General features: G+C 74.0%; 46 protein-coding genes, 2 tRNA genes and 5 pseudogenes (2 of these 53 running past the window's edge). 36 read left to right on the top strand and 17 right to left on the bottom strand.

What is annotated here, in order from left to right:
• From OG403_RS19395 to OG403_RS19415, 4 genes and pseudogenes are all read left to right on the top strand, one after another.
• Positions 1-312, top strand: partial view of an MBL fold metallo-hydrolase gene (locus OG403_RS19395; RefSeq protein ID WP_329566101.1) — the end only. Its footprint begins 660 nt before the window's first position; 312 of the gene's 972 nt are visible here — the last part of the coding sequence; the start codon falls outside the window, past its left edge; it ends in the stop codon at positions 310-312.
• Between the two features lie 116 nt (positions 313-428).
• Positions 429-1386: pseudogene (locus OG403_RS36725) on the top strand (DUF6457 domain-containing protein); the annotation flags it as partial.
• Between the two features lie 140 nt (positions 1387-1526).
• Positions 1527-2825 carry a molybdopterin molybdotransferase MoeA gene (locus OG403_RS19410; RefSeq protein ID WP_329566103.1) on the top strand — a complete coding sequence of 433 codons (1299 nt, stop codon included), beginning with the start codon at positions 1527-1529 and terminating at the stop codon, positions 2823-2825.
• Positions 2822-3847 carry a potassium channel family protein gene (locus OG403_RS19415; protein WP_329566104.1) on the top strand — a complete coding sequence of 342 codons (1026 nt, stop codon included), beginning with the start codon at positions 2822-2824 and terminating at the stop codon, positions 3845-3847. Before OG403_RS19410 ends, OG403_RS19415 begins: the two co-directional genes overlap by 4 nt.
• Positions 3848-3930: 83 nt before the next feature.
• Here OG403_RS19415 and OG403_RS19420 read toward each other — a convergent pair whose 3' ends face one another.
• Positions 3931-4551 carry a cyclodeaminase/cyclohydrolase family protein gene (locus tag OG403_RS19420; protein ID WP_329566106.1) on the bottom strand — a complete coding sequence of 207 codons (621 nt, stop codon included), beginning with the start codon at positions 4549-4551 and terminating at the stop codon, positions 3931-3933.
• A gap of 620 nt (positions 4552-5171) precedes the next feature.
• Here OG403_RS19420 and OG403_RS19425 point away from each other — a divergent pair.
• Positions 5172-6149: an NAD(P)H-quinone oxidoreductase gene (locus tag OG403_RS19425; RefSeq protein ID WP_329572375.1), complete on the top strand. Its 978-nt coding sequence runs from the start codon at positions 5172-5174 to the stop codon at positions 6147-6149.
• Positions 6150-6308: 159 nt separating this feature from the next.
• On the top strand, positions 6309-8171 hold the full coding sequence (locus OG403_RS19430; RefSeq protein WP_329566108.1) for an acyl-CoA dehydrogenase family protein: 1863 nt from the start codon (positions 6309-6311) through the stop codon (positions 8169-8171).
• A 97-nt stretch (positions 8172-8268) separates the two neighbouring features.
• On the opposite strand, the gene OG403_RS19435 is transcribed toward OG403_RS19430, so the two are convergent.
• Positions 8269-9279 carry an alpha/beta hydrolase gene (locus tag OG403_RS19435; protein WP_329566110.1) on the bottom strand — a complete coding sequence of 337 codons (1011 nt, stop codon included), beginning with the start codon at positions 9277-9279 and terminating at the stop codon, positions 8269-8271.
• Between the two features lie 197 nt (positions 9280-9476).
• Here OG403_RS19435 and OG403_RS19440 point away from each other — a divergent pair, with 197 nt between their 5' ends.
• From OG403_RS19440 to OG403_RS19485, 10 genes are all read left to right on the top strand, one after another.
• Positions 9477-10556, top strand: a complete 1080-nt coding sequence (locus OG403_RS19440; protein WP_329566112.1) for a helix-turn-helix domain-containing protein — start codon at positions 9477-9479, stop codon at positions 10554-10556.
• Positions 10557-10666: 110 nt separating this feature from the next.
• On the top strand, positions 10667-11023 hold the full coding sequence (locus OG403_RS19445; protein WP_329566114.1) for a YidH family protein: 357 nt from the start codon (positions 10667-10669) through the stop codon (positions 11021-11023).
• Complete coding sequence (locus OG403_RS19450) at positions 11020-11424, top strand: DUF202 domain-containing protein (protein ID WP_329566115.1); 405 nt, start codon at positions 11020-11022, stop codon at positions 11422-11424. The genes OG403_RS19445 and OG403_RS19450 overlap by 4 nt, the downstream gene beginning before the upstream one ends.
• A gap of 82 nt (positions 11425-11506) precedes the next feature.
• The gene (locus OG403_RS19455) at positions 11507-12727 is read left to right on the top strand and encodes a GNAT family N-acetyltransferase (RefSeq protein ID WP_329566117.1); all 1221 of its coding nucleotides are present in this window, start codon (positions 11507-11509) and stop codon (positions 12725-12727) included.
• Positions 12728-12858: 131 nt separating this feature from the next.
• Positions 12859-13515, top strand: coding sequence for a flavin reductase family protein (locus OG403_RS19460; protein WP_329566119.1), 657 nt, complete (start codon positions 12859-12861; stop codon positions 13513-13515).
• 170 nt (positions 13516-13685) lie between these two features.
• Positions 13686-15011, top strand: a complete 1326-nt coding sequence (locus tag OG403_RS19465) for a cryptochrome/photolyase family protein (RefSeq protein WP_329566121.1) — start codon at positions 13686-13688, stop codon at positions 15009-15011.
• 170 nt (positions 15012-15181) lie between these two features.
• Positions 15182-16267: a hypothetical protein gene (locus OG403_RS19470; protein ID WP_329566124.1), complete on the top strand. Its 1086-nt coding sequence runs from the start codon at positions 15182-15184 to the stop codon at positions 16265-16267.
• 57 nt (positions 16268-16324) lie between these two features.
• A complete protein-coding gene (locus OG403_RS19475) occupies positions 16325-16960 on the top strand; it encodes a bacterial proteasome activator family protein (RefSeq protein ID WP_442910939.1) in 636 nt (211 codons plus the stop codon).
• 126 nt (positions 16961-17086) lie between these two features.
• Positions 17087-18562 (top strand): protein kinase domain-containing protein, encoded by a 1476-nt coding sequence (locus OG403_RS19480; RefSeq protein WP_329566126.1) that lies wholly within the window; start codon positions 17087-17089, stop codon positions 18560-18562.
• Between the two features lie 124 nt (positions 18563-18686).
• Positions 18687-20525 (top strand): protein kinase domain-containing protein, encoded by a 1839-nt coding sequence (locus tag OG403_RS19485; protein ID WP_329566127.1) that lies wholly within the window; start codon positions 18687-18689, stop codon positions 20523-20525.
• Positions 20526-20532: 7 nt separating this feature from the next.
• On the opposite strand, the gene OG403_RS19490 is transcribed toward OG403_RS19485, so the two are convergent.
• Positions 20533-21651: a phosphotransferase gene (locus OG403_RS19490; RefSeq protein ID WP_329566129.1), complete on the bottom strand. Its 1119-nt coding sequence runs from the start codon at positions 21649-21651 to the stop codon at positions 20533-20535.
• 109 nt (positions 21652-21760) lie between these two features.
• Positions 21761-22420: a response regulator transcription factor gene (locus OG403_RS19495; RefSeq protein ID WP_329566130.1), complete on the bottom strand. Its 660-nt coding sequence runs from the start codon at positions 22418-22420 to the stop codon at positions 21761-21763.
• A 360-nt stretch (positions 22421-22780) separates the two neighbouring features.
• On the opposite strand from OG403_RS19495, the gene pdhA reads away from it, so the two are divergent.
• From pdhA to OG403_RS19525, 6 genes are all read left to right on the top strand, one after another.
• Positions 22781-23926 carry a pyruvate dehydrogenase (acetyl-transferring) E1 component subunit alpha gene (pdhA, locus tag OG403_RS19500; protein WP_442910940.1) on the top strand — a complete coding sequence of 382 codons (1146 nt, stop codon included), beginning with the start codon at positions 22781-22783 and terminating at the stop codon, positions 23924-23926.
• Between the two features lie 6 nt (positions 23927-23932).
• The gene (locus tag OG403_RS19505; RefSeq protein ID WP_329566133.1) at positions 23933-24904 is read left to right on the top strand and encodes an alpha-ketoacid dehydrogenase subunit beta; all 972 of its coding nucleotides are present in this window, start codon (positions 23933-23935) and stop codon (positions 24902-24904) included.
• A gap of 13 nt (positions 24905-24917) precedes the next feature.
• Complete coding sequence (locus OG403_RS19510; protein WP_329566135.1) at positions 24918-26315, top strand: dihydrolipoamide acetyltransferase family protein; 1398 nt, start codon at positions 24918-24920, stop codon at positions 26313-26315.
• 131 nt (positions 26316-26446) lie between these two features.
• Complete coding sequence (locus OG403_RS19515; protein WP_329566137.1) at positions 26447-27679, top strand: benzoate/H(+) symporter BenE family transporter; 1233 nt, start codon at positions 26447-26449, stop codon at positions 27677-27679.
• Positions 27680-27814: 135 nt separating this feature from the next.
• Positions 27815-29059: a M64 family metallopeptidase gene (locus OG403_RS19520; RefSeq protein ID WP_329566139.1), complete on the top strand. Its 1245-nt coding sequence runs from the start codon at positions 27815-27817 to the stop codon at positions 29057-29059.
• Between the two features lie 109 nt (positions 29060-29168).
• Positions 29169-30575 (top strand): MFS transporter, encoded by a 1407-nt coding sequence (locus OG403_RS19525; protein ID WP_442910941.1) that lies wholly within the window; start codon positions 29169-29171, stop codon positions 30573-30575.
• 40 nt (positions 30576-30615) lie between these two features.
• Here the strand turns inward: OG403_RS19525 and OG403_RS19530 are convergent, their stop codons facing one another.
• On the bottom strand, positions 30616-31452 hold the full coding sequence (locus OG403_RS19530; RefSeq protein WP_329566143.1) for a maleylpyruvate isomerase family mycothiol-dependent enzyme: 837 nt from the start codon (positions 31450-31452) through the stop codon (positions 30616-30618).
• Between the two features lie 120 nt (positions 31453-31572).
• Between OG403_RS19530 and OG403_RS19535 the strand changes: the two genes are divergently transcribed.
• From OG403_RS19535 to OG403_RS36730, 4 genes and pseudogenes are all read left to right on the top strand, one after another.
• The gene (locus OG403_RS19535; RefSeq protein ID WP_329566145.1) at positions 31573-32370 is read left to right on the top strand and encodes a carbon-nitrogen family hydrolase; all 798 of its coding nucleotides are present in this window, start codon (positions 31573-31575) and stop codon (positions 32368-32370) included.
• Positions 32371-32557: 187 nt separating this feature from the next.
• Positions 32558-33346 carry a GntR family transcriptional regulator gene (locus tag OG403_RS19540; protein WP_329566147.1) on the top strand — a complete coding sequence of 263 codons (789 nt, stop codon included), beginning with the start codon at positions 32558-32560 and terminating at the stop codon, positions 33344-33346.
• A 97-nt stretch (positions 33347-33443) separates the two neighbouring features.
• Positions 33444-34091, top strand: coding sequence for a hypothetical protein (locus tag OG403_RS19545; protein ID WP_329566149.1), 648 nt, complete (start codon positions 33444-33446; stop codon positions 34089-34091).
• Between the two features lie 92 nt (positions 34092-34183).
• A pseudogene (locus OG403_RS36730) lies at positions 34184-34279 on the top strand (AAC(3) family aminoglycoside 3-N-acetyltransferase); the annotation flags it as partial.
• A 45-nt stretch (positions 34280-34324) separates the two neighbouring features.
• Here OG403_RS36730 and OG403_RS19550 read toward each other — a convergent pair.
• A pseudogene (locus OG403_RS19550) lies at positions 34325-34945 on the bottom strand (SLATT domain-containing protein); the annotation flags it as partial.
• Between the two features lie 431 nt (positions 34946-35376).
• Here OG403_RS19550 and purD point away from each other — a divergent pair.
• The 4 genes from purD to OG403_RS19570 all read left to right on the top strand — a co-directional run bounded on the left by purD (position 35377) and on the right by OG403_RS19570 (position 41372).
• Entirely contained in the window at positions 35377-36633 is a 1257-nt protein-coding gene (purD, locus tag OG403_RS19555) for a phosphoribosylamine--glycine ligase (protein ID WP_329566151.1), read from the top strand.
• Positions 36634-37117: 484 nt separating this feature from the next.
• Positions 37118-38677 (top strand): hypothetical protein, encoded by a 1560-nt coding sequence (locus tag OG403_RS19560; RefSeq protein WP_329566153.1) that lies wholly within the window; start codon positions 37118-37120, stop codon positions 38675-38677.
• A 112-nt stretch (positions 38678-38789) separates the two neighbouring features.
• Positions 38790-40394 carry a N,N-dimethylformamidase beta subunit family domain-containing protein gene (locus OG403_RS19565; RefSeq protein ID WP_442910942.1) on the top strand — a complete coding sequence of 535 codons (1605 nt, stop codon included), beginning with the start codon at positions 38790-38792 and terminating at the stop codon, positions 40392-40394.
• A gap of 78 nt (positions 40395-40472) precedes the next feature.
• Positions 40473-41372, top strand: coding sequence for a phosphoribosylaminoimidazolesuccinocarboxamide synthase (locus OG403_RS19570; protein ID WP_329566157.1), 900 nt, complete (start codon positions 40473-40475; stop codon positions 41370-41372).
• 187 nt (positions 41373-41559) lie between these two features.
• On the opposite strand, the gene OG403_RS19575 is transcribed toward OG403_RS19570, so the two are convergent.
• The 3 genes from OG403_RS19575 to OG403_RS19585 all read right to left on the bottom strand — a co-directional run bounded on the left by OG403_RS19575 (position 41560) and on the right by OG403_RS19585 (position 42212).
• Positions 41560-41635, bottom strand: a tRNA-Gly gene (locus tag OG403_RS19575).
• 48 nt (positions 41636-41683) lie between these two features.
• Positions 41684-41756 (bottom strand) — tRNA-Gly (locus tag OG403_RS19580).
• Positions 41757-41894: 138 nt separating this feature from the next.
• Complete coding sequence (locus tag OG403_RS19585) at positions 41895-42212, bottom strand: histone-like nucleoid-structuring protein Lsr2 (RefSeq protein ID WP_184936468.1); 318 nt, start codon at positions 42210-42212, stop codon at positions 41895-41897.
• 476 nt (positions 42213-42688) lie between these two features.
• Between OG403_RS19585 and purS the strand changes: the two genes are divergently transcribed.
• From purS to OG403_RS19605, 4 genes are all read left to right on the top strand, one after another.
• Positions 42689-42940, top strand: a complete 252-nt coding sequence (gene purS / locus OG403_RS19590) for a phosphoribosylformylglycinamidine synthase subunit PurS (protein ID WP_329566161.1) — start codon at positions 42689-42691, stop codon at positions 42938-42940.
• Complete coding sequence (gene purQ, locus OG403_RS19595) at positions 42937-43617, top strand: phosphoribosylformylglycinamidine synthase subunit PurQ (RefSeq protein WP_329566162.1); 681 nt, start codon at positions 42937-42939, stop codon at positions 43615-43617. The genes purS and purQ overlap by 4 nt, the downstream gene beginning before the upstream one ends.
• A 1-nt stretch (position 43618) precedes the next feature.
• Entirely contained in the window at positions 43619-45874 is a 2256-nt protein-coding gene (gene purL, locus OG403_RS19600; RefSeq protein WP_329566164.1) for a phosphoribosylformylglycinamidine synthase subunit PurL, read from the top strand.
• An 84-nt stretch (positions 45875-45958) separates the two neighbouring features.
• Positions 45959-46798, top strand: coding sequence for a sterol carrier family protein (locus OG403_RS19605; RefSeq protein ID WP_329566165.1), 840 nt, complete (start codon positions 45959-45961; stop codon positions 46796-46798).
• A gap of 74 nt (positions 46799-46872) precedes the next feature.
• On the opposite strand, the gene OG403_RS19610 is transcribed toward OG403_RS19605, so the two are convergent.
• The 3 genes from OG403_RS19610 to fbaA all read right to left on the bottom strand — a co-directional run bounded on the left by OG403_RS19610 (position 46873) and on the right by fbaA (position 50984).
• A complete protein-coding gene (locus tag OG403_RS19610) occupies positions 46873-47292 on the bottom strand; it encodes a DUF3151 domain-containing protein (protein ID WP_329566167.1) in 420 nt (139 codons plus the stop codon).
• A gap of 94 nt (positions 47293-47386) precedes the next feature.
• Positions 47387-49744 (bottom strand): ArnT family glycosyltransferase, encoded by a 2358-nt coding sequence (locus OG403_RS19615; protein ID WP_329566169.1) that lies wholly within the window; start codon positions 49742-49744, stop codon positions 47387-47389.
• 217 nt (positions 49745-49961) lie between these two features.
• On the bottom strand, positions 49962-50984 hold the full coding sequence (gene fbaA, locus OG403_RS19620; RefSeq protein ID WP_329566171.1) for a class II fructose-bisphosphate aldolase: 1023 nt from the start codon (positions 50982-50984) through the stop codon (positions 49962-49964).
• 337 nt (positions 50985-51321) lie between these two features.
• Between fbaA and OG403_RS19625 the strand changes: the two genes are divergently transcribed.
• A complete protein-coding gene (locus tag OG403_RS19625; RefSeq protein WP_329566173.1) occupies positions 51322-52053 on the top strand; it encodes a DedA family protein in 732 nt (243 codons plus the stop codon).
• 100 nt (positions 52054-52153) lie between these two features.
• Here the strand turns inward: OG403_RS19625 and pyrE are convergent, their stop codons facing one another.
• The 5 genes and pseudogenes from pyrE to OG403_RS36740 all read right to left on the bottom strand — a co-directional run.
• Complete coding sequence (gene pyrE, locus OG403_RS19630) at positions 52154-52705, bottom strand: orotate phosphoribosyltransferase (protein ID WP_329566175.1); 552 nt, start codon at positions 52703-52705, stop codon at positions 52154-52156.
• A 26-nt stretch (positions 52706-52731) separates the two neighbouring features.
• Complete coding sequence (locus OG403_RS19635) at positions 52732-53769, bottom strand: hypothetical protein (protein WP_329566177.1); 1038 nt, start codon at positions 53767-53769, stop codon at positions 52732-52734.
• Positions 53770-53859: 90 nt separating this feature from the next.
• Positions 53860-55410 carry a spermidine synthase gene (locus OG403_RS19640; RefSeq protein ID WP_442911079.1) on the bottom strand — a complete coding sequence of 517 codons (1551 nt, stop codon included), beginning with the start codon at positions 55408-55410 and terminating at the stop codon, positions 53860-53862.
• A gap of 605 nt (positions 55411-56015) precedes the next feature.
• Positions 56016-56462: pseudogene (locus OG403_RS36735) on the bottom strand (DUF2617 family protein); the annotation flags it as partial.
• A gap of 243 nt (positions 56463-56705) precedes the next feature.
• Positions 56706-56819: pseudogene (locus tag OG403_RS36740) on the bottom strand (DUF2617 family protein); the annotation flags it as partial.
• Positions 56820-57259: 440 nt separating this feature from the next.
• On the opposite strand from OG403_RS36740, the gene valS reads away from it, so the two are divergent.
• Positions 57260-57671: the beginning of a valine--tRNA ligase gene (gene valS, locus OG403_RS19650; RefSeq protein WP_329566183.1), read on the top strand. Its footprint extends 2156 nt past the window's final position; 412 of the gene's 2568 nt are visible here — the first part of the coding sequence; its start codon is at positions 57260-57262; the stop codon falls past the right edge of the window.

Here is a 57671-nt window from a genome sequence, read left to right on the forward strand (position 1 = left end):
ACCCATGTGTGGACCGTGGACACCACGCCGGAGCAGCGCGCCGCCTGGATCCGCAACCTCGGCCGGATCGCCGAGCTGGGCGTGGAGCGGGTGATCGCCGGGCACCGGGCGCCCGAGCAGGGCGACGACGCGGGCCGGGTGCTCGCCTTCACCGGCGAGTACCTGAAGGACTTCGACCAGCTGCTGGCCCGGCACCCCCACGACCCGGACGCGCTGGTCGCGGCGGTCGGCGAGCGCTACGGCGAGCTGACCCTGCCGACCTTCCTCGCCGCCGGTGCCCAGGCGCACACCGGGCCGGCCGCCGGGGAGTAGCGCCCGATACTGGGGCCATGACAGGGACAGCCGCTCACCAGCAGGCCGCGCACGATCACGAGCGCCAGCACGAGCACGGCGACGGGGACCAGGAAGCGGACGCCTACGACGCGATCGTGCTCGCGGGCGGCGCGGCCCGTCGGCTCGGGGGTGCCGACAAGCCGCGGCTGACGGTCGGTGGGCGCAGCCTGCTGGACCGGGTCCTGGCGGCCTGCGCGGGGGCCCGGAGCACCGTGGTGGTCGGGCCGGCGCCCAGCGGCGGTGCGGTGGCCGGCGGCCCCCGGTGGACCAGGGAGCAGCCGCCCGGGGGCGGCCCGCTGGCCGCCGTCGCGGCCGGGCTGGCGCAGCCGGCGCTCCGGGCGCCGGTGGTGCTGCTGCTCGCCGCCGACCTGCCGTTCCTGGACGGTGCGACGGTACGTCGGCTGGTGGGCGCGGTCGGTGCGGCGGACGCGCTGGGTGCGGGCGTCGAGGCGGCGGTGCTGGTCGACGCCGACGGGCGCGACCAGCCGCTGGCCGCCGCCTACCGCAGCGCGGCGCTGCGCGCGGGGCTGGCCGCCCTCGGCGACCCGTCGGGCCTGCCGCTGCGCCGCCTCACCGGCGGCCTGCGCACCGCCCGGCTGGCCGATCCGGACGGGGCGGCGGTGGACTGCGACACCTGGGACGAGCTGGCCGGCGCCCGGCGTCGAGCCGCTGCCGGCGGTGAGCCGTCGGACGGGGGCGGGGCGGCGACGGAGCGGGCCTGACCGTCCGGGTGAGCGAAACGAAGCGTTCCGGCCGGCCGCTGGTAGCGGCCCGGGCGCTGTGGATCAGGCAGCATGGACCACCATGGAACGCACGCTGGACGACTGGATGACCGAGGCCGCGGCCGAGCTGGGGATCGACCCGAAGGCCGAGATCCGAGAACTGCTCGACCTCGCCCGGGTGGTGGCGCACGGGGTGGAGCGCCCGGCCGCCCCGCTGACCACTTTTCTGGTCGGCTACGCCGCTGCGGCACGCGGTGGCGGGGCGGTGGCGGTCGGCGAGGCCGTGCGGCAGGTGACCGCGCTGGCCGAACGCTGGGTCGCCGAGCAGCCGGCCGGGCAGGCAGCTGAGCAGCCGTCCGCCCCGCAGTCGTCCGCCCCGCAGTCGTCCGCCCCGCAGCCGGCTGTCCCGCAGCCGGCGCAGACGCGGCCGGTCGAGACGCCCCCGCCGCCGTCCCCGTCCGCGGGGCAGCCGTGAGCGCCGCCGCGCCACCGCTGGGCACCCAGGGTGCCGTCACCCCCACCCCCGTGGCGCCCTGGCCACGGGCGCGGGTGATCGCCGGCCGGGCCCCGGCGCGTCCGCTGCCCGTGGTCGAGCGCGAGCTGACGGCCGCGCTCGGCCAGACGCTGGCCGCCCCGCTGGCCGCGCTGATCGATCTGCCCGCCTTCGACACCTCCGCGATGGACGGCTGGGCGGTGGCGGGTCCGGGCCCGTGGCGGCTGGCCGGCCGAGTGCTGGCCGGGCGGACCCCGCTGCCGCTGGCCGACGGCTGGGCCACCGAGATCGCCACCGGCGCCCAACTGCCGCCCGGCGCGACCGCCGTGCTGCGCCGCGAGTACGGCCGGGTCGAACGCCCCGCCCTCCCGCAGCCCGGAGCCGGCGGGAACCCGGTGCCCGGGACGCTGCACTCGCGGGTGACCGGTGAGCCCGCGCCCGGCCAGGACGTCCGCCCGCGCGGCCAGGAGTGCCGCAGCGGTGAGGAGTTGCTGCCGGCCGGCAGCACGGTGACCGCGGCCGTCCTGGGCCTCGCTGCCGCCTGCGGCTACGACCGGCTGCCGGTCCGTCGTCGGCCGACCGTCGAACTGCTGGTGCTCGGCGACGAGTTGCTGGAGTCAGGGCTGCCGGGACCGGGTCTGGTCCGGGACGCGCTCGGGCCGCTGCTGCAGCCCTGGCTGGGTGCGGCCGGTGCCGAACTGCTCGGGCGGCGGCCGGTGCGCGACGACTTCGCGCTGCTGCGGGACGCGCTGCGGTACTCGGCGGCCGAGGTGGTGGTCACCACCGGTGGTACGGCGGCCGGGCCGGTCGACTTTCTGCACGAGGCGCTCGCCGAGTGCGGCGGCCGGCTGCTGGTGGACGGGGTCGCGGTCCGCCCCGGGCACCCGATGCTGCTGGCCGTGCTGCCACCGGCCGTCCCGGGCGGGTCCGCCGGGTCGCGGGCCGGGGAAGGGCCGGTCCGCTACCTGGTGGGGCTGCCCGGCAATCCGCTGGCCGCGGTGGCCGGTGTCGTCACCCTGGCGCTGCCGTTGCTGGACGCGCTGGCCGGGCGCCCGGCCGGGCCCGGCAGGTTCCTGCGCACCGCCGTCGCGCTGGCCGGGCACCCCACCGACACCCGGTTGCTGCCGGTGCGCCTCGGTGCGGACGGGCCGGTACCGCTGGCCTTCGACGGCCCGGCGATGCTGCGCGGTCTGGCCCGGGCCGAGGCGCTGGCGGTGCTCCCGCCGGGCGGGGTGGCGGCGGGCGAGCGGGTGGAACTGCTGGGAGTGCCTGGGTGACCGGCGGGGAGGCGGACGGCCGGATCGCGCTGCCCGCCCGGCGCGGCGGGCCGCCGCTGCGGCAGGTCGGGCTGCGGGTCGCGATCGCGCTGGCCGTGCTGCTGGCGACCACGCTGATCGTCTACCTGGACCGCTCCGGCTACCACGACAACGCGCACGAGCGGCTCTCGTTCCTAGACGCCGCGTACTACGCCACCGTCACCCTCTCCACCACCGGGTACGGCGACATCACCCCGGTCAGTGACGGCGCGCGGCTGGCCAACATCCTGGTGATCACCCCGTTGCGGGTGGTCTTCCTGATCATCTTGGTCGGCACCACGCTGGAGGTGCTGGCCGAGCGGACCCGCCGGCAGTGGCGGATCGGACGTTGGAGGTCATCCGTGCGCGACCACGCCGTGATCGTCGGCTACGGCACCAAGGGGCGCAGCGCCGTCCAGACCCTGCTCGGCCAGGGGGTGCCCAAGGAGCGGATCGTGGTGGTCGACCCGCAGCGCCGGGTGGTCGAACAGGCGACCCGGGACGGGCTGGTCGGCGTGGTGGGCGACGCCACCAGGACCGACACCCTGCTGAGCGCCGAGGTGCCGAGGGCCGCCCAGGTGGTGGTGGCCACCGAACGGGACGACACCGCCGTGCTGGTGGCACTGACGGTCCGTCAGCTCAACCGGGCGGCCACGCTGGTGGCGGCCGTCCGGGAGGACGAGAACGCCCCGCTGCTGCGGCAGAGCGGGGTGGACGTGGTGGTGACCAGCTCCAGTTCGGCCGGGCGGCTGCTCGGCATGTCGATGCTCAGTCCGAACGCCGGCGGCCTGATGGAGGATCTGCTCACCTACGGCAGGGGCCTGAACGTGGTCGAGCGTCCGGTCACCCGGGCCGAGGCCGGGCAGAGCCCCAGGGCCTGCCCCGACCTGGTGGTGGCGGTGGTGCGGGGCAGGCGGCGGCTCGACTTCGCCGATCCCGAGGCCGCGGTGCTGCAGCCGACCGACCGGGTGATCACCATCCAGCGCTCGAACCCGTCCAGTTGACGGTCAGGCGGTCCGGCGGTAGCTGAACTCCTGGCTTTGGAAGGCTGGTTAGGTCTGACTCGAGCCGTACGGGACGGTGTGGCTCACTTGGCCAGTTCCACCCGGACGGCGGCGGTGACCCGCTCGGCGCGCGCGGCGATCTCGTCCACCCGGGCGGTGTCGGCCAGTAGCGCCTCGCGGGTGCGCTCCTCGCGGATGCCGGTCAGGTTGACCTCGACGTTGACCCGGGCCGTGGTGGCCGCCGCGCGGGCCGCCTCGGCGGCGGCGGCGATGTCGGTGATCACGTTGGGGTTGCCGATCGGCAGCAGGGTCTCGGCCAGCTCGACGACGTCCAGTGCGGCGGTGATCACCTCGGCCGGCGGGCGGGCGGCGTCGACCAGCGCCCGGGCGATCGCCGCCGAGCGGGCCGCCTTGGCCGTGTCGTCGCCCGCGGGTAGCCGGTAGGCGTCGGTGACGGCGGTGAAGGCCGCCGCGTCCTGCTCGGCCAGGGTCAGCGCCCGGCCGCGCAGCGCGTCGCTCTCCCGGATGATCCGCTCCACCACGCTCTGGTGGGCGGCGTACTTCTCCCCGGTGCTGTAGCGAGCCACCATGGCCAGCAGTGCGGCGGCCTGCGCGGCGTGCAGCGCGGCCGACGCGCCGCCCCCCGGGGCGGGGACCCGATCGGCCAGGCGGTCCAGGAATTCGCTGATGCTGTCGTCGCGCACGGCGGCTCTTCCTTGCAGGGGGGTCGGTAGGCGCATTGTCGCATAGCTGATTGACCGTCAGATGACGCCTGGGTGGCCCGGCGTGGCCAGCCGGGGCGGACCGGTCCTTGACGCCGGAAGAGGTCTAGTCCACGGTCGTCACCGTACGCTTCGCACCGCCCTGCCGCCCGCACCGGAGGACTCTGTGGGCAAGCCCAACTCGGCTGTTGCCATGATCAGTTCGGCTGCCCTGCTGTTCGGTGGAGCGCTCGCGCCGGCGGCTCGCGCGCACGCGGACGGCGCCAATCCGGTGGTCAACCCCGGCTTCGAGACCGGCGATCTGACCGGCTGGAGCTGTGACCCGGGTCTACGGCAGCAACCCGGGCGCCGATCCCGAGGTCTCGGTCTCCGGATCCACGGTCACCTGGGGCTCGCACCTGCCGGAGGCCGCCGCGGCCGGGGTGGTCGCCATCCTCTTCGGCGTCGGCACCGGGACCAGCACCCACGGCGTGCCGGAGACCTCGGGCGCCGACTCCGCTGCCCTAGCCGACCGCGCAGCCCTGGCAGACAGCAGACGCAGCCCGCGCTTCCCGTGGTGGCGATCTCCCCGCTCGCGGGGTGCGCCGAGTAGCGTCGGAGCCATGTACGCATTCACGATTCCCCAGCCAGGCGGGCCTGAGGCGCTGACCTGGACCAAGGTTGACGATCCGGTACCGGCCGAGGGCGAGGTGCTGGTCGAGGTGGCCGCCACCGCCGTCAACCGGGCCGATCTGCTGCAGCGTCAGGGCCACTACAACCCGCCGCCGGGGGCCTCGCCCTACCCGGGTCTGGAGTGCTCCGGCCGGATCGCGGCGCTGGGTCCCGGCGTGGCCGGCTGGGCGGTGGGCGACGAGGTCTGCGCGCTGCTGGCCGGCGGTGGCTACGCGGAGCAGGTGGCCGTCCCGGTCGGCCAACTGCTGCCGATCCCTCGCGGATTGGGGCTGGTGGCCGCCGCGGCGCTGCCGGAGGTGTCGGCCACGGTCTGGTCGAACGTGTTCATGGTGGCGCACCTGCGCCCCGGCGAGACGGTGCTGCTGCACGGTGGTGCGAGCGGCATCGGGACGATGGCCACCCAGTTGGGCAAGGCGGTGGGCGCGAAGGTGATCGTGACCGCCGGCAGTGCGAAGAAGCTGGCGCGGTGCGAGGAGTTGGGCGCGGACGTCGGGATCAACTACCGCGAGCAGGACTTCGTCGAGGCCGTGAAGGAGGCCACCGGCGGGCACGGGGTGGACGTGATCCTGGACATCATGGGCGCCAAGTACCTGCAGCGGAACGTGGACGCGCTGGCGGTCAGCGGTCGGCTGGTGATCATCGGCCTGCAGGGCGGGGCGAAGGGGGAGGTGGACCTGTCGACCCTGCTGGGGAAGCGGGCGGCGGTGGTGGCCACCTCGCTGCGGCCGCGTCCGCTGGCGGAGAAGGCGGCGATCGTGGCGGCGGTGCGTGAGCACGTGTGGCCGCTGATCGAGTCGGGGGTGGTGAAGCCGGTGATCGACCGGGTGCTGCCGCTGACCGAGGCGGCGCAGGCGCACCGGGCGCTGGAGGCGGGGGAGCAGGTGGGGAAGGTCGTGCTGCAGGTCTGACCACTCCCGGCCGGCGTTCAGGCGGCCACGTCGTCCGTTTCGGCAGCCGGCGTCCTGCGCGCACAGCAGGCCGCCGGTCCGGCTTCAGGCCGATCGGCTTCGCGGTGATCTTGCTCACAGCCCGTGTCCAAGCGGACCCGTTGGGCGATTAGTCAAGGCATGACAATCATTCCCAGCCGTCGGCACGCGGCTCCGGAGGCCCCGATCACGGGCTCCGGGGTGACCACGGCCGACCTGACCCGCCAGCTCTTCGGGCCCGACCGTGAGCGCATCCACGGCGCCTGGCGGAAGTTGACCACCGATCCGCGGATGCACCGGCGACCGGAGGCCGGTATCGCGGACCAGATCGCCGCCTCCTACCAGCGGTTACGGCTGGTCAATCAGGTGGGTGAGGCGATCGAGCTGGCCGGTGACCCGTACCGGCTGACGGCGCTGCACGAGTGGACGGGACCGCTGGACGGTGCGCTCACCGTGCTGGTGGGCATCCACTACAACCTCTTCCTCGGCAGTCTGGTCGACCACGATCCCCACGAGAAGCGGCCGTTGGAGGGGTTCGCCGCGATGGAGCGGGTCGGGACGTTCCTGTGCACCGAACTCGCGCACGGCAACGACGCCACCGCGTTGGAGACCACCGCGGTCTACGACCGGGCGGACCGGACGTTCACGCTGCACACGCCGAACGCGGGCGCGCAGAAGTTCATGCCCAACACCAGCCTGGCCGGCGGGCCGAAGTCGGCGGTGGTCGCGGCCCGGCTGCTGATCGAGGACCGGGACCACGGGATCTTCCTCTTCCTCGTCCCGCTGAGCGACGAGGCGGGCATCCTGCCCGGGGTCAGGGTGCGCGAGCTGCCGCTGCGTCCGGGCAGCCCGGTGGACCACTGCCTGACCGCCTTCGACCAGCTCGTGCTGCCGCGGGAGGCGATGCTCTGCGGCGACCACGGACGGCTCGCCGACGACGGCACGTTCACCAGCGCCCTCGGCAGCAAGCGGAAACGGTTCCTCACCAGCATCGGCCGGGTCACCCTCGGCAAGCTCTGCATGAGCGCCAGCGCGATCGGCGTTGCCCGCGCGGCGCTGGCGACGGCGGTCCGCTACGCGCACCACCGCGAGGTGACGGGCGCCCGGGCGGACCGCAGGCTGCCGGTCTGGGCACATCGCACCCATCACGGTCCGCTGCTGGAAGGGCTGGCCACCGTCTACGCGATGACCGCCCTGCATCGCGAGACGGTGGCCCGCTGGGCCGAGCACGACCGAAACGATCCTGCGGACGCGGCCGAGGCCGAGCGCCAGGTCGCCGTCGCCAAGGGCTGGACCACCTGGCAGGCCCGGGAACTGATCATCGAGGCCCGCGAACGCTGCGGTGCGCAGGGGCTGCTGCCGGTCAACGGGATCATCGCGGCCGCTCAGGACATCGAGGGAACCATCACCGCCGAGGGCGACAACCTCGCGCTCTGGGCCAAGGCCGGCGCCGAACTCCTGCTGGCCGCCGACACCGAGCCGGCCGCTGCCCACGGCGGTGAGCTGACCGACCCGGCCACCCGTCAGGCCCTGCTGCACGCGGCGGAGCAGGCGCAGCTCGCCCGGGCCCGCACCCGGCTGCGCGCGGCACCGGCCGGCGACAGCCTGCGCCGCTGGAACGCCGCCGCCCCCGCCGCCCTGGCGGCCGTCACCGTCCGCGCCGAACGCGCGGCCGGTGCCGCCCTGCTGGCCGCCGCCGAACGCGCGAGCGACCCGCGGGCCCGCGCCGCCCTGTACGACCTGCATCAACTCTTCACCCTGCGGCGGGTCGACGCGGCCGGAGGCCTGCTGCTGAGCGGGCACCATCTGACGGCAGCCCAACTCGCCGAGCTTCCGGACCTGGTGGAACAGAGCATCGGGCGGTTGGCCGACCAGGCAGCCGAGTTGGTGGCCGCTTTCGATCTGCCCGAGGAGTTCTTCGCCACCCGGCCGATCGCCACCCCGGGGTATCAGGAGGCCTTCGAGGACGCCGGTGCCCACTGGAACCTCGCCGCCAGCGCCTGACGGCGCCCACTGGAACCTCGCCGCCAGCGCCTGACGGCGCCCGCCGATCCCCCGGCCGCCGTCCGGGGTGTTGAGGACGCGGGCAGCTGAGGCACGGTCAGCAGAGAACTCGCTGCAGGTAGGCGTTCCGCGCGGCGATGGCCAGCTGGGAGACCGCGGCCTGCGGCGCAGCGACCGCGAAGCCGTGCCAGGCGCCCGGCCACATGTGCAGCTCGACCGGGACACCGGCCCGGGACAGCCGGGCGGCGTAGCTCAGCGCCTCGTCGCGGAAGGTCTCGACCTGGCCCACGTCGATGAAGGCCGAGGGCAGCCCGCGCAGGTCCTCGGCGCGCGCCGGTGCGCCGTAGGGGGAGACGCCCGGGCCGCCGGCCGCCGGCCCGAGCAGGCTGGTCCAGCCGGTGCGGTTGGAGTTCCGGTCCCAGAAGCCCTCCCGGTCCAGTTCGTGGCTGGACGGGGTCTGCGCGCGGTCGTCCAGCATCGGGCACTGCAGGATCTGGTGCGCCAGGGCGGGGCCGCCCCGGTCCCGCGCGAGCAGCGCGGTGGCGGCGGCCAGCCCGCCCCCGGCGCTGGAGCCCCAGATCAGCAGGCGGGTCGGGTCGACATCCAGCTCGGCGGCGTTGCGGGCGAGCCACTCCAGCCCGGCGTAGCAGTCCTCGACCGGGGCCGGGTGGGGGTGTTCGGGTGCGAGCCGGTAGCCGACGGCGACGCCGACGACCCCCAGCAGGTCGACCCACTCGGCGAGGGTGTCGGCCTGCTCCCACTGGTCGCCGGAGATCATCCCGCCGCCGTGGACGTGGTAGACCGCCGGCCACGGACCCGGGCCCCGGGTCGGGCGCAGGATCAGCACGGGCAGCTCGGGCGCTCCCGGTGGGCCGGGGATCAGACGCTCCGTCACCGCGACCGCGCCGCCCCGGACCAGGGCCGCCGGGTCCGGGCGGCGGGCGGCGTTCGCCGCGCGGAAGGCGGGGATGTCCTTTGGGCCGATCGACGCCAGGTCCTGGATCTCGGCCGGCAGCGAGGCGAGGATCGCCCCGAGTTCCGGATCGAAGGGCGGCCGGGTGCTGCGGGGGATCGTCATGGTCGACTCCTGCTCGGCGGTGGTGATCATCGGCGCCCAGCCTGGCCCGGGCGGTCGCACCGGGCCAACCGCCGCCCGGCGGGTATCGCGGCTGGTTCTCCGCCATCCGGCGGTCGGTTGGCCAGCTACAGTCGCGGGTCGGGACGGGCGGGCGCGGTCGGCGCCCGGCCCGGCCGACATCGCGGACCACCCGCGTCGGCGACGGGTCTGCAGCGAAGGCGGTCCGCATGGAGCAACTGGTCGAACGCCTCTCGGCCCTGGACCCCGAGGCGGAGAGCGCGGTGCGGGCCATCGCCTACTTCGACACGCTGATCGCGAGCCGGGCGGGACTGGACTCGTTCGTCCGGGCCGCCGCGATCCTCACCGGCTGCCCGGCCGGTCTGCACGACCCCGACCGGCACGTCTACCTGCGGATCCACCCCGACGGGCACCGGCTGGACCCCGGACCGGCTGCCCCGGCGTGGCCCGGGGCCGACCTGCACGGCACCGCGCACGGGCGGGTCTGGGTCGAGCGGGGCGGGGCGCCGACCACGGTGGACGGTGTCATCCTCGAACGGCTCGCCGCCGGCGTCGGCATCGTCCTGGACCGCACCCGGGGCCGTGCACCCGCCTGGGATCCGGCCGGGGTCGAGACGCTGCTCAGCGCCGACGCCGACCCGGCGACCCGGCTGCGCGCGGCCCGCCGGCTCACCATTCCGGTGGAGCTGCGGGTGCGGGTGGTGGCGGCGCTGCCGCTGCGGCGCTCGGGCGCCGACCCGGTGGCGGCACCGGAGTTCGGTGATCCGGTGCTCAGCAGATGGAGCACCCGGATCGGCCGGGTGAGTGCGGCGATCGTGCCCGCGACCACGGACTGCCGGGAGCTGCCCCTGCGCACCGGCGTCGGTCCCAGCTGCACCGTCGCCGACGCGTGGCGCTCCTGGGCGGGGGCCGTCACCGCGCTGCGCCTGACCGCGGACGGGACGCCGGCCGGCCCCGGGCCCCGGCACCTGTGCCACGACGACCTCGGCGCCCTGGCCGTGCTCACCGAGCGGCTGGCACCCGCCGACGCGCTGATCGCGGACGTCCGCGCGCTGCTGGCCGCCGAGGCCGCGACGGCGGGCTCGCTGGCGACCCTCAGCGCCCTGGTCGAGCAGAACAGCCTGCGCCAGGCCGCAGCCGCGCTGCACCTCCACCACTCGACCCTGCAGGCCCGGCTGCCGCAGCTGCAGGCGGTGCTGGGCTATCCGCTCGACACCGCCGCCGGTCGCGCGCGCCTGCACCTGGCACTCGCCCTGCACCGGATCCACGCCAACGGGATGCTCCCCTGAGCCGGTCCCCAGGACGCGGCGGCGGGCCGTGAAAACGCCGCCGAGGGCCCCGCGCACCGGACCAGCGCGGGTTCCGCGGTCGGTCGGCACCGGGCTGCTTGACTGGCCGGATGGCGGATGACGAGCGCGAACCGGACCCCCGCTTCACGCTGGCCAACGAACGGACCTTCCTGGCCTGGGGACGGACCGCGCTGGCCCTGGTGGCGGCGGGGCTGGCGATCACCCAGCTGCTGCCGCCCTTTCCGGGGATCGACTGGGGGCGCCGGGCGCTGGGGGTCCCGCTGATCCTGCTCGGTGCCGTCGTCGCCGTGGGCGGCTACCTCGACTGGGCGCGGGCCCAGCGCGCGCTGCGGTTCGGCCGGCCGTTGCCGCCTACCCGGTTGCCGCAGGTCATCACGGTGGTGGTGGCGGCCGAGTGCCTGCTGGCGGCGGCTCTGGTGGTCTTCGCCCCGGCGGACCACGGGTGACCGGCCGGCCCGGACCGCCGCCCGGACCGCCTCCCGGGCAGCCGCCGTCCGCCCAGCCGCCGCCCGGCCAGCCGCCGGAGGAGCCGGCGGACCTGGACCGGGGTGCGGCCGAGGAGCGCACCCGGCTGGCCTGGCTGCGCACCACCGTGTCGTTCGCGGCCGTCGGCGGCGCGATCCTCAAACTCGACCCGCCGGCCGGTGCGCCGCTGCTCGCCATGGCCGCCGGGGTCTGGCTGGTGGGACCGCAGCGAGGGGTGGGTCCACCGGGCCGCCCCGCCCGCTCCCGGCGGCGGGCGCTGCGCCTGATCACGCTGATGATCGTGGCCACCGTGCTGGTCGCGCTGGTCGTCTGCCTGCTCCCGGGTGGTGCCGGCCGGGGCCTCACGGTGCGGGGGAGGTAGTCGAGCGCGCGGCGGGACCGCCGGCAGGAGCGGCGGATCCGGCCATGGCCAGCCGAGCTGACTGATCGTTACGATGCCCGCCATGGATGTACGATCCGCGTTCGAGTCCGAGCGGGACACGTTCCTGCGCACCCTGCTCGCCGCCTTCGGGCAGCTTCCGCAGCCGCCGGCGCAGGGGCAGGGGCAGGGCGGTTGGTGGTTCGCCTACGAGATGGGGCGCAACCTGTTCGCCGAGCAGAACGGCGTGCCGGTCGGCACCGCCGGCGCGTACACCTTCGAACTCACGCTGCCCGGCGGCACGGTGGCCCCGGCGGCCGGGGTGACCGCGGTGGGCGTGCTGCCCTCGCACCGGCGGCAGGGGGTGCTGACCGCGCTGATGCGCCATCAGCTCGACCAACTGCACGGGCAGGGCGAGTTCCTGGCGGTGCTGATCGCCTCGGAGACGCTGATCTACCGCCGCTTCGGCTACGGCCCGGCCACCTTCCGGCAGCGGCTGACCGTACCGCGCCACCGGGCGGCCCTCGCCGGGCCCGCGCCGACCGGCTCGATCGAGCTGCGCGACCGGGCCGGCAGCGGCGAACTGCTGGCCGAGATCTACGACCGCTACCGGCGCACGCAGCCGGGCGAGCTCTCCCGCCCGGCGCACTGGTGGTCGCTGGGCGCGGGTCAGCCGCCGGTCTCGTTCGCCCCGCGCCACATCGCCGTGCACCGGGATCCGAGCGGCACCGCCGACGGCTACGCCAGCTACCTGGTCGGCCCGACCGATCCGGTCACCCGCACCCGGGAGCTCACCGTGGACGAGATCGTCGCGGTCGACAGCACGGCGCACCACGCGCTGGCCCGGTTCTGCCTCTCCCACGACCTGGTCCAACAGGTGGTGCTGGCGAACCTGCCGCCCGGGCACGAACTGCGCTGGCAGCTGGCCGACTTCCGGGCCGCCCTGCTGACGGAGGAGCAGGACGCGCTCTGGCTGCGGCTGCTCGACGTCCCGCGCGCGCTCACCGCCCGCCGCTACCTCGGCGACGGCCGGCTGGTGCTGGACGTCCAGGACCCGTTCCGGCCGGCCACCGGCGGCCGGTACGAGCTGACCGTCTCCCAGGGCGGCGCGCGCTGCGAACCCAGCGAGCGCGAGCCGGACCTCACCCTGGACATCAGCGACCTCGCCTCGCTCTACCTGGGCGGGGTGGCGCCCAGCACCCTGGTCCGCGCCGGCCGGATCCGGGCCCACCATCCGCAGGCCGCCGCCCGCGCGGACGTCCTCTTCCGCACCTCGGCGCCGCCGCACTGCCTGCACGCGTTCTGAGCGCACGCGTTCCCGGCGCGCAGCGGGGCCAACGCGACGTCCGATGACCGCCAGCGCTCGCCGACCCGCTCGCCGAGAGTGGCGGGTGCGGGGCCGACCCCGCTCCCGCTCCGCTGCCGGAAAGGCGAGACATGCACGTGGTGCCCGGACTCAAGGTCCTCTACTTCGGAACCCCGGTGGTCCTGATCAGCTCCAGGAACGAGGACGGCGCGGCGAACCTCGCGCCGATGTCCTCGGCCTGGTGGCTGGGCCGGTACGCGATGCTCGGCCTCGGCCGGAGCAGCCGGACCGCGGCGAACCTGCTGCGCGAGCGCGAGTGCGTGCTCAACCTGCCGTCCGCCGCGCTGGTGGACGCGGTGGACCGGATCGCGATGACCACCGGCGACCCGGCGATGCCGCAGTCCAAGCGGCTCCAGGGCTACCGCTACGAAGCCGACAAGTTCGCCCTCGGCGGCCTGAGTGAGCAGCCCTCCGAACTGGTCGCCCCGCCCCGGGTGCGTGAGTGCCCGATCCAGTTGGAGTGCCGGGTCACCGAGGCGCGCCCGTTCGGCGACCCCGAGGCGGACCGCACCCTCGCCTTCGAGGTCGAGGTGCTGCGGGCGCACGTGGCCGCCGAGTTGGTCATCCCCGGGACCGGCTACGTGGATCCGATCGGCTGGGACCCGCTGATCATGAAGTTCTGCGAGTTCTTCGGCGGCGGTGCCAACCTGCGCCCCTCGCGGCTGGCCGAGGGCTGGGCGATGCCGCACCGGCTTCCGGTCCCACCGAGCGCCGCTGAGGACGGCTGAGGACGGCTGCGGACGGCTGCGGACGGCTGAGGACGACTGGACGGCGGTTGACGGCGGTTGACGACACGCCGGGCGGATGAGCCGCCGCCGCGGCCCCGGTTCTGGTGACCTGTCCGGTGCGCCGGCACCGTCAGGCCCGGCGGGCATCCCGACGAGCACCGGACCGGCCCATGACCGTCACCATCGCCCTGCTGACCCAGGACCTGCGGCTGCACGACAACCCCGTGCTGCACGCCGCCCTCGCCGCCGGGGACGAGGTGGTCCCGCTCTTCGTGCTGGACCAGGACCTCGCCGCCACCGGGTTCGCGGTGCCCAACCGGCAGGCGTTCCTGGCCGACTGCCTGGCCGACCTGGACAGCTCGCTGCGCGGGATCGGCGGGCGGCTGGTGGTCCGCCAGGGCCGCACCGCGGACGAGCTGGGCCGACTGGTCGAGCAGACCGGGGCGGCCTCGGTCCACCTCGCGGCGGGCGTCAGCGGCTTCGCCGGGCGGCGCGAGCGCGAGCTGCGCGAGCGGTTCGGGGCGCGGCTGCGGGTGCACGACGCCGTGCTGACCGCCCTCGCACCCGGCGCCGTCACCCCGGCGGGCAAGGACCACTACGCGGTCTTCACGCCGTACTTCCGGGCCTGGCAGCAGGCCGCGCGGCGCCCCGTCCGGCGAGCGCCCCGGGCGCTGCGGGTGCCGGCGCGGGTCCAGAGCCTGCCGCTGCCGACGGCCCGGCCCGACTCGCCCGCGCTGCCGACGGGCGGCGAGAGCACCGGGCGCCGGCTCTGGCGGGCCTGGTCCCCGGACCGGTACGAGGAACTGCACGACGACCTGGCGGCCGACGGCACCTCGCGGCTCTCGCCCTACCTGCACTTCGGCTGCCTCTCGGCGGCCGAGCTGGTCGAGCGGGCGGTGCGGCGCGGCGGGCCCGGGGCGGAGGCCTTCGTCCGGCAGCTGGCCTGGCGCGACTTCCACCACCAGGTGCTGGCCGCCCGCCCCGAGGCGGCCCGGCGGGACTACCGGAGCAAGGGCGACCGCTGGCCCTTCCACGAGCAGGAGGTCGAGGCCTGGCGGCAGGGCCGCACCGGCTACCCGATCGTGGACGCGGGCCTGCGCCAGCTGGCCGCCGAGGGCTGGATGCACAACCGGGCCCGGCTGCTCACCGCCTGCTTCCTGACCAAGACGCTCTACCAGGACTGGCGGATCGGCGCCCGGCACTTCCTCTCCCTGCTGGTCGACGGGGACCTGGCGAACAACCAGCTCAACTGGCAGTGGGTGGCCGGCACCGGCACCGACAGCCGCCCCAACCGGGTGCTCAACCCGCTGGTCCAGGCCGACCGCTACGACCCCGACGGCGCCTATGTGCGCCGCTGGGTGCCCGAACTCGCGGACGTCCCGGGCCGGGCCGTGCACCGTCCCTGGCTGCTGGCCGACCGCCCCGACTACCCGGAGCCGATCATCGATCCGAGCCGGCTCGCCGACCGGCTGCGGCAGGCCAGGGGCCTGGACTGAGCGTGCTCGAGCGGGCCTGAGCGGGGCCGGCCAGGGCGCTCGCGGCCCGGCCCGCAGGCCGCCGATCCGTCCCGGCATGCCCGGCGCGTCGGCCTGTGTGACGCTGGAGCGGAGCTGTCCCGCCGCCGGCGCTCCTCGAGGAGCGCCAGCCGTCGGAAGGACCGTGGTCCGTGGCCAAGCCCTCGCTCTCGTCGCTCCCGCTCTCCCGTTCCGCCGCGGCCCGTTCCGCTGCCGCCCGTTCCCGTGCCGCCCGCCGCCCGCGCCGGGTCCGGCGGGTCGGCCGGTTCGCGGTCGGTGCCGCTGTGACGGCTCCGGTGCTGTTCTCGCTGCTGGTGCCGCTGACCACCGCGCAGGCAGCCGGCGTCGCCACGGCGGCGGCCGTGGCCGTCAGCGCCCCGGCCGGCCAGTCCGATCAGCCCGACGAGCCGGACTCGGGCGACCAGGGTGGCCAAGGCGGCCAGGGTGACCAGCCGGCCCCGTCGAGCCGTCCGCAGCTGCGCCCGATACCCGAGCCGTCCTCCGCCGCCACGAGCCCGTCCCCCGCCGCGGCCGCGACCCCGGCGGGGGACGCGGGCACCGGCTCGCCCAGCGCCGTCCCCAGCCGCACCGCGCCACCGCCGCAGACCTCGGCCACCGCCCCGGCCACCGGTGCTCACCCGCCCGGCGCCGTGCCCAGCGCCCCCGACCCGACCGCCGCCGACCCGTCGCCCGCCACGGCCGCGTCCCCGGTCCCGGCCGCCGCGTCACCCACCGCCGAGCCCACCGCGGGTCGCCCGGCCCCGGCCGCCGCCCGGCCGGTGCCCGGCGATCCACCCGGCGGTCCGGGCGCGGATCCGGCCGGCGACCCGCCCGCCGCCGCGCCGAGCGACCCGCCCGAGGGCGGCTGCGCCCCCCAGCTCTCGGTGATCCCCGCCGCCGCGCCGCCGACCGGGTCCGTGGTCGTCGCCGTGGAGCCGCCGGCGGAGCCCCTGGCCGGGACCGGGCCGACCGCCCAGGCCCGGCCCGTGGCGGCCGGCCCGCCGCTGCTTCTGCCGGTCGACCAGCTCCCGGTCGACCAGCTCCCGTCCGGCCCGGCCGGCCAGGGCACCGTCGCCACCGACCCCGCCCCGGCGCAGCCGCCCTCGGCCGTGGTCGGCCAGGCCGCCGCCGTGGTGCGGCTGCGCGGCCCGGTGGTGCTGGTGCTGCCGATGGGCGCCGGGCTGGTGCTGATCGGCCTGGGACTGGCCCTGGTCGGCCTGCGGCTGCGACGCGGCTGAGCCGCTCGGGACCATGGTCGGTTGACCCTCCGGAGCACCGAAGCATATGAAGGAGTTATGACGAAGCCGCTGAACGAACGGCCCGAGCACGAGCCGTACCAGGGATCGACGCGATCGGACGGTCCGTCCGAGGAGGGCCCGCAGCAGGTGCTGATCGTCGGCCCGGACGGGATGCCGGTCGGCACCGCACCGGGCGGCGCGGGCCGCGCCTTCGGCCGCACCGGTGAGGAGGAGGGCACGCAGCGCGAGTTGCCGGTGACCGAGATGGTCGAGCAGCCGGCCAAGGTGATGCGGATCGGCAGCATGATCAAGCAACTGCTGGAGGAGGTCCGCGCCGCTCCGCTCGACGAGGCCAGCCGGGTCCGGCTGAAGGACATCCACGCCAGCTCGATCAAGGAGCTGGAGCTGGGCCTGGCCCCGGAGCTGGTGGCCGAGCTGGAGCGGCTCTCGCTGCCGTTCACCGAGGACACCATTCCCACCGAGGCCGAGCTGCGGATCGCCCAGGCCCAGCTGGTCGGCTGGCTGGAGGGGCTGTTCCACGGTATCCAGACCGCGCTCTTCGCCCAGCAGATGGCCGCCCGGGCCCAGTTGGAGCAGATGCGCCGCGCGCTGCCGCCGGGCAGCGTGCCGCTGGAGCAGGACTTCGAGGAGCCGGGCGAGGGCCGCGGTCTGCGTTCCGGCCCGTACCTGTAACGACAACTGACGCCGCGCCCGGCCACCGCCCGCCCGGTCACCGTGCCGGGCGCGGTGGCGGCGGGCCGCAGGGCAGCCGATACCCTGACCCCTGTCGACGGCCCGCCGAGGGGGAAGCAGAGGACCATGAGCGAGGACGGCAGCACCGGAGTGGACCAACCGTATGGGCAGCTCCACTCGCTGGGCCACGGCCGGTATGTCCTGCAGCGTCTGCTGGGCGAGGGCGGCATGGCCTCGGTCCACCTGGCCTACGACAACACGCTGGGCCGCAATGTCGCGGTGAAGACCCTGCACACCGAGCTGGGCCGCGAGGCGTCCTTCCGCGAGCGGTTCCGCCGCGAGGCCCAGGCCGTCGCCCGGCTCTCGCACGCCAACATCGTCACCGTCTACGACAGCGGCGAGGAGGTGGCGCCGGACGGCGCGACCACCCCGTACATCGTGATGGAGCTGGTCGACGGCCTCTCGCTGCGCGACGTGCTGAACCAGGCGATCGCCGAGCACGGCGCGATGCCCACCGAGCAGGCGCTGCGGATCACCGGCGCGGTGCTGGCCGCCCTGGACGCCTCGCACGACCAGGGCCTGGTGCACCGCGACATCAAGCCGGGCAACGTCATGGTGAACTCCAAGGGCGAAGTCAAGGTGATGGACTTCGGCATCGCCCGTGCCATGCAGTCGGGGGTCACCTCGATGACCCAGACCGGCATGGTGGTCGGCACCCCGCAGTACCTCTCGCCCGAGCAGGCGCTCGGCAAGAGCGTGGACGCCCGCTCCGACCTCTACTCGGTCGGCTGCATGCTCTTCGAACTGCTCACCGGGCAGCTGCCGTTCGACGGGGACTCGCCGTTCTCGATCGCCTACAAGCACGTCCAGGAGCAGCCGCCGGCGCCGTCCGGCCTGAACCGGGCGGTCAGCCCGGCGGTGGACGCGCTGGTCGCCCGCGCGCTGCGCAAGGACCCGGCGCACCGGTTCCCGACCGCCGCCGCGATGCGCGAGGAGGTCGAGCGGGTCGCGGCCGGGGAGAAGGGCGGCGGCGGTGCGGGCACCCCGCTGGTGATCAGCGAGGGTCCGCGGTCGGCACACGCCGCCTCGTCCTCGCTGACCAACTTCCCGCCGGTGACGGCCGACCTCAACACCCCCAACCCGCAGATCGGCCAGCCCTACCAGCCGATGCACACCGGCTCGCCGTACGGCCCGGGGCCGCACACCCCGCCGCCGAGCTACGGTCCGGGCCCCACCGCCCAGCGGCCGCCGCAGTTCCAGCAGCCGCAGGCGTACTCGACCCCGGCCCCGCAGGCGTACTCGACGCCGGCTCCGCAGCCGTACTCGACCCCGGCGCCGCAGCCGTTCCAGACGCCGCCCGCCTTCCCGCAGCAGGCGCAGACCCCGCCGCCGGGCCCGTACCAGCAGCCGGCCCTGGTCAAGGCGGACAACCGGGGGTGCTCCACGGCGCTCGTGGTGGTCGGCGTGATCATCGGCCTGGTCGTGCTGATGGTCATCATCATCGCGATCGTGGTGACCAAGAGCAACGACAACACCTCCACCGGCCTGCCGGAGCTGCCCACCGTGCTGGCCCAGTTGTCCGCCGGTCGGCCGCTGGGCTGACCCCTACCCGGTGGCTCCCGCCCGCGCAACGCATTCGGGCTGCGGGGGCCCGAGGCGGTAGCGTTCTGGGGGAGCGAATCGAAAGGGCGACCGCGACCAGAGCGTCGGCCCGGGGCGAGGAGTAATGGCACAGACGCATGAACCGGGCGACGGCGAGGAGTTCACTCCCGCCCCCGGTGCCGGTCCCGGTCCTGAGCAGCAGCACGAGCGCGACCACGGGTACGAGGCATACGAGGCCGAGCCCGGGACGGACGCGGAGGAGACCACCGCGGCCCGTGCCCAGGGCCAGCCGCCCGGCGCGCCCTACGGCGGCCCCGCCACCCCGGGCCGGGGGATCGCGGCGGCGCTCGGCACCCTGGGTGACGGCCGCTACCGGCTGACCCACCGGCTGGGCCGCGGCGGCATGGCCGAGGTGCTGGCCGCCCAGGACGTCCGGCTCGGCCGCCAGGTCGCCGTCAAGCTGCTCCGCCCCGAGCTGGCCCAGGACGAGGTGGCCCGGCTGCGGTTCACCCGCGAGGCGCACTCGGTGGCCTCGCTGAACCACCACTCGATCGTCGCGGTCTACGACACCGGCGAGGAGCTGGTGGGCGGCGAGTCGACGCCGTACATCGTGATGGAGCTGGTCGAGGGCCGCACGGTCCGCGAACTGCTGCTGGCCGAGGAGGCGCCGCCGGTCGACCAGGCGCTGATCATCATCGCCGGGGTGCTGGAGGCGCTGGACTACAGCCACCGGCACGGCATCGTGCACCGCGACATCAAGCCGGCCAACGTGATCATCACGACCACCGGCGCGGTCAAGGTGATGGACTTCGGCATCGCCCGGGCGCTCACCGGCGCGGCCACCACGATGACCCAGACCGGCATGGTGATGGGCACCCCGCAGTACCTCTCGCCCGAGCAGGCGCTGGGCAAGCCGGTCGACCACCGCTCCGACCTGTACGCGGCCGGCTGCATGCTCTACGAGCTGCTCACGCTGCGTCCGCCGTTCACCGGCGACACCCCGCTCTCGGTGGTCTACCAGCACGTCCAGGACGCGCCGGTGCCGCCCGCGCAGGCCAACTCCCGGGTGCCCTGGCAGCTGGACGAGCTGGTGCTGCGCTCGCTGGCGAAGAACCCGGACGACCGGTTCCAGAGCGCGGACGAGTTCCGCGCCCATCTGCAGCACGCGCTGCGCGAGATGCACGGCGGCGCGGGCGGCTACCCGACCGCCGTGCTCGGCGGGTACGACGGCACGCCGGGGCAGGGCACCGCGGTCACCACGATGCTCGGTGCGAGCGCGCTGCCGCCGAACGACCGGACCACCGTGCTGCCCTACGGCGCCGCGGCCACCGGCTACCAGACCCCGCAGGCGCCCTACGGCGGCGCGGGGGGCGGCGGGGGTCGCCCCGGTGGCGGCGGCTACGGCGGCGGTTACCAGGACGAGCCGCAGCCCGCAGGCGGTCGCCGCAAGGCGCTGGCCTGGGCGGCCGGCGTGGTGCTGGTGCTGGCGGCCGGGATCGGCGTCGCGGTCGCGGCCAGCGGCGGCGGTACCAGTGGCGGCTCGAACTCGATCCCGCCGCAGCCGAACAGCTCGGTCTCGGCGCCCGACTCGACGAGCGACACGCAGACCACGCCGACTCCCTCGCCCTCGCCGTCGCCGAGTCAGAGCCGCAGCCGCAGCACGTACCAGCCGCCCACCGACTCCGGACAGGTGCCGCCGAGCCAGCCCAGCTACCGGCCGACCCGGTCCAGTTCGCCGAGCGGCAGCCCGTCCGGGACGGCCTCCGCCTCCACGTCCTCCTCGGCCTCGGCCTCCACCTCGGCCTCCGCCTCGTCCACCGCGAGCTCGGGTTCGGGTTCGGGCTCGTCGCCGAGCGGCCAGCCGAGCGGCGGGAGCAGCTCGCAGCCCACCGGCTCCTCCCACCCCCCGGTGATCGGGACGATCGGCGGCACCGGCCCAGGCGGTGGTATCGGCCAGAACTGACGGAGCGTCAGTTCACGAACGCGTCGAGGACCTGCTCGTACTCCTGGCACCACCAGACCGTCTGGGCGGCGGCGGCCGGGAAGAGCGGGTCCGCGCGCGGGTCGGCGCGCTGGTAGCGCCACTGCAGCATCCAGAAGTCGTTCAGCCGCTCCCACCAGACCCGGTGCACCGCGAGCGCGAGTTCCTCGGCCCCGGCGCCCGCCGCGGCCCGGTAGCCGCGGGCGTAGTGGCGCACCCGGGCCAGGTCCAGCTCACCGGTCGCCGGGTCGTTGAAGATCAGCGTGGCGGCCCGCACGGTCTCCTCGGCCCGCGGGCGCACCCGCAGCCGGTCCCAGTCCAGCACCGCCACCACCCGCTCGCCGCGGTGCAGCAGGTTGAGCCCGTGGAAGTCGCCGTGCACCCAGCCCGAGGGCCCGATCGCGGTCGGCGCGGGGCGGCGGTGCCGGTGGGCGGCGAGCAGTTCGGCCCGTTCGGCCAGCCGGTAGGCGGCCAGCCGATCGAAGGCGTGGTCCGGGCGGCGCCGGGCGGCCAACTCGCCCAGCTGGGCGGCCAGCTCGATGCCGGTGTCGGGGTCGGCGCTGGGCAGCGCGGCGGGCTGGGCGACGGGGGCGCAGACCCGCGCCAGGGCGCCGTGCAGGTCGGCGAGGAGCGCGCCGAGCGCGGCGCACGCCGTCGGAGTCAACTCGGCGCCGGTGCGGTGCCGGCCTGCCACCCACGGGTAGAGCGCGAAGCGGCGGCCCTGGTGGTCGGTCACCGTGCGGCCGTCCCGGGTGGCCAGCGGTGGCGGCACCGGCAGGCCCAGCTCGGCCAGCGCGCTGCTGGCCCGGTGCTGGGCGGTGATCGCGGCGAGCGCGGCGGTGGCCGGCTCGACGTAGCACTTGACGAAGTAGCGACCGCTTCTGGTGGTCACCCGGTAGCCCCGGTTGAGCAGGCCCTCGGCCACCGGCTCGGCCGTCAGCAGGCGTCCGGCCCGGTAGTCGCGCAGCACCCGGGCGAGCACCTGGCGCGGGACGGGCGGGCTGAGCGTGCCGACCGGCGGTGCGGTGGCGTCGGGGCCGTCCAGCGGTGGGACGTCGGGGACGGCCGGCGATGGGGCGTCGGCCAGGGCGATCTGACGGTCTGTCACGCTTGGTGATCGTAGTTCGGCACCCTGTGCGCGGCCTGGATGGCCGAAATTGCCCGGTTGTGAGCGGCCGTTCCTGCGCCATGATCACCCAGGGAGCGGCAACGACCGGCTAGAGGTGCTGATCTGTGCCCAGCCGGGCCACGTACGCGGCCGCCTGGGTGCGCCTGGCCATACCCATTTTGGCCAGCAGGCTGGAGACGTAGTTCTTCACCGTCTTCTCCGCCAGGTGGAGTTCACCGCCGATCTGCCGGTTGGTCATCCCCTCACCGATCAACTCCAGGATCCGGCGCTCCTGCTTGGTCAGCTGGGCCAGCTTCTCGTCCTCTTTCCCGCCCCCGTCGCGCAGCCGCTCCAGCACCCGGCTGGTGGCGGCCGGGTCGAGCAGCGAGCGGCCGGCCGCCACGTCGCGCACCGCCGAGAGCAGGTCGCTGCCGCGGATCGCCTTGAGCACATACCCCGAGGCCCCGGCCATGATCGAGTCGAAGAGCGCCTCGTCGTCGGAGAACGAGGTGAGCATCAGGCAGCGGGTCTCGGGCCGCTGCGAGCGGATCTCGCGGCAGACCTCCACCCCGTTGCCGTCGGGCAGCCGGACGTCCAGCACCGCGACGTCCGGGGTCACCGCCGGGATCCGGGCGAGCGCCTCGGCGGCGGTGCCGGCCTCGCCGACCACCTCGATGTCCGGCTCGTCGGAGAGCAGTTCGTGCACGCCGCGCCGGACCACCTCGTGATCGTCGAGCAGGAACACCCTGATTCGCCCGTTTTCGTTCATTGTCAAATGCTCCCATACCACGACAGGGCGGATCTATCGCCCGCACCGGCCCCGCGGACAATCTGTCCGGCAAACCCCCTTACGCGAAACGCGCTGCCCGGATAGCGTGCGCTGGTGTCCTGACGGCACCGCCGGCGCGAGCTTTGAGCCCGGCTCGACCCCCACCCAGGTCGGAACAAGTAGGACGTCCTAGCGCAGGCGCGCCAAGAGCGCCCGCTGGGTAACGTTCTCGTGGGGATGCCGTCGGAAAAGGATCACCACCTGCCGCGTATTCGGCGCGCACACCCCGCGCTCCGTGCGAGGAGGTGACCGGACCGGTCACCGGCGACCCCGGGCGGCCGGACAGACCGAGGAGTGAACGTGACCGTCAAAAGCACGGCGAGGGCGCGCAAGAAGGCCGCCCCCGGCGTCCCCGACAGCCTCGCCACGGGGAAGGACGCCCCTGCCGAGCTCGTCCAACTGCTCACCCCGGAAGGCGAGCGGGTCGAGCACCCGGACTACCCGCTGACCATCACCCCCGAGGAGCTGCGCTCCCTCTACCGGGACCTGGTGCTGGTGCGGCGCTTCGACGCCGAGGCCACCGCGCTGCAGCGGCAGGGCGAGCTGGGCCTGTGGGCCTCGCTGCTCGGCCAGGAGGCGGCGCAGGTCGGCAGCGGCCGCGCGATGCGGGAGAACGACTACGCCTTCCCCACCTACCGCGAGCACGGCGTCGCCTGGTGCCGCGGGGTGGACCCGCTGAACCTGCTCGGGATGTTCCGCGGCGTGAACCACGGCGGCTGGGACCCGAACGAGAAGAACTTCCACCTCTACACCATCGTGATCGGCTCGCAGACCCTGCACGCGACCGGCTACGCGATGGGTATCACCAAGGACGGTGCGGACGACGCCGTGATCGCCTACTTCGGCGACGGTGCCTCCAGCCAGGGCGACGTCAACGAGGCGTTCACCTTCGCCTCGGTCTACAACGCGCCGGTGGTCTTCTTCTGCCAGAACAACCAGTGGGCGATCTCCGAGCCCACCACCACCCAGACCCGGATCCCGCTCTACCGCCGCGCCTCCGGCTTCGGCTTCCCCGGCGTGCGGGTGGACGGCAACGACGTGCTGGCCTGCCTGGCGGTCACCCGCTGGGCGCTGGACCGCGCCCGCAGCGGCAGCGGCCCGGTGCTGATCGAGGCCTTCACCTACCGGATGGGTGCGCACACCACCTCCGACGACCCGACCCGCTACCGGGCGAACGAGGAGACCGAGGCCTGGAAGGCCAAGGACCCGATCTCCCGGCTCAAGGCGCTGCTGGAGCGCGAGGAGCTGGCCGACGCGGACTTCTTCGCCGCCGTCGAGGCGGAGAGCGAGACCCTGGGCCTGCGGGTGCGCGAGGGCGTGCGCTCCATGCCGGACCCGGACGCGACGCTGATCTTCGACCATGTCTACGCCGAGCCGCACGCCCTGGTGGCGGAGGAGCGGGCCGAATATGTCGCGTACGCGGAGTCCTTCGAGGGCGGGGAGTAACCGAACATGTCAAAGCTCACCATGTCGAAGGCCATCAACGAGGGCCTTCGCGCCTGCCTGGAGACCGACCCGAAGACCCTGATCATGGGTGAGGACGTCGGGAAGCTGGGCGGCGTCTTCCGGGTCACCGACGGTCTGCAGAAGGACTTCGGCGAGGACCGGGTGATCGACACCCCGCTCGCCGAGTCCGGCATCGTCGGCACCGCGATCGGCCTGGCGCTGCGCGGCTACCGCCCGATCGTCGAGATCCAGTTCGACGGCTTCGTCTACCCGGCCTTCGACCAGATCGTCACCCAGCTGGCCAAGATGCACGCCCGCGCGCTCGGGCACGTCAAGATGCCCGTTACCGTCCGCATCCCCTACGCGGGCGGCATCGGCGCCGTCGAGCACCACAGCGAGTCGCACGAGGCCTACTTCGCGCACACCGCCGGCCTGCGGGTGGTCACCCCGTCCAACCCGGACGACGCCTACTGGATGCTGCGCCAGTCGGTCGAGTCGGACGACCCGGTGATCTTCCTGGAGCCCAAGGCCCGCTACTGGGACAAGGCCGAGATCAGCAGTGCCCCGGAGCTGGACCTGCACGCGGCCAAGGTGGTGCGCCCCGGCACCGACCTGACGCTGCTCGCCTACGGTCCGATGGTCAAGGTCTGCCTGGAGGCCGCCCAGGCCGCCGAGCAGGACGGCCGCCGCCTGGAGGTGGTCGACCTGCGCTCGCTCTCGCCGGTCGACTTCGCCACCCTGGAGGCCTCGGTGCGGCGCACCGGGCGGGCCGTGGTGGTGCACGAGGCCCCGGTCTTCATGGGCATGGGCTCCGAGCTGGCCGCCCGGCTCACCGAGAAGTGCTTCTACCACCTGGAAGCCCCCGTCCTGCGGGTCGGCGGCTACCACGCGCCGTACCCGCCGTCCCGGGTCGAGGAGCAGTACCTGCCCGACCTGGACCGGGTGCTGGACGCCGTCGACCGCGCGCTGGCGTTCTGAGGGGAGTGACTCGATGACTACCGCTCTCCACGAGTTCAAGATGCCCGATGTGGGCGAGGGCCTGACCGAGGCCGAGATTCTCAAGTGGTACGTCCAGCCGGGCGACACCGTGACGGACGGCCAGATCGTCTGCGAGGTGGAGACCGCGAAGGCGGCCGTCGAGCTGCCGATCCCGTTCAACGGGACGGTCCAGTCGCTGCACTTCGCCGAGGGCACGACGGTCGACGTCGGCACCGCGATCATCGCGATCGCGGTGGCGGGCGCGGCGCCGGCCGCTGCCGCCCCGGCCGCCGCCCCGGCGGCCGAGGCCGACGAGCCGGCCGAGCCGGCGCGGCGTGAGGTGCTGGTCGGCTACGGACCGCGCACCGGCGGGACCCAGCGACGGGCCCGCCGCACCACCGCTGCCGCGCCGGCCGCGGCCGTCGCCGCCGCGCCGGTGGCCGTGCCGGTCCCGGCGCCCGCACCGGTGGTGGCCCAGCCGGGCGCCGAGCGGCCGCTGGCCAAGCCGCCGGTCCGCAAGCTCGCCAAGGACCTGGGCATCGACCTGCGCACCGTGGTGCCGACCGGCCCCGACGGGATCATCACCCGCGAGGACGTGCACGCCGCCGCCGCGCCCGCCCCGGTGGCCGCCGCTCCCGCCGCCGTCGCCGCCCCGGTGGCTTCGGTGACTTCGGTGACTTCGGTGGCCGAGCCGGTCACCGTCACCGGTGGCGACGTGCGGATCCCGGTCAAGGGCGTGCGCAAGGCCACCGCCTCGGCGATGGTCGCCTCCGCCTTCACCGCGCCGCACGTCACCGAGTTCGTCCAGGTCGACGTCACCCGCACGATGAAGCTGGTGCGCACCCTGAAGGAGACCGGCGAACTGGGCCAGGGGGTGCGGGTCAGCCCGCTGCTGCTGGTCGCCAAGGCGCTGCTCACCGCGATCAAGCGGCACCCGGAGATCAACGCCAGCTGGGACGAGAGCGCCCAGGAGATCGTGCTGCGCGGCCAGGTCAACCTCGGCATCGCGGCTGCCACCCCGCGCGGCCTGATCGTGCCGAACATCAAGAACGCCGGCGCGCTCACCCTGACCGGCCTGGCCACCGAGCTGGGTTCGCTGATCGACACCGCCCGCCAGGGCAAGACGTCCCCGGCCGACATGGCCGGCGGCACCGTCACCATCACCAACGTCGGCGTCTTCGGCGTCGACACCGGCACCCCGATCCTCAACCCCGGCGAGGCCGCCATCCTGGCCTTCGGCGCGGTCCGGGAGCTGCCGTGGGTGCACAAGGGCCGGGTGGTGCCCCGCCAGGTCACCACGCTGGCGCTCTCCTTCGACCACCGGATGGTCGACGGCGAGCTGGGCTCCAAGGTGCTGGCCGACGTGGCCGCCATCCTGGAGCGCCCGAAGCGGCTGATCACCTGGGCCTGACGCTCGGTCGGTCCCGCGGGCCCCGCACCTCCACCCGGAGGCGCGGGGCCCGCGCCGTTTTGCGACCGGGGCTGTCGCGGACCGCTCGAAAACCCCTTCGACCTCCGGACCGGCTCCTGAATACTGCTCGGATGGCTGATCACCGCATCCTGGACGCCCCCGCCGACCCGCTCGCCGGGTCGCCGCCGCCCGGTTACTCGCTGCGCCGCGACGTCTCGTTCTCCGCGCTGCTGGCCGGGCTGATCGCGGTGGTGGTCTGCTACTCGGGGCCGCTGGTGGTGGTGCTCGCGGCGGCCCGCGCCGGGCACCTGGACCAGGCGCACACGGCCTCCTGGATCTGGGCGATATCCATCGGCAGCGGGGCGACCTCGCTGCTGCTGAGCTGGCGGACCCGGCTGCCGGTGGTCACCGCCTGGTCGACCCCCGGGGCGGCGCTGCTGGTCGGCAGCCTGGGCGGGTACTCCTACCCGGACGCGGTCGGGGCCTACCTGGTGAGCGGGGTGGTGGTGACGCTGCTCGGAGTGACCGGGCTGTTCGGGCGGCTGATCGCGGTGATCCCGGCCTCGGTGGTCAACGCGATGCTGGCGGGCATCCTGTTCGAGTTCGGGACGGAGATCTTCAGCTCGCTGCACACCGCGCCCACCGTGGTGCTCTGTGCGCTGGCGGCCTACCTGCTGGCCAAGCGGCTGCTGCCGCGGTACGCCGTGCCGGCCGCGCTGCTGGTCGGCGCGGTGGCGGCGGCCTCGACCGTGGGCCTGAGCCTGCACCTGGGGCACGGCGGGCTGACCCTGCCGGTGCTGACCGTGCCCGCCTTCGACGGCTCGGCACTGGTCGGCCTCGCGCTGCCGCTCACCCTGGTCGCGCTGGCCTCGCAGGACGCGCCCGGGCTCGGGGTGCTGCGCAGCTTCGGCTACCGGCCGCCGGACCGGCTGCTGGTCGGGGCGACCGGCGCGGCCTCGGTACTGCTGGCGCCGTTCGGCGGCCCCGGGATCAACATCGCCGCGATCACCGCCGCGATCTGCGCCGGCCCCGAGAGCCACCCGCAGCCGCGCCGCCGGTACCTGGCGGGCATGTCGATCGGCGTGCTCTACCTGCTGGTGGGCTGCTTCGGCGGGATGCTGGTCAGCCTCTTCGCCGGGCTGCCCGCCGCGCTGGTCGCGGTGGTCGGCGGGGTGGCGCTGCTCGGCGCCTTCCAGGGCAGCCTGGCGGCGGCGCTGGCCGACGAGCGGGGCCGCGAGGCGGCGGCGGTGACCTTCCTGGCCACCACCTCGGGGATGACGCTGTGCGGCATCGGCGCGGCCTTCTGGGGACTGCTGCTCGGCATCGCCACCCAGCTGGTCCTGACGGCGCGCCGGCGGGGCTGAGCCGGCGGGTGTCGCTACTGGGCCTGGCGGGTGAGATGTGCTACGGAACGTTCACCGCCGAGTACGCGGTGGGTACGTCTGTGCGACCCCCACCCGCGCGCCCGCCGGGTGACCGGAGCACCGAGGACCGTCCGTATGGCGCCTGGCAACCCTGGCCGTCTCATCCGGAGTCTGGCCGCACTCGCCCTGCTCGCGGCAGCCGCGCTGCCCGCCGCCCTGGAACTGACCGGTCCGGCGCCGTTCGCCGTGATCGGCCCCGCCGGGACCTCGGCCACCGACCGTGCCGTCCCGCCCAGGGGCGGCACCGCGGACCGGGCGGTCCGGCTGCGCACCGGCACCGCCCCGACCTTCGACATACGCCGCACGGGTGATCCGGCGAACCGGGTCACCCTGGTGCTGCTCGGCGACGGCTACACCGCCGACCAGCAGGACCTCTTCCGGCGGCAGGCCGACCAGGCCTGGCGGGCGCTGATGGACATCGAGCCGTTCCGCACCTACCAGGACCTCTTCAACATACGGCGGGTCGAAGTGGTCTCCCCGACCCCCGGGATAGCCGAGGGGGAGATCAAGGGCCGGCGGCCCGGCACCCCGCTGGGCATGCACTTCTGGTGCGAGGGCACCGCGCGGCTGCTCTGCGCCGACGAGGCCGCCACCGCTCAGTACGCGGGCGCCGGGAACGGTCCGCAGTACCTGATAGCCCTGGCCAACTCGACCGAGTACGGCGGGGCCGGCGGCACGGGGGTGACCACGCTCTCCGGCGGCAGCCCGGACGCGGGCCGGATCATCCAGCACGAGATCGGACACACCGTCGGCGACCTCGGCGACGAGTACGACAGCGCCCCCAAGGACGCCGACTACCCCAACCTCTCCAACCAGGGCGCCGACGCGATGCGCCGCGACCACCTCAAGTGGTGGCGCTGGCTGGGCGCCGACTCGCCGGACGGCGGCGGCCCGGTGGGTGCCTACCGCAGCGCCAACGGCGTCTACCGCCCCACCGCCGACTCGGTGATGCGCACCCTGGGCGGCAGCTACAACCTCCCCTCCCGGGAGGCGATCATCGAGCAGCTCTACCGCCGGATCAGCCCGCTGGACGGCGCCGAGCCGCGACCGGGCCGGGTGACCGGCAGGCCCCGGCTCACCGTCCGCCCGCTGCACCTGAGCGGTGACCGGCAGCTCGAGGTGGACTGGAAGGTGGACGGGAAGGCGGTGCAGCCCAGCTCGCCCGACCACAGCTGGTTCGACCCGGCGGCGCTGGCGCTACCGGCCGGCCGGCGGGTGACGGTCACCGCCACGGTGCGGGACACCACCGACTGGGTGCGGGACGAGGTGTTCCGGGACCAGCACATGACCCGCACGGTCAGCTGGGTGCTGACCGGCTGACCGGCTGACCGGCGTGGGACAGCCCGTCGGGCACCGTCGCCGGATGAGCGGGATCGAGGCCCACCCAGGCGGCATCATCAGATGATGGGATGACTAATCTGGGTCCACTATGACCGTGGACCCAGCCAGCGCGATCCGCTCCTCCTCCGTCCCGGGTCCCCGGCTACCCCCTGGCGAGGGCGACGCGTCGCCCACGCCCGCGCTGCCCACGCCCGCGTCGCCCACGCCCGCGCTGCCCACGCCCGCGCTGCCGCCGGGCGGGCGGGCCGCCTGGTTCGCCTGGGGCATCGGCGTCAGCGCCTATGTGCTCGCCGTGATCCACCGCACCAGCCTCGGGGTGGCCGGTCTGGAGGCCGCCCACCGGTTCGGCGTCGGCGCCGCGGCGCTGGCCACCTTCTCGATAGTCCAGGTGCTGGTCTACGCCGCGATGCAGATCCCGGTCGGCCTGCTGGTGGACCGGTTCGGCCCGCGCCGGGTGCTGCTGCTGGGCGTTGTGCTGCTCACCGTGGGCCAGCTGGCCTTCGCGTTCAGCACCGCCTTCGGGCCCGCGCTGGCCTCCCGGGCGGTGCTCGGCTGCGGCGACGCGATGACCTTCATCAGCGTGCTGCGGATCGCCGCCCGCTGGTTCCCGGCCGCGCGCAACCCGCTGGTCGCCCAGTTCACCGGCCTGGCCGGGATGGGCGGCAACCTGGTGACCACCGTGATCCTGGCCCGGGCGCTGCACACCGAGGGCTGGACGGCGAGCTTCGCCGCGATCGCCCTGCTGGGGGTGCTGGTCTTCGCCGTGATCGCGCTGCTGCTGCGGGAGGTGCCGCCGGGCCCGGCGGCGGGCGGTGCCGCTGCCAGTGCCGAGGCCGGTGCGGGGGACCGGCTGCCGATCCGCGAGCAGATCCGCGAGTCCTGGCGCGAGCCCGGCACCCGGTTGGGCCTCTGGGTGCACTTCACCACCCAGTTCCCGGCCAACGCCTTCTCGCTGCTCTGGGGCCTGCCCTACCTGGTCGACGGGCAGGGCATGAGCACCGGTGAGGCGGGCGGCATGCTCACCCTGCTGGTCTTCGCCAACATCTTCTTCGGCCTGCTCTTCGGCCAGTTGCTCTCCCGGGGTCCGCGGCTGCGGATGCCGATCGTGCTCACGGTGATCGCCGCCACCGGTGCCTGCTGGGCCCTGGTCCTGGCCTGGCCCGGCGGCCACCCGCCGCTGTGGCTGCTGGTCCTGCTCCTCTTCGTGATGGGCAGCAACGGCTCGGCCTCGCTGGTCGGCCTCGACTACGCCCGCTCGCACAACCCCGGGCACCGCCTGGGCACCGCCTCGGGCATCGCCAACATGGGCGGATTCATCGCGACCATGGTGACGCTGCTGGGCATCGGCGTGCTGCTCGACCTGCTGTCACCGGGCGGTGGCGGGGACGTCTACTCGGCGGCGGCGTACCGGGGGGCGTTCTGCTGGATGTACCTGCCGCTGGTGCTGGGAACGGTGATGATCCTCCGGCTGCGCCGGCGGGTGCGGGCCGGGTAGGCCGGGCCCGCACCCGGTGCGGGGTGGCCGGGGTCGCCGGTCAGAAGGTCTGGACGAAGTTCGCCAGCACCCGCTGGGCCAGCTCCTGGTCCCCCTCGATCCGCAGTGCGCCGCCGGGCAGGGCGTCGGGGCGGACCCGGCCGCAGGCCAGGCGGAGCCAGGTCTCCCAGTCGAGGGTGAACTGCACGTCGGGGCCCAGACTGATCTGGGAGTCCAGCTCGCCGCGGCCGTTCTCGTCCACCCGGACCCGGCGGAGGAACTCCAGCGGGCCGGTGACGTCGAAGACCACCACCGAACCGGCCGGGGCGCCCGCCTGCTTGGCGACGATCTTCGGCAGGCCCCGCAGCAGCAGGTCACGGGTGATCTGGGCGGCGGGGGAGTCCAGGTTGCCGGGCAGCAGCAGCGCGCGGCGCAGGTCCTGCTCGTGCACCCAGACGTCCAGCACCCGCAGCTGGAGCAGCAGCTGGTAGGGCAGCTCGTAGGCGCCCGGCCCGGCCGGGAAGCGCACCAGGTCCTCGGGGCCGGTGCCGGCGGTGCGCAGGGCACGCGAGCGCCGGATGATCACGTACTCCAGCTCCGAGGTCATCTCGGGCGCGGTGTGGCAGCGGCGCTTGTCCACCGGGAGTTCGAGGTAGCGGGAGACCTCGTCCTTGATGTGCCGCAGGTCGCTGGGGAGCGAGTGGATCGGTCGCGGGTCACCGAGCAGTTCGGACTCGACGGCGATCACGTGCGAGACCACGTCCCGCACCGACCAGCCCGGGCACTCGGTGGGCCGGTTCCATGAGTCGGCGGGGAGTGCGGCCAGTAGCTCCGCTATGGACTCGACGGAGTGCGTCCAGGCATCCGTGTAGGCCTGCACGGCCTGATTATCGGTCACAGCTTTTCTTCTCCGGCCATCCGTCGGCTCTACGCGCTAACCGCACGTTACGCTGCCGGGAGAGAGCAGGCAGCGCTTTCGGGTGACGATCGTAGGTCTCTTGTCGTGGACGGTGGTAGTGTGCGCGCCTCATTGATCCAACTCTCCGTGTCCGACGCCGAACCGGCGGCCGAGCGGCGGGCCAGGGTGGCGGCCCTGGTGCGTGCCCAGCAGGGTGCGGACCTGGTGGTCCTGCCGGAGCTCTGGCCGCTCGGCGGGTTCGCTTATGACGCCTGGTCGGACGGGGCCGAACCGCTGGACGGGCCGACGGCTGACGCGATGTCAGCGGCGGCCCGGGCGGCCGGCGTCTGGCTGCACGCCGGCTCGATCGTGGAGCGCGATCCGGACGGCCCGATCTACAACACCTCGCTGGTCTTCTCGCCGAGCGGCGAGCTGCTGCACACCTACCGCAAGATCCACCGCTTCGGTTTCGACAGCGGTGAGGCGGTGGTGATGGGGGCCGGGCAGGAGATCGTCACGGCCGCCACCGACTTCGGCACGCTGGGTCTGGCGACCTGCTACGACCTGCGCTTCCCCGAGCTCTTCCGGGCGCTGCTGGACGCCGGGGCACAGTTGCTGGTGGTCCCGGCGGCCTGGCCCGCGCGGCGGCGCGAGCACTGGACCCTGCTGGCCCGGGCGCGGGCGGTGGAGGAGCAGGCCTTCGTGCTGGCCTGCAACACGGCCGGCACCCACGGCGGGGTCGAGCAGGCCGGGCACAGCCTGGTGGTCGACCCCTGGGGCACGGTGCTGGCCGAGGCCGGCCCGGACGAGCAGGTGCTGACCGTCGAGTTCGACCCGGCCGCGGTGGCCAAGGCGCGTGAGGAGTTCCCGGTGCTGCGCGACCGGCTGCTCGGCATCCCGGCGCCGGTGCGGCGCTGACGGTGGGAGCGTTCCACCGGCCGGTGCGGCGCTGACGGTGGGAGCGTTCCACCGGCCGGTGCGGCGCTGACGGGGGGCCGGAGCTGCGCCGAGCGGGATTGTGTGGTTTTTGCGCGCCTTTTGAGAGGATGATCTCTCGATGACGGCCCGCGGCGGGCCTGGCGGCTGGTCGAAGGAGGGTGTGCCGGTGAGCATCGGCGGTCTGGGGAGACTCCCGATCCAGCGCAACAGCCTGCGCGAGCAGATCGCCGGGGCGCTGCGCGAGGAGTTGATGGCGGGTCGGCTGGCGGCCGGCGGCAACTTCACCGTGAAGGAGATCGCCGAGCTGTACGGCGTCTCGGCCACCCCGGCCCGGGAGGCGCTGGTCGACCTGGCGGCGCAGGGGCTGCTGCGGGCCGAGCACCACCGCGGGTTCACCGTGCCGGAGCTCAGCTGGACCGACTTCCTGGAGATCTTCGAAGCCAGGGTGATGCTCACCGACAGTGCCTTCCGCCGGCTGTCGATGCAGCCGAGCGGCTACGACTGGTCGCGGCTCAGCTCGCTGCGGCGCCGGGCCGAGGCGGCCGCGCGGGCCGCTCGCGCGGGGCAGCTGGACGTGATGGTCGGCTGCGACCGGCGGTTCTGGAACGAGATGTCCGGGTTCCTGGAGAACCAGCGGATCGCCGACTACCTGGACTGGCTGCGGGTGCAGTCCTGGATGTTCGCGGCGCGCTTCCTGCGGGCCCGCGAGCAGCTGGCCGGCGTCTGCTGGGACCGGCAGAGCGAGCTGGTCGAGCTGATCGCCTCGCGCGACCTGGCCGGCGCGCGGCGGATGATCGGCGAGTACAACCTGTTCACGGTGCGGCTGCTGGCCCAGCTGGCGGGGGAGTCGCTGGAGAGCGTCTCGGTGCTGCCGCTGTTGACGGCCGAGCCGGCCGGGACGCTGCCGGAGCCTTGTTCGATGCTCCCCACTCCGCCGCCGCCGATGGGCCGGTAGGGTGGTTCGGGCGTCGAGGAGTCCGGCCGGCCGGTGCCGGTAGGGCTCCGGTGTCGGCGTGTCGAGGAACCGAAGCCAGTGAGAGGAAGAGCGGCCCGTGGCCTGTGACCTCTGGCTCGTACCGCTGGTGGACGTACTGAGCCACAACCCGGACAACCCGTTCCGCGAGGACCTCGCGGTCTACAACGCGGCACTGACCGCGCGCGGTCTGCCCGGCGTGCCGGTGTACGAGTTCGCCCCCGGGATCACCGGTGAGGTGGAGCCGATAGCGGCCTTCGACTACGACTCGCTGCACTTCCTGCGCCGCGCCTACCTGCTCCAGCTGACCGGCTTCCAGCTGACCCCGGTGGACGCGCTCGGCGGCGACTACGAGCAGCTGCTGGAGATGTTCGAGTCCACGGCCGAGCAGTCCCACCTGGTCTGGCACTTCGACCACGCCGGCGCGTACGTGCCGATCGAGTTCCAGGTGCCGCTGGTGGACGAGGAGCTGCTGACCTCCGGCGGCCCGCTGGGCTCCTCCTACGGGCTGCTGCGGGAGTTGCAGGCGATCGCGCCCGCGCTCGGCATCGACCCGCTGAACCCGCCGGGTCCGACCCGGCCGCTCGGGCCGACCGGACTGGAGCAGCCGTTCGCCCCGCCGCTGGACGACGTGCACCCGTACGCGCGGGAGCGGCACGCCTGGGCCGGCCTCTACGCGGCGGCCACGAGGAGCCTGACGCAGGGTTCGATGGTGGTCTTCGCCTGATCCCAGGCGGGTGGGCCGGGTCCTCGCGGCCTTCGCGCGGCCCCGACCGCCCTGCCGCGGCGCCGCCGACCCGGCTACCGCAGCGGACCCTCCGGCGGCCGCTGGCGCGGCATGGTCGGCCTGGTGCCGGGCGCCGGCAGCACCCGGACCTGGGCCGGTGTGCCGCTCTCGGGGCGTCCGCCCCAGCTGCCCGGGGCCTGGGTGGGCAGCTGGGTCATCCGGGCCCGGAACTCGAGCATCCACTCCGAGGTCTCGCCGCGGACCAGCTCCGACACGTCCTCGCAGAACCGCCGCAGCACGCCCAGGCAGCGCTCGGCCGCCTCGCCCGCGGTGCCCTCGGTGGGGCCGAGCACCTCGCGCACGCACTCCGAGGCCCAGTCGAACTGGAAGGCCTCCAGCCGCCGCTGCAGCGCCTGCGCGGTGGAGACGTCCCGCATCCAGCCCGAGCTGAGCCCGAACGCCCGGTCGGCGGCCAGGCAGCCGCCCGCCAGCGCCAGGGCGACATACCCCCAGGCGGTGCCGTGCGGCAGCCGGCCGGTCAGCTGGACCAGCGGCAGGGTGACCCCCGCCACCCCGAGGGTGGCCGCGCCGATCCGCAGCAGCCGCGCCCAGCGGCGCTTCCACAGCCGGTCCCGGCGGTACCAGTCGATCGCCTCGACCGCGCGCTCCTCGGACCAGCGGTAGAGCTCCTCGAGCCGCTCGGCCGGCTCACCCCAGTCGCCGAGCGGGAACTGGCGGGCACTCAGATCGGCGCGGCGACGGGTGGCGGCCCGGTCCCGTCCGGCGGCGGCCGCCGTGCCGGGCTGGTCCTCCTCGCCGAGGTCCTTGCCCCAGGGACTCTCCTCGGGCTGCATTTCGGGCTGGCTCACCTGTGGGGCTCCCTTGACGGGCCTGACCGTGCTGACAGGCCTGACTGCTGCGCGGACTGCCGCTGCGCGGACGTGCTGCGGGCACTGGTCGACTCTTGGCACTGGCTGGGGCACTGCTCTTGGCACTACTGGGCACTGCTGGGTATCCAACAGCACTTCTTACCGCCAAATGGCTGACCGTGTGACGTCTCCCCCATGATCGTTACCCGAAAAGACGTCGGTAACCCGTGGTGGCGGGGTTGCGGAAGACGGCGCGAATTCACTCTCCCGAGCGAGTACACGGGGTGCCGCGAACCTGACCGGGTCCGCCGCCTGGAGGAACGGACGAACGAGATCGCTGTTCAGGGCCTGCCCGTTGGCGATTTCCACAGCCCGGTGGATCAGCGGGAACAGGCCACCGACTACCCTTGCCAACCGTGAAGGTCCTCGTCATCGGCGGCGGCGCCCGCGAACACGCCCTGTGCCGCTCCCTGTCCCAAGATCCCGCCGTCAGCGAGCTGCACTGCGCCCCGGGCAATGCCGGGATCGCGCGGGTGGCGACGGTCCATCCGGTCGACCAGCTGGACGGCGCGCAGGTCACCGCGCTCGCCCAGCGGCTGGCCGCCGACCTGGTGGTGGTCGGCCCCGAGGCCCCGCTGGTGGCCGGGGTCGCCGATCCGCTGCGCGCGGCCGGCATCCCGGTCTTCGGCCCGTCCGCCGAGGCGGCCCAGCTGGAGGGCTCCAAGGCCTTCGCCAAGGACGTGATGGCCGGGGCCGCGGTGCCCACCGCCCGTTCCTACCTCTGCACCACCCCCGAGGAGGCCGCCGAGGCGCTGGACGCCTTCGGGCCCCCCTACGTGGTCAAGGACGACGGCCTGGCGGCCGGCAAGGGCGTGGTGGTCACCGCCGACCGCACCGCCGCGCTGGCCCACGCCGCCGCGTGCGACCGCGTGGTGATCGAGGAGTACCTGGACGGCCCGGAGGTCTCGCTCTTCGCGATCACCGACGGCACCACCGTGCTCCCGCTGCAGCCGGCGCAGGACTTCAAGCGCGCGCTGGACGGCGACGCCGGTCCCAACACCGGTGGCATGGGCGCCTATTCGCCGCTGCCCTGGGCCCCCGAGGGCCTGGTCGCCGAGGTGCTGGAGACCGTCCTGCAGCCCACCGTGGACGAGCTGCGGCGGCGGGGCACCCCGTTCTCCGGCCTGCTCTACGCGGGCCTGGCGCTCACCTCGCGCGGCACCCGGGTGATCGAGTTCAACGCGCGCTTCGGCGACCCGGAGACCCAGGTGGTGCTGGCCCGGCTGCGGACCCCGCTGGCGGGCGTGCTGCTGGCCGCCGCCAAGGGCACGCTGGCCGACCTGGAGCCGCTGCGCTGGTCCGAGCAGGCCGCCGTCACCGTGGTGGTGGCCGCCGAGGGCTACCCGGCCGCGCCGCGCTCCGGCGACCCGATCGAGGGCCTGGAGAAGGCCGAGGCGGCCGACGGCACGGTCTGGGTGCTGCACGCGGGCACCCGGGCGGACGCCGAGGGCCGGGTGCTCAGCGCCGGTGGCCGGGTGCTCTCGGTCACCGCGACCGGTGCGGACCTGACCCAGGCCCGCGAGCGCGCCTACCAGGGCGTGGCCGAGATCCGGTTGGACGGCTCGCAGCACCGCACCGACATCGCGCTGCAGGCGGCCCGCGACGCCGGCTGAACCACCGCGTACGACGTTCATCAGGGGCGCTGCCTCCGGTCATCCCACCGGGCGCAGCGCCCCTCGGCGTTCGGCCGGCTGTTCGGCCGCGTCACCGATGGTTGCGAACGGCCGGGCGATTCCAGCCCTTCGAGTGAATGACGCGTCAGCGGGCTGACGTAGTGGCACCGGGGGCCGTAGGGTGCGCTGAACCGCGGTGCCGATGGGGGTGAATCCGCGATCGCCGCCGGGTGCGCGGGCTCGCGCGGGGGGAAGCTGCAAGGACCGGGGGCGTGCCGTCATCAGGACGGGTGGAAACCGGGCCGAACCGGAACACCCGCAACGGCAGGCGCGTCAGAACTGGCAGGAGGACTCGCGGGACGGGTGACCGGGCGCTACCCGCCCGGGGGTACCGCCCGGTCGGCGCCGCCCGATTGGTTCACGTCGATCGGGCCCGCGCGAAGGAATCTCGAAGGTCCCGACTCCGAAGGGGGTGCAGCACCGGATGGCCGCTTTCGACGCCGCACGCGCACGGGCGCACGCCGTGCTGCGGATCCGCGCCCTGGCTCGGGCAGCGGCGGTGCTGCCCGCCGCCGTCGCCGTGGTGCTGCTGGCCGGGAGGTTCACCGGCCGGATCGGTGCCCCCGGCGCACCGGACGCCGCCGGCTGGGACGTGGTGCGCTGGGTGGTCGGCGCGCTCGCCGTGCTGGTCGGCCTGCTCGCGCTGGCCGCCGCCCACCGGCACGCCCGCGCGGTGCCACCGAGCACCCCGGCGGTGCCGGTGCCGCTCGAGCAGGCACCCGAACTGCACCGGCTGATCCGGGAGCTGGCCGACCGGCTCGGCGTGCCGGGCCCGGTCGCGATCGCGATCACCCCGGACTGCGACAGCTGGCTGGAGGAGCCGACCGGTCCGCCGAGCACGCCGCTCCAGGCGTTGCGCGAGCGCCTCGGCCACCCGCTGCCGGCCACCGGTGCCGGCCCGCACCGGCCGGCCGGACAGCTGCTGGTGATCGGCTCGCCCTTCCTCTGGTGGATGCGGGCCGACGAACTGCGCGCTCTGCTCGCCCCGGTGGTGGCCGGCACCGCGGCCGCCGCGGATCCGGAGATCGCCGCCGCCCGCCGCTTCGTCCGGGGGCTGGACGCCGCGCTCGGCTCGGGCCGCCGGACCCCGGTGGCCCGGCTGCTCGACCGGATCACCCGCGCGCTGCTGAAGGCCTGCCGCGCGCACGTGGCCGAGTTGGAGCGCGCCGCCGCCGCGGCCGCCTCCGAGCAGGCCAAGGCGGTCGACTACGGGCTGCGGATCGCCGCCCAGGGCCAGGTCGGCCTGGCCTACGCCGGGTGGGACCGGCTGCTCACCCGGGTGGCGCTGCCGGCCTGGCGGCTGGGCCGCTGCCCCGCCCAGCTGAACGCCGGGGTGGTCGCCGCGCTGACCGAGCTGTCCCGCCGCGACCGGCTGGCCGAGGGGTACGAGAGCCGGCTCGGCGACCGCCCCGCCTGCGACCTGCTGGAGGAGCCGGGCGAGATGGACTCGGCGGTCTCGCTGCTGGCCGCCGAGCTCTTCCACGGCCCGGTCCGCGGCGGCCGGGCCGACCTGCCCTGGGAGGACTACCCCGAGCAGGTGGTGGACCGCGGCTGGCGGCTGCAGGCGATGGCCCTGCAGGAGGCGCTGGACACCAACGCCCCGCCCGGCCCGGTGGCCGGGAGTGCCAAGGCGCCGACCCTGGCCCGGCTGCTCGACCGGCTGGCCGCCGGCGGCGGCGACCAGCTCGCCCGCACCCTGGCGGCCAGCCCGCCCCCGGCGGTGCCCGGCGCCGCCGAGCGAGGAGGGCGCGAGCTGCTGGCCGACTGCGTGACGGCGATGGTCTGCTGCGCGGCGGTGGACGGGGCCGGCGGTCGCCCCGGCCTGGACTGGCTGGACGGCCCGGTGCTGCTGCTCGGCGGGGTCCGCCGGGGGGACCTGGCCGACCCGGTGGTCGAGGCGGTCGAACAGGGCGCCGCGGGCCCGCTGCGGGTCTGGCTGGAGGCCGCTGGGATCCGCCTGGAGAAGCCCGTCCGGCTGGGCTGACCGTACGTCAACAACCGTTCCATCCAACACCGTTGAAGCGACTTGCGACCTTGGGGTGACGCGTCGGCGGCACTGTGTGGTCTGCTGGACCACACGCACATTTCGGTGGCACATGCCACCGGCGGCGCACCGTGGGAGGGGCGACGTGGAGAAGGAGTCGGCGGGCCGCAGATGGGAGTCCGGGACGCTCGCGCACGGCGTCTCGGACCCGTTCGGACAGGGGCCGCTGCCCTGGCTGCGCAGTCCTGACGAGTACCTGGCCGGCACCGAGGGCGCCATCCCCTGGTACGTCAGCACCGACGCCCCCGGCCAGCAGCCGCTGCCCGCGCCCGGCGGCTCCCGGCCGGCGGGCCGGGGGACGGTCGGCACCCCGCGCAACTCCGATGACGTGGTCCAGCAGATCAAGGGCTTCGCCTCGGCCGGCCCGGTCTACCCCGGCGGCTCGGTGGACCTGCGGGTCACCGTCCACCCGCCGCGCGACTTCGTGGTGGACGTCTACCGGATCGGCCACTACGCGGGCGCCGGCGCCCAGCACATGACGGCCAGTCCGCTGATCGCCGGGCTGCGGCAGCCGGCGCCGCTGGTGGTCGACCGGACGGTCAGCTGCCATCACTGGTGGCACTCCTGGCGCCAGCAGATCCCGGCCCACTGGCGGCCCGGCGCCTACGTCGCGGTGCTCACCACCGCCGACCAGCGCCACCGCAGCCACATCCCGTTCACCGTGCGCGACCCGCTGGCCGCCGGCCCGGCCGACCCCGGACCGGCCGCGGACCTGCTGCTGGTGCTGCCGGACGTCACCTGGCAGGCGTACAACCTGTTCCCGGAGGACGGGCACACCGGCGCCAGCCTCTACCACGCCTGGGACGAGCAGGGGCGGCTGCTCGGTGAGCCTCAGGCGGCGGTCACCGTCTCCTTCGACCGGCCGCACGCGGGCGCCGGCCTGCCGCTGCACGTCGGGCACGCCTACGACTTCATCCGCTGGGCCGAGCGGTACGGCTACGACCTCGCCTACGCCACCGCCTCCGACCTGCACGCGGGGCTGGTCGAGCCGTCCCGGCACCGGGCGCTGATCTTCCCCGGGCACGACGAGTACTGGTCGGATCCGATGCGCCGCACCGTCGAGCGGGCCAGGGACCGCGGCACCTCGCTGGTCTTCCTCTCCGCCAACACCATGTACTGGCGGGTCGAGCTGACCAGCGGCGCCTGCGGCGAGCCGGGCCGGCTGCTCAACTGCCGCAAGCGCCAGCGGGTGCCCGCCGACTCGCCGGCCGCGGGCCCGTCCGGTGCGGTCAGCGCGCTGTGGCGGGACGCGGGGGAGCCCGAGCAGCAGCTGCTGGGCGTCCAGTACGCGGGCCGGGTGGCCCAGCCGGTGCCGCTGGTGGCCGGCAACACCTGGCACTGGCTCTGGGCCGGTACCGGGCTGCGGGACGGCGACGAGGTGGCCAACCTGGTGGCGGGCGAGGCCGACCGCTACTTCCCCAAGGTGGCGCTGCCCGCGCACAGCGAGCGCACCCTGCTCGCCCACTCGCCCTACCGGGACGAGCTCGGCCGCCCCCGCCACCAGGAGACCTCGCTCTACCGGGCGCCCAGCGGCGCCTACGTCTTCGCCGCCGGCACCTTCGCCTGGTCACCCGCCCTGGACCGGCCGGGCCACACCGACGAACGGATCCAGAAGGCCACCGCCAATCTGCTCGACCGGGTCTGCAAGGACGGGTGAGCCCGGTTCGGCGCAGGGGTGCATGAAAGACTCCCCCTGTCCGAGCAGCGACCCCCACTCCTGAGGACTGAAGCAACCTTGAGCGGATTTGTCACCAAGCCCGAGCCGGTCCAGGTCCCTGGCCTGGTCCACCTGCACACCGGCAAGGTGCGCGACCTCTACCGGGATCAGGCCGGCCGCCTGGTCATGGTGGCCAGCGACCGCACCTCGGCTTTCGACTGGGTGCTGCCCAGCGACATCCCCGACAAGGGCCGGATCCTGACCCAGCTCTCGCTCTGGTGGTTCGCCCAGATCGCCGACCTGGTGCCCAACCACGTGCTCTCCACCGAACTGCCCGAGGGCGCCCCCGCCGACTGGGCCGGGCGCACCATGATCTGCGACGACCTGAAGATGTTCCCGGTCGAGTGCGTGGCCCGCGGCTACCTGACCGGCTCCGGTCTGCTGGAGTACCGGGAGAGCCGGACGGTCTGCGGCATCGTGCTCTCCGAGGGCCTGGTGGACGGCTCCGAGCTGCCCGCGCCGATCTACACCCCGGCGCTCAAGGCCGAGGTCGGCGAGCACGACGAGAACGTCCCCTACGAGGAGACGGCCCGCCGGATCGGCGCCGACTGGGCCGCCGAGCTGCGCCAGACCACGCTGGCCGTCTACACCCGGGCCCGGGACATCGCCAGGGAGCGCGGCCTGATCCTGGCCGACACCAAGTTCGAGTTCGGCCTGCGGGACGACGCGTTGGTGATCGGCGACGAGGTGCTCACCCCCGACTCCTCGCGGTACTGGCCGGCCGACGACTGGGAGCCGGGCCGGGCGCAGCAGAGCTACGACAAGCAGTTCGTCCGGGACTGGCTGACCTCGCCCGCCTCCGGCTGGGACCGCACCAGCGAGCAGCCGCCGCCGGCGCTGCCCGCCGACATCCTGGAGCGCACCCGGGTCAAGTACGTCGAGGCGTACGAGCGGCTGACCGGGACCGAGTGGGTCTGAACCGAGTGGGCCTGAACCGAGTGGGCCTGAACCGGGTAGGTCTGGGGCCCATCGCCGCAGGATGAGTTTCCACGGGTCGGCGGTGACATTCGTCACCGCCGACCCGTTCGGTTCCCGCTCCGCGGTGAACTCGGTGAACTCAGCCGAAAACGCGAAATGGGCCTCCCGAGGGAGACCCATTTCACTTTGGAGCGGACGACGAGATTCGAACTCGCGACCCTCACCTTGGCAAGGTGATGCTCTACCAACTGAGCCACGTCCGCATGATCTTTAGTTGTCCTACTGTACCGCATGGTTACTGCTGTACTGCGAGCGGACGACGAGATTCGAACTCGCGACCCTCACCTTGGCAAGGTGATGCTCTACCAACTGAGCCACGTCCGCACGGTACTGGTGGGCACCGGCCGCTGCTCCCGCTTCCGGTTGCGGCGACGAGAAATACTCTACCCCATCGTCGGGAGTGCTCACGCATCCCTTCCGTCGCGGCCGCCCGGCGGCGACGGAAGGGCGGGTGGCAGGGCCTCAGTTGGCCTCGGCGAACGCTTCGTAGACGTGCTTGGGGATCCGGCCGCGGGCCGGCAGCTCCATGCCCCGGGACTGGGCCCAGGCGCGCACGGCGGCCGGGTCGGGAGCGAGTGCGGTGCGGCGGAACGACTTTCCGGTGCGGCTCTGGCGGCGGCCGGCAGCGACGAAGGGGGCGAGCGCCTCCCGAAGCTTTTCCGCGTTGTCCAGGGACAGGTCGATCTCGTACGACTTCCCGTCGACGCCGAAGTGGACGGTTTCGGCGGCGGCGCCGCCGTCCAGGTCGTCGGAGAGCGTGACAACTACACGCTGAGCCATGGGTGTCAATCCTCTCGGCAATTCGGCCGACGGGCGCGGTGTGCCGCGGCGGCCCTGTGCTCCGGCACTCCAGGGGCATACGGGTACGTCTCGGACGCACCGCCTGCGCAGCTCCTGGCACTGCCGGTGGCCCTATTCTGCACCCGGAGTGCGACGAAAATCGATGGGCCTTGCATTCTTTTTCCGGATATTCACCTCGCTTCGCCTCCGTACCGATACTTCGCCCCGGATACCGCCGGGTATCCGTGGTCGATCTGTCCGGTGTGCCGGTATTCGGTGGGGCATCGGGCGGGGGGCGGCGGAGCCTGGGAAGTTCTTTAAAGAGGGAGGAAACGGGCGCCCTGGAACGCCGGAAGCCTTGTGGCGTAAGGGGTACGGGTCTACGCGCGTCGAGATCCCCGGGCCGTCGAACGGCCGTTGAACCCCGGTACTCTGAAGGTCCCCCGCCTTCACGCACCACACCTTTGGGAGTGCCAGTGGCACGCGTCGTAGTCGACGTCATGCTCAAGCCGGAGATCCTCGACCCCCAGGGACAGGCGGTGCAGCGCGCACTGCCCCGTCTCGGATTCACCGGGATCGCCGACGTCCGCCAGGGCAAGCGTTTCGAGCTGGAACTGGAGGGCCCGGTGGACGACGCCGCGCTCGCCCGGATCCGCGAAGCCGCCGAGACCTTCCTGGCCAACACCGTCATCGAGGACTTCACGGTTCGCGTCGAGGAGTCGCAGTGACCACCCGGGTCGGCGTTGTCACGTTCCCCGGCTCGCTGGACGACCGGGACGCGCAGCGCGCGATCCGGCTGGCCGGCGCCGAGCCGGTCGCGCTCTGGCACCGCGACGAGGACCTGCACCAGGTCGACGCGGTGGTCCTGCCCGGCGGATTCAGCTACGGCGACTATCTGCGGGCCGGCGCCATCTCGCGCTTCTCGCCGGTGATGGCCACCATCATCGAGCAGGCGAAGCTCGGAATGCCGGTCCTCGGTATCTGCAACGGCTTCCAGGTGCTCACCGAGTCGCACCTGCTGCCCGGCGCGATGCTGCGGAACAACCACCTGCACTTCATCTGCCGCGACCAGAAGCTGCGGGTGGAGAATGCGGGCACCGCGTGGACCACCGATTACCAGGTGGGCCAGGAGATTTCCGTCCCGCTGAAGAACATGGACGGCCGCTACACCGCGGACGCGCGCACGATCGACGAGCTGGAGTCCGAGGGCCGGGTGGTTTTCCGTTACCTGGACGTCAACCCGAACGGCTCGATCAACGATATTGCCGGGATCACCAACGCGGCCGGCAACGTGGTCGGCCTGATGCCGCATCCGGAGCACGCCGTCGAGCCGCTGGTCGGTACCGGCAAGACCGACGGTCTGGGCTTCTTCACGTCCGTCCTCAAGCAGTTGGTGAGTTCCTGAGATGACTCTCGACACCGTCAAGAACGCCGAGCAGACTCCGGACGCCGCCCAGCCCTGGGCCGAACTCGGCCTGAAGGAAGACGAGTACACCCGGGTCCGGGAGATCCTCGGCCGCCGCCCCACCGGCGCCGAACTCGCGATGTACTCGGTGATGTGGTCCGAGCACTGCTCGTACAAGAGCTCGAAGGTGCACCTCAAGCAGTTCGGTGAGAAGGCCCCGCAGTCCGACGCGATGCTGGTCGGCATCGGCGAGAACGCCGGTGTGGTCGACGTCGGCCAGGGCTACGCGGTCACCTTCAAGGTCGAGTCGCACAACCACCCGTCCTACATCGAGCCCTACCAGGGCGCGGCCACCGGCATCGGCGGCATCGTGCGCGACATCCTGGCGATGGGCGCCCGCCCGGTCGCGGTGATGGACCCGCTGCGCTTCGGTGCGGCCGACCACCCCGACACCCGTCGGGTGCTGCCCGGGATCGTCGCGGGCATCGGCGGCTACGGCAACTGCCTGGGCCTGCCGAACATCGGCGGCGAGGTCGTCTTCGACCCCTGCTACCAGGGCAACCCGCTGGTCAACGCGCTCTGCGTGGGCGTGATGAAGCACGAGGACATCCACCTGGCCCAGGCCAGCGGCGCCGGCAACAAGGTCATCCTGTACGGGGCCCGGACCGGTGGCGACGGCATCGGCGGCGTCTCGGTGCTGGCCTCGGAGACCTTCGACGACTCCAAGCCGACCAAGCGGCCGGCCGTCCAGGTCGGCGACCCGTTCCAGGAGAAGCTGCTCATCGAGTGCACCCTGGAGGTGTTCCGGGAGAAGCTGGTGCTCGGCATCCAGGACCTCGGCGGCGCCGGACTCTCCTGTGCCACCTCGGAGTTGGCCTCGGCCGGCTCCGGCGGCATGCGGATCGAGCTGGACACCGTGCCGCTGCGCGACGCCACGCTCTCGCCGGAGGAGATCCTCATGAGCGAGTCGCAGGAGCGGATGTGCGCGATCGTCGAGCCCGGGAAGGTCGACCGCTTCCTGGAGATCTGCGAGAAGTGGGACGTCATCGCCACCGTGATCGGTGAGGTGACCGACGGCGAGCGGCTGGAGATCTTCTGGCACGGCGAGCTGGTGGTCGACGTGCCGCCGCGCACCGTCGCGCACGACGGCCCGGTCTACCAGCGCCCGTTCGCCCGCCCGTCCTGGCAGGACGCCCTGCAGGCCGACGCGCCGACCGCCGAGCGGCTCCAGCGCCCGTCCACGGGCCAGGAGTTGAAGGCCGCGCTGGTCGCGGTGGCCGGCTCGCCGAACCAGGCGTCGAAGAGCTGGATCACCGACCAGTACGACCGGTTCGTGATCGGCAACACCGTGCTGGCCACCCCCGAGGACTCCGGCATGATCCGGATCGACGAGGAGACCAACCTCGGCGTCTCGGTGGCGACCGACGGCAACGGCCGGTTCGCCAAGCTGGACCCTTACACCGGCGCCCAGTTGGCGCTGGCCGAGGCCTACCGCAACGTGGCGGCCGGCGGTGCCAAGCCGCTCGCGGTCTCCGACTGCCTCAACTTCGGCTCCCCCGAGGACCCGGACGTGATGTGGCAGTTCGCCGAGGCCACCCGCGGTCTGGCCGACGCCTGCCAGGTGCTGGGCACCCCGGTGACCGGCGGCAACGTCTCGCTCTACAACCAGACCGGCGAGGTCGCCATCCACCCGACCCCGGTGGTCGCGGTGCTCGGCGTCATCGACGACGTCAACCGGCGCACCCCGATCGGCTTCGCCGAGGAGGGCCAGCACCTCTACCTGCTCGGCGACACCGCCGACGAGCTGGGCGGCTCGGCCTGGTCGCAGGTGGTCCACAACCACCTGGGCGGCCTGCCGCCGAAGGTGGACCTGGAGCGCGAGCGGCTGCTCGGCGAGATCCTGATCGCCGCCTCGCGCGACGGCATGATCGACGCGGCGCACGACCTCTCGGACGGCGGCCTGGCCCAGGCGCTGGTGGAGAGCTGCCTGCGCGGCGGCCAGGGCGCCCGGGTGATCGTGCCGGGTGACCTCGACCCGTTCGTCTTCCTGTTCTCCGAGTCGGCGGGCCGCGCGGTGGTCGCGGTGCCGCGCAGCGAGGAGCTGCGGTTCACCGACATGTGCGGTGCGCGGGGCCTGCCGGCCACCCGGATCGGCGTGGTGGACGGGGACGCTCTGGAGGTCCAGGGCCAGTTCTCGGTCTCGCTGGCCGAGCTGACCCAGGCGCACACCGGCGTGATCGAGGCGCTGCTCGGCTGAGTCCGGACAGCGTCGAACGGCCCGCTCCGCTGGACGGAGCGGGCCGTTCTCCGTCCCCGGGCGGCGCGGCGGTAGGTTGGCGCCATGGCGAAGACGGTGACCCGCAAGGCGCGCGACTACGACCCCGCCAAGGTGCGGGCCGCGCTGGGCGCGCAGACCCTGGCACTGCGGGGCGCGGTGCACCGGCTCTGCGCCGACCCCGAGGCGCAGCGGCTGCTGGCGCTGCCGACCCGGCTGGGGGATTGGCGGCTGCGCGAGCTGGTGGCCCATCTGGCGGTCCAACTCGGCTGGGCGCCGAACCATCTGGACCAGTCGCCGGCGGGCGGGGCGCCACTGGAGCTGACCGCCTGGGTGGCCGGCGTCGGCTCATTGGCCGAACTGCTCGAGGCGGGCACGGTGGCGCACACGGCGCAGGCCTTCGCCGGCTCACCCGCCGAGGTGGCGACGGCCTTCGACGCGGCGGCCGACGCACTGCTCGGGCTGCTGGCCGGGCCCGAAGTCCAGGAGCCGGAGCGGCGGTTCGAGCTCCGGCTGGGTTCGATGAGGCTCGCCGACTTCCTGGTCACCCGGCTGGTCGAGGCGGTGGTGCACGCCGACGACCTGGCGGCCGCGCTGGAGCTGCCCGACTTCCCGCACGACCGCTTCGCGCTGGCCTCGGCCTGCCGGCTGCTGGCCGACTCCTTCGCCGCCCAGCAGCCGGGCGGGGCGGTCGAGTTGCGGATCCCGCCGTTCGCCGTGGTGCAGGCGGTGCCCGGACCGCGGCACACCCGGGGCACCCCGCCGAACGTGGTCGAGATGGACCCGCTCACCTGGCTGCGGCTGGCCACCGGGCGGCAGGACTGGTCCACGGCGGTGGAGGCCGCCAGGGTGAGCGCGAGCGGCGAGCGCAGCGACCTGAGCGCGCTGCTGCCGGTGCTGAGCTGACGCACGGCCGCCGAAGGCCGATGGGCTCCCTGCGCTGACACGGTGTCAGTGAAGGGAGCCCATCGGCGGCGGGACTACTGCTTCAGTGCGGTGTAGGCCTCGGGGCTGCTGTCGTTGAGGAACTTCCAGCAGCGGTCGGCCTCTTCGGTCTCCTTGATCCCGTCGGCGGCCCGGGCCAGCGCGGCCAGGCAGCGCAGGAAGCCGCGGTTGGCGCGGTGCTCCCAGGGGATCGGGCCGTGGCCCTTCCAGCCGGCCCGGCGCAGGGCGTCGAGGCCGCGGTGGTAGCCGGTGCGGGCGTAGGCGTAGGACTCGACCACCCGGCCCTCGGTGTAGGCGTCGTCGGCCAGCATCGCCCAGGCGAGGGAGAACCCCGGGTAGTCGGCCGCGAGCTGGGTGGGCGACGCGGACTCCTCGGCGAGCCTGCGGTACGGCTCGGCCTCCTCGGAGAGCAGCGTCGGCTCCGGGCCCGAGAGCAAGTTCTTCCGTTCAGTCATGCTTCCCAGTCTGCCAGCCCCGGCTGAACGACCGGGAGCGCCCGTGTGCAGTGTGCGCACGGACGCTCCCGGGATGTCGCTCAGCGCGGTCCGGTCAGTTGGAGCACTGGTAGAGCAGCTGGACGTTCGGGCTGCTCACCGACTGGCCGTAGTCACCGGGCGCGACCGGGGAGCAGGTGCTGCGCACCCAGTCGGTGATGGCCGCGGTCGGGCTGTTCTGACCACCGCCGCCGCCGAAGCCACCGAAGCCGCCGCTCTCACCGAGCAGTACGAACTTCAGCTGGCCGCTGCTGACCATGCCCTTGAACTGCGACAGGCTCGGCGAGGGGACCTTGCCGGTGAAACCGCCCATCGGCAGCACCTCCTTGCCGGTGGCCAGGATGTACGGGGAGGAGGCACTCCAGCTGGTGGTGGCGAACAGGTAGCGGGCGTTGCCGTCGTGCGCCTGGGCGTAGTCGAGGATCTGCTGCTGCGCCTTGGTCAGCGTGGTACCGGACTGGCCGAAGCCGCCGGCGCCGAAGGCCGCCGCCATCGCGCTGCCCGCGCCCGCCGCACCGCCGGCCCCGCGTCCGAAGCCGCCGGTCCCGCCGGCGCCACCGCCGCCGAAGCCGCCCTGGGCCCAGGCACCGCCGCCGCCCGCACCGCGGGCACCGGTGCGGCCGCCGGCCTTGGCGCCGCCGCCGAAGCCGCCGTGGGCGGCCTGCGGGCCGACCGTGCCCATCCCGGAGTTGCCGTACTTGGAGTCCAGCACCGAGGCGGCCCAGGCACCCGGGGCGAGCAGCATCGCGAAGAGCGAGGCGATCAGGCCCACGGTGGCGATCCGCAGCCGGCCGATCCGGCGCTCACCGAACCTGGCGCTGCGCGCCAGGCCGAGCGTGATCAGCGCGAGTGCGCCCACGCCCAGGGTGGCCGGGGCCAGCCAGGGCAGGAAGGTCGGGAAGAGCCGGGTCAGGTAGGCGGCCCAGCCGGCCGTCGCGGCGACCGCCACCGGCAGCGCCCAGGCCTTGCGGCCACCCTCGCGGAAGGCCTGCCAGAGCAGCACCGTGCCCGCGCCGCTGAGCGCGGCCAGCGGGGTGGCGATCACGCCCATGTAGTAGCTGTGGCCGCCGACGCTGCCCGCGCTGAAGACCAGGAAGAAGGTGGCCAGCCAGCTGCCCCAGAGCAGGTAGCCCGCGCGCAGGTGGTCGGTGCGCGGTTCGCGGCGCCGCCAGGCGAGCGCGCAGAGCAGCGCGATCGCGGCGATCGGGTAGAGCCAGCCGGTCTGCGGGGCGAACTGCGAGCTGAACATCTTGGTCCAGCCGCCGTCGCTGCCACCGGGGCCGCCCTGGCCGCCACCGCCCTGCTTGTACTGGTGGGCGGGGGCGCTCGACCCGGCGCCCTGAGCGCCGGCCTGGCCGGCACCACCGGTCGCGCCGCCGCCCTGAGCACCAGCGCCCTGAGCACCAGCGCCCTGGGCGCCGCCGCCCTGAGCACCAGCGCCCTGGCCGGCACCGCCGGGGGCAGCGCCGCCGTGGCCGCCGCCGAAGCCCATGATGCCGCCCTGGCCCTGCCCGGAGGTCACGCTGCCGGTCTCGCTCGCGCTGAGCCCCACCGAGGTGAAGCGGTTCAGGAAGTTGTAGCCGACCACCATGCTGTAGGCCGAGTTGTCGGTGGTGCCGTCGATGTACGGACGGTCCTTGGCCGGGGTGGCCGTGGCCAGCAGTATCCAGGAGGCCGAGACCGCCACCGCCACCAGGCCGGCCAGCGCGATGTGGCCCAGTCGGCGCCGCAGCGCGGTCGGCGCCGACACCAGGTAGACCAGGGCCAGCGCGGGCAGCACCGCCCACGCCTCCAGCATCTTGGCCTGGAAGGCCAGCCCGACCCAGACCCCCGCCATCAGCAGGGTGCGCAGCCGGGCGTTGCGCGCCGCGCGCATCGCCGCGTCGGCCGCCAGCAGGAGCAGCAGGGTGAACAGCGGGTCCTCGACGGCGGTGCGGAACAGGCCGGCCAGCACCGGGGTCAGGGTGAAGGCGCCGGCCGCGAGCAGTGCGGCGTTGGCGCCGGCCCAGCGGCGCACGGCGCGGTAGAGCACCAGGACGGAGAGCACGCCTTCGATGGCCTGGGGCAGGGTCAGCGCCCAGGGGTGGAAGCCGAAGATCCTCGCGGAGAGGGCCTGCGGCCACAGGAACCCGGGCAGCTTGTCGAGGGTGATGGTGTTGGCGGGGTCGTACGAGCCGAAGACGAAGGCCTTCCAACTCTCCGTCATACTCCGTACGGCATCGGCGTAGAAGGTGTGGTAGGTACTCTGCCCGATCCCCCAGAAGTACAGGATCCCCGCGAGGATCGCGATGCCGAGCAGGGCAGGCCTGGCGTAGGCCGGCTGCCCTTCGGGCGAGCGCCACGGGGCGCGGCGGATCGGCCAGGTGCTGCTGTCAGACAGCTCAGGGGCGATCGGTAGCACGGTGGTAGCCATGCGTGACAGCCTTCGTCGGATCCATGAGAAGAACCTGACAGACAGGGCATATCGGCGAAATCCATACCGGTTCCAGGGAAAGATTTTGCCGTACGGACCCTTTACTTCCAGCTGATCAAGCATATTTACAGCCCACTCCCAGGAATGGGCGAGCCCCGGTCGGCTGGTGCCGACCGGGGCTCGAACTGCTGTTCGCAGCTGACGCGGGGCGTCGCGCTTACTTCAGGCGGGTGCCCGCCGAGCGCAGCGCCTTGGTGGCCTCGACCACGCGGGCGGCCATGCCGGCCTCGGCCAGCTTGCCCCAGGTGCGCGGGTCGTAGGTGTTCTTCTTGCCGACCTCGCCGTCGACCTTCAGCACACCGTCGTAGTTGCGGAACATGTGGTCCACGACCGGGCGGGTGAAGGCGTACTGGGTGTCGGTGTCCAGGTTCATCTTGACCACGCCGTTCTCCAGCGCGGTGGCGATCTCCTCGGCGGAGGAGCCGGAGCCGCCGTGGAAGACGAAGTCGAACGGGTCCTTCTTGCCCGACTTGGCGCCGATCGCGTCCTGCAGGTCGCGCAGCAGCTCGGGACGGAGCACCACGTTGCCCGGCTTGTAGACGCCGTGCACGTTGCCGAACGAGGCGGCCAGCAGGTAGCGGCCCTTCTCGCCCAGGCCCAGCGCCTCGGCGGTGCGCACCACGTCGTTGACCGAGGTGTAGAGGTTGTCGTTGATCTCGTGCGAGACGCCGTCCTCCTCACCGCCGGTGGGGGTGATCTCGACCTCGAGGATGATCTTGGCGGCGCGGGCCTGGGCCAGCAGCTCCTCGGCGATGGCCAGGTTGTCGGCCAGGGTCTCGGCCGAGCCGTCCCACATGTGCGACTGGAAGAGCGGGTTCAGGCCCTTGGCCACGCGCTCGGCGGAGACCGCCAGCAGCGGGCGGACGTAGCCGTCCAGCTTGTCCTTGGGGCAGTGGTCGGTGTGCAGCGCGATGGTGACGTCGTACTTCGCGGCCACGATGTGGGCGAACTCGGCCAGCGCGACGGCGCCGGTCACCATGTCCTTGCTGTGCTGGCCGCCCAGGAACTCGGCGCCGCCGGTGGAGATCTGGACGATGCCGTCGCTCTCCGCCTCGGCGAAGCCGCGCAGCGCCGCGTGCAGGGTCTGCGACGAGGTGACGTTGATGGCCGGGTAGGCGAACTTGCCTGCCTTGGCCCGGTCGAGCATCTCGTTGTAGGCCTCGGGAGTTGCGATAGGCATGCGAAAACGCTCCTGTCGGGGGGAAAGTTGTGCGCCGCGGCCCGGACGCCGTGGTCATCTTCCCAGACTCGATCCTCGGCTTCATCATGCCGCTCGCCACATGGGACAGAAGACCGGACTATTGAGGACGAAAGGTAGGGTTCGGGCAGGTCGCAGGCGGTACTGCCGGTGGTCGGCGGCCGTTCCAGGGCCGCTCCTGGGCCGTTCGTGGGCCGTCCGGAAGCCGTCCGGAAGCCGTCCGCGGGGGGTCGCCGGGATCCGAGGTCCGGCGCCGGTGCCCCGGTGCGCCGCGCGAGACTTTGAGGCTCAGTACATCGGGCCGCGCTATTCTGCGCCGGTGACTACCACCACCGACCTAGCGGTCAATCTCCTCGATGCCAAGTCGCTGATCAGCTCGGTCGGGACGGTCGGCCTGCTGGCGATCATCTTCGCCGAGACCGGCCTGCTGATCGGCTTCTTCCTGCCCGGTGACTCGCTGCTGATCCTGGGTGGCGTGGCCGCCTCCTCGGCCGCCGCCAAGGCTTTCGGGCCGGGCGTGCAGATGCCGATCGCCGCGCTGCTGATCGGTGCGCCGCTGTGCGCGATCGCGGGCGCGCAGCTCGGCCACCTGCTCGGCGCGAAGGTGGGCGGCAGGCTCTTCGACAAGCCGGACTCGCGGATCTTCAAGCGGGAGTACGTGCAGAAGGCCGAGGAGTACTTCACCAAGTTCGGGCCGGAGAAGGCCGTGGTGATGGCCCGGTTCATCCCGATCGTGCGGACCTTCCTCAACCCGGTGGCCGGCACGCTGGAGATGCCCGCCCGCACGTTCTTCGTCTGGAACGCGGTCGGCGGCGTGCTCTGGACCGAGGCCATGCTCTGCATCGGCTACTTCTTCGGTGACTCGATGGCTCCGGTGATCGACAAGTACCTGATCCCGGCGATGGCGCTGATCATCCTGCTGTCGATCTCGCCGATCCTGCTCGAGGTGGTCCGCGAGCGCAAGAAGCGCAAGGCGGGCGGCGCGGCCTACGCCGCCGAGGCCGAGGCCACCGACGCGCTGCAGAGCGGCGGGCGGCACCGCCGCGGCTGAGCCTGCCCGGTCCTGCGGGGCGAACGACGCGACGGCCGGGGGCCGGGCGGTTTCACGTGAAACCGCCCGGCCCCCGGCCGTCGCGTCGCAGTCGACCGGTTCAGGCGAGGTCGAGGTCCTGGGCGGTGAACACGGTGTAGTACGGCAGGCCGGCGGCCTCGATCGCCGGTGCGGCACCGCGCTCGACGATCACCGCGACGCCGACCACCTCGGCGCCCGCCTCGCGCAGCGCCTCGACGGCGGTCAGCACCGAGCCGCCGGTGGTGGAGGTGTCCTCGACGGCCAGCACCCGGCGGCCCTTGACGTCCGGGCCCTCGATCCGGCGCTGCAGGCCGTGCGCCTTGCCGGCCTTGCGGACCACGAAGGCGTCCAGCTCGCGGCCGCGCGCGGCGGCTGCGTGCAGCATCGCGGCGGCCACCGGGTCGGCGCCCAGCGTCAGGCCGCCGACCGCGTCGTACTCCAGGTCGGCGGTGGCGTCCAGCAGCACCCGGCCGACCAGCGGCGCGGCCTGCGCGTCCAGGGTGATCCGGCGCAGGTCCACGTAGTAGTCGGCCTCGCGCCCGGAGGAGAGGGTGACCTTGCCGTGCACCACGGCCTTGGTCTTGATCTGCGCCAGCAGGGCGTCGCGGTCGTTGCTCAGGTCGTTGCTCATGGACAGTCAGTCTAAGTGGCCACTGATCAGCGCTTGCGCAGGGCACGGGCCATGATGACCGCGCCGCCGAGCAGGGCGACGCCGCCACCGATCACCCAGGGCGCGCTGATCCGCCCCGGCAGCCGGGTGGCCACCGGCGCGGCGGCCTGCTGGTCGCCGTACCAGCGGCTGGCGGCCCGGGCGCGGGCGCTGCGGGCGGGCAGCGCCGGGGCGTAGCGGCCGCGCGGCGGGGCGTGGTCGACCTCCTCGGCGGAGCGGCCGACGATGCTGCGGCGGACCGGGCCGGCCAGGATGTCCTCGGGCGAGAGCGGCTCCTCGACGGAGCGCGGGTAGCCGTAGGGGACGTCGAGGCGGGCGGCGGGCTCGGCGGTGTCGGGGTCGCCCTCGGTCTGCGGGGCCTGGTCGCCGTCGGTGTCCGGCTCGGCGGGGGGCTCGGGGGAGAAGGCGATCAGGTCGGAGAGGTCGTCCGCGAAGAGGTCGTCGGGGAGCTCGTCACCGTCCTCCTCGTCCTCCTCCCGTTCGTCCCGCCCGTCGTCGTCCCGCTCGTCGTCGGGCACCACGGTGAGGACGGGGGTGCCCTTGAGCTCCGCGCCGAGCGCGGCGGCGAAACGATCCAGCAGGCGGCGGCCGGCGACCGCCAGCGCCTCCTCGTCGAGCTCGGCCAGCCGCCCGCCCGGGGTGAGGTCGCCGCTGAACCGCAGCACGGTAGCGGCCTCGTCGCCGGTGCCGGTCGGCTCGACCCGCAGCCGCAGGGTGGCCACCACCTCGCCGTCACCGCGGGCTTCCTGACCCTCGGCGAAGGCGGTGAGCACACCGGAGCCGCCGCTGCGGATCAGCGAGACGACGCCGCGGTAGGTGATGGTGGAGCCGCCGATCCGCACCCGGAGCCGACCGTTGATCTCCTCGGGGCCGGTGGCGGCGGAGCGCTTGGCAGCGGTGCGCCGCTCGGGTGTGTCGGAGGCATCGGTGCTCAGGCCGGGGACGCAGCGCGCGAGCAGCGCGGGGTCCGCCAGGGCGGGCTGGACGAGTTCGGCCGGCAGCTGGATGACAACCTCATGCTCCATGCCTGTGAGCCTACCGATCCGTCCTGGGCGGCGGCGGGCACGGCACCGGGTTGGGGTGCGGACGGGGGTACGCGGTGGATCCGGGTGGTGTCAGCGGGGGTGCAGCAGGGTGCTCGGCGGGGGGAGCGGGGTGGGCCGCTCGGCGGCCAGCGCGGCAGCCGTGGCGGTGAGCTGCCCGGTGCTGAGCGAGCGCGGTGGCGGCGCGTCGGTGGCCAGCGCCAGGCCGGGCCGCTGGTCGCGGGCGGCGAGCAGTACCGCCGTCCGGTCGCCGCTGCCCGAGGGGTCGCAGGCCGGCCCGTGCCCCGGTACCGGGAACGGCACCGTCCACAGGCCCGCCGCGCGCAGGCCCGCCTCCGCCGTCCACAGGCCGGGCCCTCTCGGCGCGGGTACCGCGAGCCGGCCGCCGGGAGCCAGCCGGGCGGCGGCCAGCTGGTAGAACTCGGTCGCGTGGTACTCGCTGCGGGCCGCCCGCTCGGGCGCGGGCAGGTCGACCAGCACCGCGTCGAAGCGCCGCGGGCCGCCGTCGGCGCGCAGCCAGGCCAGCGGGTCGCCGGTGACCAGCCGCACCCGGGGGTCGGCGAAGGAGTGCCCGCCGAGCGCGGCCAGCTCCGGGTCGGTGCGGGCCAGCGCCGGCAGTGCCGGGTCGGGGGTGACCACCAGCACCTCGCGCACGCCCCGGTGGCGCAGCACCTCGCGCAGCGCGAGGCCGTCGCCGCCGCCGAGCAGCAGCACCCGGCCGTCGCCCGCGCCGGCCAGCGCGGGGTGCACCAGCGCCTCGTGGTAGCGGTACTCGTCCTGGCCGCAGGCGGCGAGCCGGCCGGCCTGGTAGAGCCGCAGCGGCTGGCCGGCGGCGCCCTGGGCGGGGACCCGGGCCGGGCCGGTCAGCACCAGCTCGCCGTACCGGCCCTGCACCGCCTGGCGGGGCTGGCCGCCGTAGAGCGCGTGCCGGGCGGCCCGCTCGATCGCGCCGGTGCAGGCGCCGGCCAGGGCGAGCACGGCCAGCACCGCGCCGCAGCCGGTCCAGAGCAGCGGCCTGGCCCGGCGGCTGGTCTCGTCGCGGAACAGCCAGAGCACCACCGCGGCGCCGGCCACCGCGTTGACGGCGCCGGTCAGCAGCGCGCCGGTGGCCTGGCCGAGCAGCGGCAGCAGCACGAAGGGGAAGGCCAGGCCGCCGATCAGCGCGCCGACGTAGTCGGCGGCGAACAGGTCGGCGGCGGCCCGGCCGGCCTCCTCCCGGCGGATCCGCTGCAGCAGGGTGAGCAGCAGCGGGATCTCGGCACCGATCAGCAGCCCGATCGCGCAGGTCAGGCCGATCAGGGCGAGCTGGTAGCGGCCGAGCCAGGCCCAGCAGCTGTAGAGGGCGAGCACGCAGAGCCCGCCGGTCACCGCGAGCGCGCACTCGACCAGGGCGAAGGCGGTGGCCGGGCGGTGGGTGAGGTGTTTGGCCACCAGCGAGCCGACGCCCATCGCGAAGACCATCACGGAGAGCACCACGGAGGTCTGGGTGACCGAGTCGCCGAGCAGGTAGCCGCCGAGCGCGACCAGCTCCAGCTCGTACACCAGTCCGCAGGCCGCACAGACGAAGGCGGCCAGCAGCACCAGCAGCCGGGCCGCGCGCGGTCGGCGCCGGGCGAGGGCGATGGGGGGCTCGGGCTGACCGGGGTTGCCGGGTTCGGCGGGACGGCCGGGTTCGCCGATGCGGGCGCGCGTCTGCGTCTGCCCGCGCGGAGCCGGTCGACCGCGCTCGTCCGTTCGGGCGTAGTCACCCGTTCGGGTGCGGCCGTCCGGGGGGGCCGGATCGTCCGTTCGGCCGGGGGCGCCGCTGGCGGCGAGGGGGCTCGGCCCGGCCCTGCCGTCCTGCGGGGCGCGGCTGCCGCGCAGGCGCAGGTGGACCCGCGGGCCGGGGTGCCGCACCGGGGCCGGCGGGGTCTCGGTGCGGCGCTCGGGCTGGCTCCGGGCCCGGGCCCGGCCGCGGGTACGGGGCCTGACCCGTACGGCCCGTGGCCGCGTGGGCCGTGCGGGTCCGTCGCGGTCGAGGCCGGGCTGGGTGGGTGGGTCCGCCGGCTGGTTGATCACGAAGAAACGCTAGGCGACGGACGCTGCGGATAGTTGCACTCGTTCGAGGGGTAGCGCCCTGGTTTGGTTTGACGAATCGTCACGGTGTTCGGAAGTGAGGAATCGTCAGCCGGGGTGCCGCCGGAACGACCCGGGTGATCCGGCGATCCCGGTGATCCGGCGATCCGCTGTCAGATGCCGGGTCTGGCCAGCGCGCAGCGGGCGCCCGGTCGCGGTGGGCCCGCCGCGACCAGTCCGCGCAGCACCAGGGAGGAGCGGGTGCAGACCAGTCGGCCCTCCTGCGGGTAGGCGTGCCAGGTCCGCCAGAGCACCCGCTCCGCGCTGCCCTGCGCGACCAGGGCGGTGAAGGCGCTCGGGTCGCCGGGGAAGACCCCGGCCAGGCCGCGCGGGTGCTCGTCCACCAGGGCCAGGATCTCCTGTGCCCGAGCGGCGAAGACGTGCGGCGGCAGCGACTCGATCCGGGCCGCGAACTCGTACTCCCATCCGGCGACTTGTTCGGCCACCCGGGCCGGCAGCGGGGTGCGTCGGCCGGGCATGCAGGCCACCGTCTCCAGGCACTCGCCGGGGCCGGCCGCGATCACCACCTGGTGCGAGGCGCCCAGCAGGCGCAGCTGCACCGTGCCCGCCGCGCAGCCGTCGGCGCCGCTGCCCGCCTCGCCGCCCGTCCAGCTGCCGCCGCCGGCCGCTCTGCCGCCCGCTCTGCCGCCTGTCGCGCCACCGCTGGTGGCGCCCGCTGCGCCGTCGTCGGCCCGGGTGCGGCGGGAGGCCGGGCCGTCGAGGCGGACCGCGCCGACCGGCTCCGGTGTGCCGGCCCGGCCGTGGGACCCGGTCAGGCCGGTCGGCCCGGTCAGGGCGTCCGGGCCGGGCAGTGGCAGATCACGCACCGCGAGCGCGGGCAGCGGTCCGCCGCCGAGACACCAGGCCAGGTCACCGGCGCGGGTGTCGGTATAGGAGGTCTGCAGTGTGGTGAGCATGCTGGGCTCCGCATTTCAGCTCCGTACGCGCCCCCCGTGCAGCGCCCGACTCGGCCGAAGGCGAGGTGGTTCGTTGCTGTGCGGTCCAGGACGCGGCCGACCGTGGAAGGAAGGATTCCGGCTGGAGATTCAGCAGCAGAGAAGCACGAATTCTCCGGGTCCGTCAGGGATTTACCTATTCTTGTTGCACATTCACCGTTCTGGGCGTAGTGCCTGGTCGGGTATGACCGGCCCGATGAACGAGATTGCTCGTTACGCGCCGTTCGGGCCGGAGTGCACCCCCCATGCGCCGGTTGCGCGCTGGATCGTGCGTGCGTAACTCGAGCAGGGCGCGCTGGGAGCGCTGCGCGCGGGCAACCGGGAAGCGCGGGACGGGGGGAGCGGCGCGCCGCCGCTAAATCGGTTGGCCGGGCCGGACAACCGTGGTTGCATCAGGCGGCATGACAGAAGCAACTCGTCCTTGGGACGTGCCGCAGCAGCCCTCGCTCACGGGGCTCGAAGAGAAGTGGGCGCGACACTGGGACGAGTCGGGTGTATACCGCTTCGACCGCTCGAAGACCCGGGCGGAGGTCTTCTCGATCGACACCCCGCCACCCACCGCGAGCGGTGAGCTGCACATCGGCCATGTCTTCTCCTACACCCACACCGACGTCATCGCGCGCTACCAGCGGATGCGCGGGCGCGCGGTCTTCTATCCGATGGGCTGGGACGACAACGGCCTGCCCACCGAGCGGCGGGTGCAGAACCACTACGGCGTGCGCTGCGACCCCGCGCTGCCCTACGACCCTGACCTCACCCTGCCGGAGCGGCCAGGCAAGCAGCAACTGCCCATCTCCCGAAGGAACTTCATCG

This window comes from Kitasatospora sp. NBC_01266 (assembly GCF_036242395.1).
Taxonomy (GTDB): domain Bacteria; phylum Actinomycetota; class Actinomycetes; order Streptomycetales; family Streptomycetaceae; genus Kitasatospora.

What these genes read in the sequence shown, in the direction of transcription:
- OG403_RS19430 (WP_329566108.1), top strand. Translation starts at nt 6,309, where the DNA reads ATGACAATCATTCCCAGCCGTCGGCACGCGGCTCCGGAGGCCCCGATC.
- OG403_RS19515 (WP_329566137.1), top strand. Translation starts at nt 26,447, where the DNA reads ATGGCTGATCACCGCATCCTGGACGCCCCCGCCGACCCGCTCGCCGGG.
- OG403_RS19615 (WP_329566169.1), bottom strand. Translation starts at nt 49,744, where the DNA reads ATGGCTACCACCGTGCTACCGATCGCCCCTGAGCTGTCTGACAGCAGC.
- OG403_RS19525 (WP_442910941.1), top strand. Translation starts at nt 29,169, where the DNA reads ATGACCGTGGACCCAGCCAGCGCGATCCGCTCCTCCTCCGTCCCGGGT.
- OG403_RS19465 (WP_329566121.1), top strand. Translation starts at nt 13,686, where the DNA reads ATGACCGTCACCATCGCCCTGCTGACCCAGGACCTGCGGCTGCACGAC.
- OG403_RS19635 (WP_329566177.1), bottom strand. Translation starts at nt 53,769, where the DNA reads ATGGAGCATGAGGTTGTCATCCAGCTGCCGGCCGAACTCGTCCAGCCC.
- purL (WP_329566164.1), top strand. Translation starts at nt 43,619, where the DNA reads ATGACTCTCGACACCGTCAAGAACGCCGAGCAGACTCCGGACGCCGCC.
- OG403_RS19565 (WP_442910942.1), top strand. Translation starts at nt 38,790, where the DNA reads ATGCCACCGGCGGCGCACCGTGGGAGGGGCGACGTGGAGAAGGAGTCG.
- OG403_RS19505 (WP_329566133.1), top strand. Translation starts at nt 23,933, where the DNA reads ATGTCAAAGCTCACCATGTCGAAGGCCATCAACGAGGGCCTTCGCGCC.
- OG403_RS19435 (WP_329566110.1), bottom strand. Translation starts at nt 9,279, where the DNA reads ATGATCACCACCGCCGAGCAGGAGTCGACCATGACGATCCCCCGCAGC.
- OG403_RS19520 (WP_329566139.1), top strand. Translation starts at nt 27,815, where the DNA reads ATGGCGCCTGGCAACCCTGGCCGTCTCATCCGGAGTCTGGCCGCACTC.
- OG403_RS19585 (WP_184936468.1), bottom strand. Translation starts at nt 42,212, where the DNA reads ATGGCTCAGCGTGTAGTTGTCACGCTCTCCGACGACCTGGACGGCGGC.
- OG403_RS19480 (WP_329566126.1), top strand. Translation starts at nt 17,087, where the DNA reads ATGAGCGAGGACGGCAGCACCGGAGTGGACCAACCGTATGGGCAGCTC.
- OG403_RS19495 (WP_329566130.1), bottom strand. Translation starts at nt 22,420, where the DNA reads ATGAACGAAAACGGGCGAATCAGGGTGTTCCTGCTCGACGATCACGAG.
- OG403_RS19440 (WP_329566112.1), top strand. Translation starts at nt 9,477, where the DNA reads ATGGAGCAACTGGTCGAACGCCTCTCGGCCCTGGACCCCGAGGCGGAG.
- OG403_RS19610 (WP_329566167.1), bottom strand. Translation starts at nt 47,292, where the DNA reads ATGACTGAACGGAAGAACTTGCTCTCGGGCCCGGAGCCGACGCTGCTC.
- OG403_RS19425 (WP_329572375.1), top strand. Translation starts at nt 5,172, where the DNA reads ATGTACGCATTCACGATTCCCCAGCCAGGCGGGCCTGAGGCGCTGACC.
- pyrE (WP_329566175.1), bottom strand. Translation starts at nt 52,705, where the DNA reads ATGAGCAACGACCTGAGCAACGACCGCGACGCCCTGCTGGCGCAGATC.
- OG403_RS19460 (WP_329566119.1), top strand. Translation starts at nt 12,859, where the DNA reads ATGCACGTGGTGCCCGGACTCAAGGTCCTCTACTTCGGAACCCCGGTG.
- OG403_RS19485 (WP_329566127.1), top strand. Translation starts at nt 18,687, where the DNA reads ATGGCACAGACGCATGAACCGGGCGACGGCGAGGAGTTCACTCCCGCC.
- OG403_RS19560 (WP_329566153.1), top strand. Translation starts at nt 37,118, where the DNA reads ATGGCCGCTTTCGACGCCGCACGCGCACGGGCGCACGCCGTGCTGCGG.
- OG403_RS19605 (WP_329566165.1), top strand. Translation starts at nt 45,959, where the DNA reads ATGGCGAAGACGGTGACCCGCAAGGCGCGCGACTACGACCCCGCCAAG.
- OG403_RS19510 (WP_329566135.1), top strand. Translation starts at nt 24,918, where the DNA reads ATGACTACCGCTCTCCACGAGTTCAAGATGCCCGATGTGGGCGAGGGC.
- OG403_RS19445 (WP_329566114.1), top strand. Translation starts at nt 10,667, where the DNA reads ATGGCGGATGACGAGCGCGAACCGGACCCCCGCTTCACGCTGGCCAAC.
- OG403_RS19455 (WP_329566117.1), top strand. Translation starts at nt 11,507, where the DNA reads ATGGATGTACGATCCGCGTTCGAGTCCGAGCGGGACACGTTCCTGCGC.
- fbaA (WP_329566171.1), bottom strand. Translation starts at nt 50,984, where the DNA reads ATGCCTATCGCAACTCCCGAGGCCTACAACGAGATGCTCGACCGGGCC.
- OG403_RS19475 (WP_442910939.1), top strand. Translation starts at nt 16,325, where the DNA reads ATGACGAAGCCGCTGAACGAACGGCCCGAGCACGAGCCGTACCAGGGA.